The 55438-nt window shown below is 70.9% G+C and carries 55 protein-coding genes and 1 tRNA gene (1 of these 56 cut by a window edge); 38 read left to right on the top strand and 18 right to left on the bottom strand.

Translation table 11 applies throughout. From position 1 onward, the window contains the following. The 6 genes from DJ74_RS01250 to DJ74_RS01225 form a co-directional block, all read left to right on the top strand. Positions 1–966, top strand: the 3' portion of a protein-coding gene (locus DJ74_RS01250; protein WP_094526052.1) for an aerobic carbon-monoxide dehydrogenase large subunit. 1530 nt of this gene lie to the left of the window's left edge; the window shows 966 of its 2496 coding nt (coding positions 1531–2496); its start codon lies off the left edge, out of view; it ends in the stop codon at positions 964–966. Between the two features lie 114 nt (positions 967–1080). Beyond that, positions 1081–2301 carry an XdhC family protein gene (locus DJ74_RS01245; protein ID WP_094526051.1) on the top strand — a complete coding sequence of 407 codons (1221 nt, stop codon included), beginning with the start codon at positions 1081–1083 and terminating at the stop codon, positions 2299–2301. After that, the gene (locus tag DJ74_RS01240; RefSeq protein WP_094524197.1) at positions 2298–3314 is read left to right on the top strand and encodes a MoxR family ATPase; all 1017 of its coding nucleotides are present in this window, start codon (positions 2298–2300) and stop codon (positions 3312–3314) included. Before DJ74_RS01245 ends, DJ74_RS01240 begins: the two co-directional genes overlap by 4 nt. 2 nt (positions 3315–3316) lie before the next feature. Further along, on the top strand, positions 3317–4747 hold the full coding sequence (locus DJ74_RS01235; RefSeq protein ID WP_094526050.1) for a VWA domain-containing protein: 1431 nt from the start codon (positions 3317–3319) through the stop codon (positions 4745–4747). Further along, entirely contained in the window at positions 4744–5634 is an 891-nt protein-coding gene (locus tag DJ74_RS01230; protein ID WP_094526049.1) for a Rossmann-like domain-containing protein, read from the top strand. Before DJ74_RS01235 ends, DJ74_RS01230 begins: the two co-directional genes overlap by 4 nt. Positions 5635–5640: 6 nt before the next feature. After that, complete coding sequence (locus DJ74_RS01225) at positions 5641–6879, top strand: XdhC family protein (protein WP_094524200.1); 1239 nt, start codon at positions 5641–5643, stop codon at positions 6877–6879. A 47-nt stretch (positions 6880–6926) separates the two neighbouring features. On the opposite strand, the gene DJ74_RS01220 is transcribed toward DJ74_RS01225, so the two are convergent. Both DJ74_RS01220 and DJ74_RS01215 read right to left on the bottom strand, forming a co-directional pair. Continuing rightward, positions 6927–8036 (bottom strand): PAS domain S-box protein, encoded by a 1110-nt coding sequence (locus DJ74_RS01220; protein WP_094526048.1) that lies wholly within the window; start codon positions 8034–8036, stop codon positions 6927–6929. Between the two features lie 98 nt (positions 8037–8134). Further along, positions 8135–8548 carry a Rieske 2Fe-2S domain-containing protein gene (locus tag DJ74_RS01215; protein ID WP_094526047.1) on the bottom strand — a complete coding sequence of 138 codons (414 nt, stop codon included), beginning with the start codon at positions 8546–8548 and terminating at the stop codon, positions 8135–8137. Between the two features lie 95 nt (positions 8549–8643). Between DJ74_RS01215 and DJ74_RS01210 the strand changes: the two genes are divergently transcribed. Then, positions 8644–9588 (top strand): alpha/beta hydrolase, encoded by a 945-nt coding sequence (locus tag DJ74_RS01210; protein ID WP_094526046.1) that lies wholly within the window; start codon positions 8644–8646, stop codon positions 9586–9588. A 91-nt stretch (positions 9589–9679) separates the two neighbouring features. Here DJ74_RS01210 and DJ74_RS01205 read toward each other — a convergent pair whose 3' ends face one another. Next, a complete protein-coding gene (locus tag DJ74_RS01205) occupies positions 9680–10051 on the bottom strand; it encodes a winged helix-turn-helix domain-containing protein (RefSeq protein ID WP_094524204.1) in 372 nt (123 codons plus the stop codon). Positions 10052–10191: 140 nt separating this feature from the next. On the opposite strand from DJ74_RS01205, the gene DJ74_RS01200 reads away from it, so the two are divergent. Then, a complete protein-coding gene (locus DJ74_RS01200) occupies positions 10192–10695 on the top strand; it encodes a GbsR/MarR family transcriptional regulator (protein ID WP_094526045.1) in 504 nt (167 codons plus the stop codon). 140 nt (positions 10696–10835) lie between these two features. Here DJ74_RS01200 and DJ74_RS01195 read toward each other — a convergent pair whose 3' ends face one another. Continuing rightward, complete coding sequence (locus DJ74_RS01195) at positions 10836–11387, bottom strand: hypothetical protein (RefSeq protein WP_094524206.1); 552 nt, start codon at positions 11385–11387, stop codon at positions 10836–10838. 160 nt (positions 11388–11547) lie between these two features. On the opposite strand from DJ74_RS01195, the gene DJ74_RS01190 reads away from it, so the two are divergent. Further along, a complete protein-coding gene (locus tag DJ74_RS01190) occupies positions 11548–12000 on the top strand; it encodes a hypothetical protein (RefSeq protein ID WP_094524207.1) in 453 nt (150 codons plus the stop codon). Between the two features lie 18 nt (positions 12001–12018). Here DJ74_RS01190 and DJ74_RS01185 read toward each other — a convergent pair whose 3' ends face one another. Together DJ74_RS01185 and DJ74_RS01180 are read right to left on the bottom strand one after the other, a co-directional pair. Then, positions 12019–12249 (bottom strand): hypothetical protein, encoded by a 231-nt coding sequence (locus DJ74_RS01185; RefSeq protein ID WP_094524208.1) that lies wholly within the window; start codon positions 12247–12249, stop codon positions 12019–12021. A gap of 143 nt (positions 12250–12392) precedes the next feature. Beyond that, entirely contained in the window at positions 12393–12827 is a 435-nt protein-coding gene (locus DJ74_RS01180) for a universal stress protein (RefSeq protein WP_094524209.1), read from the bottom strand. 171 nt (positions 12828–12998) lie between these two features. Here DJ74_RS01180 and DJ74_RS01175 point away from each other — a divergent pair, with 171 nt between their 5' ends. The 5 genes from DJ74_RS01175 (at position 12999) to DJ74_RS01155 (ending at position 19461) form a co-directional block, all read left to right on the top strand. Beyond that, positions 12999–13436, top strand: a complete 438-nt coding sequence (locus tag DJ74_RS01175) for a hypothetical protein (RefSeq protein ID WP_094524210.1) — start codon at positions 12999–13001, stop codon at positions 13434–13436. Positions 13437–13528: 92 nt separating this feature from the next. Continuing rightward, positions 13529–14527 (top strand): hypothetical protein, encoded by a 999-nt coding sequence (locus DJ74_RS01170; protein WP_094524211.1) that lies wholly within the window; start codon positions 13529–13531, stop codon positions 14525–14527. A 128-nt stretch (positions 14528–14655) separates the two neighbouring features. Then, positions 14656–15894, top strand: coding sequence for a PLP-dependent aminotransferase family protein (locus tag DJ74_RS01165; protein WP_094526044.1), 1239 nt, complete (start codon positions 14656–14658; stop codon positions 15892–15894). Positions 15895–16169: 275 nt separating this feature from the next. Further along, positions 16170–17798: a Na+/H+ antiporter NhaC family protein gene (locus DJ74_RS01160; protein ID WP_094526043.1), complete on the top strand. Its 1629-nt coding sequence runs from the start codon at positions 16170–16172 to the stop codon at positions 17796–17798. Positions 17799–17910: 112 nt separating this feature from the next. Beyond that, complete coding sequence (locus DJ74_RS01155; protein ID WP_094524214.1) at positions 17911–19461, top strand: hypothetical protein; 1551 nt, start codon at positions 17911–17913, stop codon at positions 19459–19461. Between the two features lie 66 nt (positions 19462–19527). On the opposite strand, the gene DJ74_RS01150 is transcribed toward DJ74_RS01155, so the two are convergent. Further along, the gene (locus DJ74_RS01150; RefSeq protein WP_094526042.1) at positions 19528–20430 is read right to left on the bottom strand and encodes a zinc finger domain-containing protein; all 903 of its coding nucleotides are present in this window, start codon (positions 20428–20430) and stop codon (positions 19528–19530) included. Positions 20431–20589: 159 nt separating this feature from the next. Here DJ74_RS01150 and DJ74_RS01145 point away from each other — a divergent pair, with 159 nt between their 5' ends. The 3 genes from DJ74_RS01145 to DJ74_RS01135 all read left to right on the top strand — a co-directional run bounded on the left by DJ74_RS01145 (position 20590) and on the right by DJ74_RS01135 (position 23164). Beyond that, the gene (locus DJ74_RS01145; protein ID WP_094526041.1) at positions 20590–21183 is read left to right on the top strand and encodes a class I SAM-dependent methyltransferase; all 594 of its coding nucleotides are present in this window, start codon (positions 20590–20592) and stop codon (positions 21181–21183) included. Positions 21184–21291: 108 nt separating this feature from the next. Beyond that, positions 21292–21615 (top strand): BolA/IbaG family iron-sulfur metabolism protein, encoded by a 324-nt coding sequence (locus DJ74_RS01140; RefSeq protein WP_094526040.1) that lies wholly within the window; start codon positions 21292–21294, stop codon positions 21613–21615. 139 nt (positions 21616–21754) lie between these two features. Continuing rightward, on the top strand, positions 21755–23164 hold the full coding sequence (locus tag DJ74_RS01135) for an aspartate ammonia-lyase (RefSeq protein WP_094526039.1): 1410 nt from the start codon (positions 21755–21757) through the stop codon (positions 23162–23164). A gap of 21 nt (positions 23165–23185) precedes the next feature. Here the strand turns inward: DJ74_RS01135 and DJ74_RS01130 are convergent, their stop codons facing one another. Next, the gene (locus DJ74_RS01130; protein WP_094524219.1) at positions 23186–23569 is read right to left on the bottom strand and encodes an ACT domain-containing protein; all 384 of its coding nucleotides are present in this window, start codon (positions 23567–23569) and stop codon (positions 23186–23188) included. Between the two features lie 112 nt (positions 23570–23681). On the opposite strand from DJ74_RS01130, the gene sucC reads away from it, so the two are divergent. The 5 genes from sucC to deoC all read left to right on the top strand — a co-directional run bounded on the left by sucC (position 23682) and on the right by deoC (position 29634). Further along, entirely contained in the window at positions 23682–24827 is a 1146-nt protein-coding gene (gene sucC, locus DJ74_RS01125) for an ADP-forming succinate--CoA ligase subunit beta (protein ID WP_094524220.1), read from the top strand. Then, a complete protein-coding gene (gene sucD / locus DJ74_RS01120) occupies positions 24824–25693 on the top strand; it encodes a succinate--CoA ligase subunit alpha (protein ID WP_094524221.1) in 870 nt (289 codons plus the stop codon). The genes sucC and sucD overlap by 4 nt, the downstream gene beginning before the upstream one ends. Before the next feature lie 101 nt (positions 25694–25794). Beyond that, positions 25795–28377 (top strand): GAF domain-containing protein, encoded by a 2583-nt coding sequence (locus tag DJ74_RS01115; RefSeq protein WP_094526038.1) that lies wholly within the window; start codon positions 25795–25797, stop codon positions 28375–28377. Positions 28378–28531: 154 nt separating this feature from the next. After that, positions 28532–28849, top strand: a complete 318-nt coding sequence (locus DJ74_RS01110; protein WP_094524223.1) for an ArsR family transcriptional regulator — start codon at positions 28532–28534, stop codon at positions 28847–28849. 113 nt (positions 28850–28962) lie between these two features. Then, positions 28963–29634, top strand: a complete 672-nt coding sequence (deoC, locus tag DJ74_RS01105) for a deoxyribose-phosphate aldolase (protein WP_094526037.1) — start codon at positions 28963–28965, stop codon at positions 29632–29634. A gap of 124 nt (positions 29635–29758) precedes the next feature. On the opposite strand, the gene DJ74_RS01100 is transcribed toward deoC, so the two are convergent. Then, positions 29759–30982, bottom strand: a complete 1224-nt coding sequence (locus tag DJ74_RS01100) for a CBS domain-containing protein (protein WP_094524225.1) — start codon at positions 30980–30982, stop codon at positions 29759–29761. A gap of 220 nt (positions 30983–31202) precedes the next feature. Here DJ74_RS01100 and DJ74_RS01095 point away from each other — a divergent pair, with 220 nt between their 5' ends. The 3 genes from DJ74_RS01095 (at position 31203) to DJ74_RS01085 (ending at position 33259) form a co-directional block, all read left to right on the top strand. Beyond that, the gene (locus DJ74_RS01095) at positions 31203–31610 is read left to right on the top strand and encodes a DUF2267 domain-containing protein (protein ID WP_094524226.1); all 408 of its coding nucleotides are present in this window, start codon (positions 31203–31205) and stop codon (positions 31608–31610) included. Between the two features lie 77 nt (positions 31611–31687). Next, positions 31688–31771 (top strand) — tRNA-Ser (locus DJ74_RS01090). 162 nt (positions 31772–31933) lie between these two features. After that, complete coding sequence (locus DJ74_RS01085) at positions 31934–33259, top strand: tRNA (N(6)-L-threonylcarbamoyladenosine(37)-C(2))-methylthiotransferase (RefSeq protein WP_094526036.1); 1326 nt, start codon at positions 31934–31936, stop codon at positions 33257–33259. Positions 33260–33272: 13 nt separating this feature from the next. Here the strand turns inward: DJ74_RS01085 and DJ74_RS01080 are convergent, their stop codons facing one another. Then, the gene (locus DJ74_RS01080) at positions 33273–35339 is read right to left on the bottom strand and encodes a long-chain fatty acid--CoA ligase (protein ID WP_094526035.1); all 2067 of its coding nucleotides are present in this window, start codon (positions 35337–35339) and stop codon (positions 33273–33275) included. Positions 35340–35444: 105 nt separating this feature from the next. Here DJ74_RS01080 and DJ74_RS01075 point away from each other — a divergent pair, with 105 nt between their 5' ends. Continuing rightward, positions 35445–37358: a helicase C-terminal domain-containing protein gene (locus tag DJ74_RS01075; RefSeq protein ID WP_094526034.1), complete on the top strand. Its 1914-nt coding sequence runs from the start codon at positions 35445–35447 to the stop codon at positions 37356–37358. Between the two features lie 317 nt (positions 37359–37675). Then, positions 37676–37867, top strand: coding sequence for a UPF0175 family protein (locus DJ74_RS01070; protein WP_094524231.1), 192 nt, complete (start codon positions 37676–37678; stop codon positions 37865–37867). Between the two features lie 146 nt (positions 37868–38013). Here DJ74_RS01070 and DJ74_RS01065 read toward each other — a convergent pair whose 3' ends face one another. Beyond that, on the bottom strand, positions 38014–39120 hold the full coding sequence (locus tag DJ74_RS01065) for a 60S ribosomal export protein NMD3 (protein WP_094526033.1): 1107 nt from the start codon (positions 39118–39120) through the stop codon (positions 38014–38016). Positions 39121–39266: 146 nt separating this feature from the next. Between DJ74_RS01065 and DJ74_RS01060 the strand changes: the two genes are divergently transcribed. Beyond that, the gene (locus DJ74_RS01060) at positions 39267–39620 is read left to right on the top strand and encodes a DNA-binding protein (RefSeq protein WP_094526032.1); all 354 of its coding nucleotides are present in this window, start codon (positions 39267–39269) and stop codon (positions 39618–39620) included. Continuing rightward, a complete protein-coding gene (locus DJ74_RS01055) occupies positions 39621–40214 on the top strand; it encodes an asparagine synthase-related protein (protein WP_094526031.1) in 594 nt (197 codons plus the stop codon). It abuts the gene before it with no gap. A gap of 47 nt (positions 40215–40261) precedes the next feature. On the opposite strand, the gene DJ74_RS01050 is transcribed toward DJ74_RS01055, so the two are convergent. The 4 genes from DJ74_RS01050 to DJ74_RS01035 form a co-directional block, all read right to left on the bottom strand. Continuing rightward, positions 40262–41236 (bottom strand): carbohydrate kinase family protein, encoded by a 975-nt coding sequence (locus tag DJ74_RS01050; RefSeq protein ID WP_094526030.1) that lies wholly within the window; start codon positions 41234–41236, stop codon positions 40262–40264. A gap of 51 nt (positions 41237–41287) precedes the next feature. Further along, positions 41288–42589 carry a DHH family phosphoesterase gene (locus DJ74_RS01045; protein WP_094526029.1) on the bottom strand — a complete coding sequence of 434 codons (1302 nt, stop codon included), beginning with the start codon at positions 42587–42589 and terminating at the stop codon, positions 41288–41290. Between the two features lie 136 nt (positions 42590–42725). Further along, positions 42726–43190, bottom strand: a complete 465-nt coding sequence (locus DJ74_RS01040) for a universal stress protein (RefSeq protein WP_094524237.1) — start codon at positions 43188–43190, stop codon at positions 42726–42728. A gap of 658 nt (positions 43191–43848) precedes the next feature. Beyond that, entirely contained in the window at positions 43849–45459 is a 1611-nt protein-coding gene (locus tag DJ74_RS01035; protein WP_094526028.1) for a heme-binding protein, read from the bottom strand. A gap of 139 nt (positions 45460–45598) precedes the next feature. Here DJ74_RS01035 and DJ74_RS01030 point away from each other — a divergent pair, with 139 nt between their 5' ends. Both DJ74_RS01030 and DJ74_RS01025 read left to right on the top strand, forming a co-directional pair. Beyond that, complete coding sequence (locus DJ74_RS01030) at positions 45599–46795, top strand: UbiA family prenyltransferase (RefSeq protein ID WP_094526027.1); 1197 nt, start codon at positions 45599–45601, stop codon at positions 46793–46795. Between the two features lie 91 nt (positions 46796–46886). Next, positions 46887–47462 (top strand): PadR family transcriptional regulator, encoded by a 576-nt coding sequence (locus DJ74_RS01025; protein ID WP_094526026.1) that lies wholly within the window; start codon positions 46887–46889, stop codon positions 47460–47462. 42 nt (positions 47463–47504) lie between these two features. Here the strand turns inward: DJ74_RS01025 and DJ74_RS01020 are convergent, their stop codons facing one another. Further along, on the bottom strand, positions 47505–48320 hold the full coding sequence (locus DJ74_RS01020; protein WP_170938270.1) for an SDR family oxidoreductase: 816 nt from the start codon (positions 48318–48320) through the stop codon (positions 47505–47507). Between the two features lie 121 nt (positions 48321–48441). Between DJ74_RS01020 and DJ74_RS01015 the strand changes: the two genes are divergently transcribed. Further along, positions 48442–48648, top strand: coding sequence for a hypothetical protein (locus DJ74_RS01015; RefSeq protein WP_094526025.1), 207 nt, complete (start codon positions 48442–48444; stop codon positions 48646–48648). Between the two features lie 123 nt (positions 48649–48771). Here DJ74_RS01015 and DJ74_RS01010 read toward each other — a convergent pair whose 3' ends face one another. Both DJ74_RS01010 and DJ74_RS01005 read right to left on the bottom strand, forming a co-directional pair. After that, positions 48772–49008, bottom strand: a complete 237-nt coding sequence (locus tag DJ74_RS01010; protein WP_094526024.1) for a hypothetical protein — start codon at positions 49006–49008, stop codon at positions 48772–48774. A gap of 136 nt (positions 49009–49144) precedes the next feature. Continuing rightward, a complete protein-coding gene (locus DJ74_RS01005; protein ID WP_094526023.1) occupies positions 49145–49918 on the bottom strand; it encodes a GTP cyclohydrolase III in 774 nt (257 codons plus the stop codon). A gap of 197 nt (positions 49919–50115) precedes the next feature. Between DJ74_RS01005 and DJ74_RS01000 the strand changes: the two genes are divergently transcribed. From DJ74_RS01000 to DJ74_RS00975, 6 genes are all read left to right on the top strand, one after another. Further along, entirely contained in the window at positions 50116–50895 is a 780-nt protein-coding gene (locus DJ74_RS01000) for an HAD-IIA family hydrolase (protein ID WP_094526022.1), read from the top strand. A gap of 255 nt (positions 50896–51150) precedes the next feature. Next, positions 51151–52542, top strand: a complete 1392-nt coding sequence (locus DJ74_RS00995; RefSeq protein ID WP_094526021.1) for a DUF92 domain-containing protein — start codon at positions 51151–51153, stop codon at positions 52540–52542. Next, positions 52539–53018: an N-acetyltransferase gene (locus tag DJ74_RS00990; protein ID WP_094526020.1), complete on the top strand. Its 480-nt coding sequence runs from the start codon at positions 52539–52541 to the stop codon at positions 53016–53018. Before DJ74_RS00995 ends, DJ74_RS00990 begins: the two co-directional genes overlap by 4 nt. A gap of 127 nt (positions 53019–53145) precedes the next feature. Then, a complete protein-coding gene (gene hisI / locus DJ74_RS00985) occupies positions 53146–53568 on the top strand; it encodes a phosphoribosyl-AMP cyclohydrolase (protein WP_249269100.1) in 423 nt (140 codons plus the stop codon). Next, the gene (locus DJ74_RS00980) at positions 53569–54750 is read left to right on the top strand and encodes a hypothetical protein (protein ID WP_094526019.1); all 1182 of its coding nucleotides are present in this window, start codon (positions 53569–53571) and stop codon (positions 54748–54750) included. Between the two features lie 68 nt (positions 54751–54818). After that, entirely contained in the window at positions 54819–55217 is a 399-nt protein-coding gene (locus DJ74_RS00975) for a hypothetical protein (RefSeq protein ID WP_094523960.1), read from the top strand. The last annotated feature ends 221 nt before the right edge of the window (positions 55218–55438 follow it).

The following is a 55438-nucleotide window of genomic DNA, read 5'->3' as shown; positions in this document are numbered from 1 at the left end:
GACCTGCGCGTGAACCCGACCGGCAACGCCGTGTTGCGGGTCGGCGTCCAGACGCAGGGGCAGGGCCACGAGACCACCTTCGCGCAGATCGTCGCCGAGGAGCTCGGGATGGACGTGGACTCGATTACGGTCGAGCACGGCGACACCGACACCGAGCCGTACGGGCTCGGGACGTACGGCTCGCGGTCGACGCCCGTCGCGGGCGCGGCCGCCGCCGTCGCCGCGCGCAAGGTGCGCGACAAGGCGAAGTCGATCGCCGCCAACGAGCTGGAGGCCGCCGAGGAGGACATCGAGTGGGACCGCGAGTCCGGCGAGTTCCACGTCGCCGGCGCGCCCGACCGCTCGATCACCATCACGGAGATCGCGGCCGGCGCCTACATGAACCACCCCGGCGACGAGGAGCCCGGGCTGGAGGCCGTGAACTACTACGACCCGCCGGAGATGACGTACCCGTTCGGCTCGTACATCGTCGTCGTCGAGGTCGACCGCGAGACCGGCGAGGTCGACTTCGAGAAGTTCGTCGCGGTCGACGACTGCGGGAACCGCATCAACCCGATGATCATCGAGGGGCAGATCCACGGCGGACTCGCGCAGGGGATCGGCACCGCGATGTTAGAGAAGGTCACCTACGACGACAACGGCAACGTCACCGGCGGCGACTTCATGAACTACCTGCTGCCGACGGCCAACGAGATCCCGAACTTCGAGACGGGACACACCGTCACGCCGTCGCCGCACCACCCGATCGGCGCGAAGGGCGTCGGCGAGTCGCCCACGGTCGGGTCGCCGCCGGCGATCGTCAACGCCGTCGTCGACGCGATGAGCCACGCCGGCGTCTCCCACGTGGAGATGCCGATGACGCCGGACGTCGTCTGGGAGACGCTCGACGAGGCGGGACTGGCCCACCAGCCCGCCCACAACGTCGAGTTCGACCTCGGCGACGGCGCCGAACCGGCCGACGACTGAGCCGCACGCAGCCAGCCGCGCGTCGCCCTCGGTCGCGCCGGCCCACCGACCGGCCGCGACGGCCGCCCGTTCGGCCGACTCGCCCGGGGGCGGCGGGACCGCTTCCACCAACTGATGACACACGACGAGACCGAACACGACGAGACCGAGCACGGCGAGGCCGACGAGCCCGCGATCGACGGGGGCGAGCGGCCCGAACGCGACGAACCGAGCGGGACCGCGACGGGGACCGACGACGGCGACGTCTCCGACCTGGAGGCGGCGCTCGCCGAGCGCGGCGAGCCGTACGCGCGGGCGACGATCGTCCGGCGCGAGCCGCCGGTGTCGGCCAACGTCGGCGACCGCGCGGTCGTCACCGCCGACGGCGAGATCCACGGGTGGGTCGGCGGCGCGGCCTGCGCGCAGTCGATCGTGGCGACGCAGGGCGCGGCGGCGATCGAGGAGGGGAGCCCCCGGCTCGTCGGGATCGCGCCCGACCCCGACACCGTCGACCGACCCGGGCTCGACGCCTTCCCGATGACGTGTCACAGCGAGGGCGTGCTGGAGCTGTTCATCGAGCCCGTGACGCCGACGACCGAACTCGTCGCAGTCGGCGACTCGCCGGTGACCCGGTCGCTCGCGCGGCTGGCCGACGAGCTCGCCGTCGACGTGACGCTCGTCGTCGCCGACGCCGACGCCGACCGCGACGTGCCGGCGTCGACGCGGGTGCTCGACACGGTCGACCACGAGGCGATCGCCGACGCCGTCGGCCCCGGGCCGCTCGTCGTCGTCGCCTCGATGGGCGAGTACGACGCGCGCGGCGTCGCCGCCGGGATCCTCGCGGACGCGCCCTACGTCGGTCTCGTCGCCAGCGACGAGCGGGCGGCCGAGGTGACCGAGCGCGCCGCGGGGCTGCTCGACAGCGACGTGGGCGACGTCGTCGCGGCGGTGACGAACCCCGCCGGCGTCGACGTGGCGGCCTACACCCCGGCGGCGATCGCGGCGAGCCTGCTCGCCGAGGTCGTCGGCGAGCGGTCGAAGGCGAGCTCGGTGCGGGCAGGCGGGGCGCGCGGCACGGGCGGCGCTGTCGGCACGGGCGATACCGCTGCAGTCGATTCGGCTGACGACGACGGAAGTGACGACAGGACCGCCGAGATGGATGACGGAAGCGACGACAGGACCGCCGCGGCCGACGACGCGACCGCGATCGACCCGGTCTGCGGCATGACCGTCGACCCGGCGACGGCGGACGCCTCGGTCGAGCACGACGGCGAGACGTACCACTTCTGCTGTCACGGCTGCGCCGACTCGTTCGCGAACGACCCGGCGTCGTACCTCGAGGGGGCAGAGGCGTGAGCGGGGAGCTCGACGCGGGCCCCTTCGACTCGCTCACCGAGGAGGAACTGCGCGAGCGCTTCGAGGCGACCGACTACGTCGCCGACGACCGCACTGTGACGACGGTCGATCTGGCGCTCCGCTTGGGGCGCCCGCTCCTCGTCGAGGGGCCGCCCGGAAGCGGGAAGACGGAGCTCGGCAAGACGCTCGCGGAGGGGTTCGACACGGAGCTGATCCGCCTCCAGTGTTACGAGGGGCTCACCGCCGAGAACGCCCTCTACGAGTGGAACTACACCAAACAGCTGCTCGCCGTGCAGGCCGACGAGGGCACGGTCGCCGGCGGCGCCGCGACGAACGGCGACGCCGGAGCTGTCGGCGAGCGCGACGGGGGCGGCGTCGCCGACGCGGTCAGCGGCGGCGACGCCGCCGGCTCGGTGTTCGGCGAGGAGTACCTCCTCGAACGCCCCCTGTTGCGCGCGCTCCGCAGTTCGGAGGGGCGCCCGCCGGTGCTGCTGATCGACGAGATCGACCGCGCGGACGAGGAGTTCGAGGCGTTCCTCCTTGAGCTGCTCTCGGACTTCCAGGTGTCGATCCCGGAGTACGGAACCGTGAGCGCGTCGACGCCGCCGATCGTGATCCTCACGTCGAACCGGACGCGGGGGCTGAGCGACGCGCTGAAGCGGCGGTGCCTCTACCTCCACGTCGAGCCGCCGTCGTTCGAGACGGAGTACGAGATCGTCCGCCGGAAGGTGCCCGAGCTCGACGCCGCGGTCGCCGCCGAGGTGTGCTCGGTGGTCGAGCGCCTGCGCGAGGAGTCGTTCCTCAAGCGCCCGGGCGTCGCCGAGACGCTGGACTGGGCGCGCGCGGTCGCCGCGCTGCGCCACGACGACGCCGACGAGCCGCTCGCGCCGGACGAGATCGAGCGGACGATCGGCTGCCTGCTGAAGGAGGCGGAGGACGTCGGTCGCGTCGACGCGGAACTGCTCGAACGGCTCCACGACGCCGCGAGCGCGGCGGCCGAGCGGACCGAGTGACCATGGCGCGCTCCGACGGCACCGCGACGGAGACGCCCGACTTCCCGGCGGCGAGGGAGCACCTGCTCACGGAGCTGATCCGGTTCGTCGCCGTGCTTCGGCGCGACGGCGTCGCCGTGCCGGCCTCCGGCGCCCTCGACGCCGCCCGCGCGATCGCGGCGGTCGGCCTGACAGACGAGCGTCGGGTCGAGGCGGCGCTGCGAGCGAGCCTGCTCTCCGAGACCGCCGACGGCGACCCCTTCGCCGAGGCGTTCCCGACGTTCTGGCACCGCCTCCGGAGCGGCCTCGACCGGATCGCCACCGCCCACGACGGTCCGTCGCCGGAGTCCGAGGAGGGGGACGACGGCGAGGACCGAACGGGGGACGAGGCGGGGCCGACCGCCGGCTCCGACGCCGACGACGCGGAGGAGCCCGGCCTGCTCGACGGCGCGGAGCCGCCGGAGATGGACGCCGACGGCGACGGCGACCCCACCGTCCGGATCCCGACCGACCGCCGCCACGCCGCCGGCGATCGGCCGACCGGGGAGCCGCGCGAGGAGACGGACGGGCGCCGGTACAGCGCGGTCGGCGAGAGCGCGCTCGTCGAGGCGGACGTGCCGGCGCCGTCGAGCGCGGACCGCGCGGCCGCGGAGCGGTTCGTCGACGCGCTCTCGTCGCTGCCCGGGCGGCGCCGCCGGCGCTCCCCGACCGGACCGAACGTCGACGCGCGCGGCGCGCTGCGGGCGAGCCTGCAGACCGGCGGCGCGCCGATCGACCTCCCGCGCGACGCGCCGACGCCGAGCGAACTGCGGTGCTGTCTGCTGGTCGACGTCAGCGGGTCGGTGCTCGACACGATCGACCGGAGCGCGCTGCTCGGGCTCGGTGAGCGGGTCGCGGCGAGCGCCCGCGACGCCCGCGTCTTCCTCTTCGACACCGACCTCGCGGAGGCGACGGCGGCGTTCGCGGACCCGGGCGGCGAGCCGGCCGAGGCGCTCCGCGCCGCGCAGATCGAGTGGGGCGGCGGCACCAAGATCGGGGGCGCGTTCGACGCGCTGCGGCGGACCGCGCCGCACGCCGTCGACCGGCGGACGGTCGTCGTCGTCGTGAGCGACGGGCTCGACGTCGGCGACCCCGACCTGCTCACGGACGGGATCACGTGGCTCGCGGACCGCGCCGACGGCGTCGTCTGGCTCAACCCGCTCGCCGTCTCCCCGTCGTTCGAGCCGGCGTCCCGCGGGATGAGCGACGCGGCCCCGTACGTCGACGGACTGTTCGGCTTCGCCGAGGGCGCGGACCTCGCGGAGGCCGCCCGCCAGATCGAGCGGCGCGGGCTCGGCGGCCCGGTCGGCTACGAGCACGACCCGCGTCGGACCGGCGGCGCGCCCGGAGGCGGACGCGGTCGCACCGACGACGAGGCCCGGACCGGCGACGCCGGCGAGGAGGGCCTCGTATGACGCGCCGAAGCGAGGGAGCCGACGGGACCGCCGGCGTCGGCGCCGACGGCACCGACGCCGACGAGGAGTGGCCCGGTCCGGTCCTCCGGGCGACGCGCGACGCGCTCCGCGACCGCGGCGCGCTCTCGGGGGGTCGCCTCGACCGCGTCACGGTCGGCGATTCGGCCGTGCTGGTGGAGCTCACGGAGCGAGACGGGGGATACCGGCGGCCCCCGGCCGGACTCGCGCACCTCCCAGAGGGATCCGCGCCGACGGTCCCGGACGACGTCGAGGGACTGCTGGCGCCGGTCCGAGCGGGGGAGACTGCGACCGGCGCCGCGACCGTGGCCCTCGGCGACCGCGCGCTCGCGGTGGCGACGCTGAACGCCTGCGCGGCGCCGCTGCTCGACTGGCGGGACGGCGACCCGATGGCGCTGCTCGACCCCTCGGTCGAGACGGTCGTCACGGTCGGTCTGTTCCGGCCGGCGTTCCGGAAGTTCGACGGCGTGGAGGTCCGCGCGATCGAGCGCGAGCCCGTCGACTCGGATGCGGTGTCGACCCCCGCGGGCGTGTCGCTGCGGTCGTTCGCCCCGGCGGAGACGGCGGGCGCGATGGAGGGGGCGGACGTGGTGTTCGTCACCGGCTCGACGCTCGTGTACGGCGGGACCGAGCGGTACCTGGAGGCGGCCCCGGGCTCGGCGACCGTCGTCGTGGTCGGCGCGACCGCCTCGTCGCTTCCGAGTCCGCTGTTCGAGCGCGGCGTCGACGTCGTCGCCGGCGCGGCGGTGGACGACCCCGCTCGGACGCGGGGCGCGGTGGCGGGCGGCGCCTGCGGCACGGACCTGCACGACCGCGGCGTTCGGAAGGTGTACGCGGCGCGCGACGCGCCGGCGACCATCGACCTGTGACCTGACATGACAGCAAGCAACTGGAGCGTACCGGAGACCGAAGTGGTACAGCGCGTTCGCGACCGACTCGACGCCGACGGCACCGACGTGCTCGCGACGATCGTCGACGTCGAGGGGAACGCCTACCGTCGCCCGGGGGCGAAGATGCTCCTCGACGACGACGGCTCGGGCGTCGGCTCGATCACGGCGGGCTGTATCGAGGACGACCTGCTCGCCGCCGCCGAGGCGGTCCGAGAGACCGGTCGCCCCGACCGGGTCACGTACGACCTGATGGAGGACGAGGACGACGTCTGGGGGCTCGGCGTCGGCTGTAACGGCGTGATCGACGTCCTCTTGGAACCGTTGACGGAGACGTACCGGCCGGCCGTCGAGGCGTTCGGCGCCGGCCGCGACGTCGCGGTGCTCACGGTGCTCTCCGCCGGCGGCGAGGGGGGCGAGGGGGGCGACGGCGGCGCGGGAGCCGGCGGCGACGGTGCGCACGCCGACCGAGACCGCCTCGGCGAGCGCGCCTACTACCGGCCCGACGAGGACCGGCTGACGCTCCCCGACGGGTCGCCCGCCGACGGGTGGCCGGTCGAGGCGCTCGCGGGGCCGGCGGCGGACCTCGCCGCGCGCGGCGCCGCCGACGTCGTCGCGGTCGAGGACGAGACGGGCGCGACGGTGGAGGTGTTCGTCGACGGGCTCGCGGCCCCGGACGACCTCGTGGTCTTCGGGACCGGCCACGACGTGGGGCCGGTGGTCGAACTCGGCGAGCGGAACGACTTCCGCGTCACCGTCGTCGGCTTCCGCGGCGGGGTCGACCTCGACGCGCGGTTCCCCGACGCCCACCGGACCGTGACGACGTCGCCGGCGGGGCTCGGCGACGCGCTCGACCTCGACGACCGGACGCACGCGGTCGTGATGACGCACAACTTCGTCGACGACCGGATCGCGGTGGAGGAGCTGCTCCGGTCGCCGGCGCCGTACGTCGGCCTGATGGGCCCGCGGGAGCGGTTCGAGGAGATGCTGGAGGCGTACGACGACGAGGGGACGACGTTCGGCGAGTCGGAGCTCGCGTCGCTGTACACGCCCGTCGGGCTCGACCTCGGCGGCGGAACGCCGTACCAGATCGCCCACAGCATCGTCGGAGAGGTCCTCGCGGTCAGCAACGACCGGACCCCGCGGCACCTGCGCGAGCGCGAGGGGCACATCCACGACCGCGTCGACGTCGAGACGCGCTCGGAGCCGGAGCCGCCGAGTCGGTGACGGCGGGCCCGAAGGCCGAAGGGCGGGCCGGCGGAGCGGCGACGCGGTCAGCGCTCGTCGGCCGACTCCCGAGCGATGACGAAGAACTGCTCCGGCCCGCGGAGGTCGACCCGCGCCACGTGCACCTCGACGGGGAGCGTCGATCCGTCGCGGCGGCGGTAGCGTCCGTCGAGCTCCCACATCTCGCCCGGATCCATCTCGGCCCAGACGCGCTTCGCCTCCTCCGGGTCGACCGCCTCGTCGATGTCCCAGACGCGCTTGCCGACGAGCTCCTCCTCCGAGTAGCCCAACTCGTCGCACAGCCGGCGGTTCACGTCCACGATCCGTCCGTCCGCGTCGTGGAGGTCGATGAGGTCCGGCGACTGCTCGAAGAGGATGTCCAGCTTGGCGGCCTTCTCCGCTAACTCCGCCTCGCGCTCCTTCCGGTCCGAGATGTCCCGGATGACGCAGACGTGTCCGCCGTCGTTGAGGGCGGCGAGCGAGAGCAGCTTCGGGTAGACGCTGTCGTCGACGCGCCGGCCGATCGACTCGTCTGACCACGGCTCCTCGGTGAGCGTGGGGATCACCTCCTGCTTGAGGCGTTCGACCTCCTCCTCCGGGACGGTCGTGACCCACGGTTCGCCGATCAGCGCCGCGGGCTCGACACCGTACAGGGCGGCGTACGCCTCGTTCATCTCCGTGTAGCGACCGTCTCTGTCGATGATTGCGATCCCCTCGTTGGAGGCCTCGATGGCCTTCGCCCAGAGGTCGGCCTCGCTCTCGGCGCGCCGCCGCTCGACCGCGTTGACGACGCGGTTCGCGAGGAGCTCGAAGCGGTCGGTGCCGCCGCCTTTCTGGAGGTAGTCGGTGACGCCCGCGGAGATGGCGCTGCTTGCGACGCCCTCCGACCCCTTCCCGGTAAAGAGGATAAAGGGTAGATTCGGTCGATCCGCACGGACAGTTTCGAGGAACTCGATCCCGTTCCGTCCCGGCATGTCGTAGTCCGACACGACGCAGTCGAACTCGGCGGTCGCGAGGGCGTCGAGCCCCTCGTCTGCGTCCGCGGCCGTCTCCGCGACGATCCGGTCCTCGATGCGCGCGAGGTACGTGGCGGTGAGTTCCGAGAACTCCTCGTCGTCCTCCACGTGAAGCACCCGGATCGGAGCCTCCGTCTCCATGGATCCGGCGACTGGCTCGAACGACTTAGTTCACTTCCCATTCGCCTGCGGGGATCCGGCCCCGCCGACCCGTGCGGTCGGGACGCGGCCCGCGTCGATCAGAGCGAGAGGTGCGAGGTCGACCCGGGATCGTCGTCGTCGGTCCCGCCCTCGTGTCGGAACGAGTAGTCGTCGTCGGTCAGGTAGACGGCGCCCTCCTCGACGGCGACCTCGATCTCGCGGAGCGTCGTCCCGGCCGCCGGGCCGTTGTCGCACTCGCCGGAGCAGGCGTCGAACAGCGAGCCGTGGCGCGGGCAGATCACCTCGCCGTCCCGCATCGGGACGCCGTCGCCCGTGTCGAACCGCTGGTTCTCGTGCGGGCAGGTGTTGACCCACGCCCGCACCCCGGGCGGCTCGTCGCAGGGCACGAGGACGACCTCTCTGTCGTTCGTGAACGGGTCCGCCGCCGTGAAGCGGTGGGACCCGCGCTCGATGAGGGTCTCGACGTCGGCGAGCTTCGTCCCGTCCGGCATCGGCCGAGTCCACGATTTCCCGGGTGAAAAGCGTCGCGGCGAACTCGCGGTCGCGCTCCACCAAGACTTAGCCCCCGGTCGTCACACGTTCGGCCATGCACGCCGACGAGATCGACCCGCAAGCGAAGGCGGCCGTCGAGCGTCAGGAGCGGTTGCCGCTGCCGCACAGCAGGTGGGGGCTGAAGCTCGCCCGGCTCCTCACCCGGCCGGTGATGCGGATCCGGAACCGGAACCCCCCGCCGGTCGGGCGGACGGTCGACGGGACGGTCCCCGGCCCCGACGGCGCGCTCGACGCGCGGCTCTACCTCCCGGACGCCGAGGGGCCGTTCCCGACGGTCGTCTTCTTCCACGGCGGCGGGTTCGTGCTCGGGAGCGTCGCCACCCACGACTGGCTCTGTCGGGGGCTCACGCGGGAGAGCCGCTGCGCCGTCCTCTCGGTCGGCTACCGGCTCGCTCCCGAACACCCGTTCCCCGCGGCGGTCGCGGACGCGTACGCCGCCGTCGAGTGGGCCGCGGACAACCCGGACTCGCTCGCCGGGACCGGGGAGGTGGCGGTCGCCGGCGACTCGGCCGGCGGGGCGCTCGCCGCGGTCGCCGCGCTCATGGCGGCCGAGCGCGACGGCCCCGAGATCACGTACCAAGCGCTGTTGTACCCGAGCGTCGGCGTCCGGCCCGGACAGCCGTCGCTCCGGGAGCACGCCGGGACCGTCCTCGACGAGGCCGACATCGAGTGGTTCTCCGACTGCTACTACGACGACGAGATTCACCGGCGGAACCCGTACGCCGACCCGACGAACGCCGGTGACCTCGGCGACGTCGCGCCCGCGACGGTGGTCACGGCGGGGTTCGACCCCCTCCGCGACGGCGGCCGGGCGTACGCCGAGCAACTGGTCCGGGACGGCGTCCCGACGCGGTACGAGAACTACGAGGCGATGGTCCACGGCTTCATGACGCTCCGCGAGGTCGACCGCGCCGAGGAGGCGATCGCGACCGTCGCCGACGACCTCGCCGGCGCGTTCGAGCGCGGCGCCAATCGATAGCGACCCGCGGGCGTCCGGCCGGTCGTCCGAGCGACGCTCGCCCGTCGAGAAGACGAAACGCGGCTGACCGATCGGGACGGCTCCGGACCGTTCAGGGTCGGTCGCGCTTTGTCGGCGAACGGTCGGCGGGCGCGTCGAAGCGCACGACGATCCGCTCGACGGTGGGCGCGTAGACGGTCATCTCTTTTCCCTTCTCGGAGTACCACGTGTTGACCGGCGCGATCAGGTCGGCGTCGCAGAGCCGATTGAGGTGGTAGGTGACGTTCTGGAGCGACGCGTCGACGTCGGCGGCGACGTCGGAGGCCGTGCCGGGACCGTCCGCGAGCGCGGCGAGGATCCGCTGAGCGGTGTCACACGAGAGGACGCGCAGCGCGTCGGTCGGCTCGTCGCGCCCGAGCACGACGTCCGTCTGTTCTCGGGGGGCGTGGTCGACTGTCGGTCGGTGTGGTAACGCGCTTGCCATGAGGTCTGGAGGGCGAACAACGGTTCTGTTTGTTCGGTTCGAGTCGAACAAGCGAATCAAACAGTTTAATACTTACGGAATGCCTACCTCTGGTATGGCTGTTCGACACGTTCATGCGTCGGAGCGACGAGGTCGCCCGTATGAGTGAGAACGCCGAGGCCGCCCGCGAGCGCGTCATCGAATCGCTCGAGCAGTCGGCCGAGGTGTACGGGCTGAGCCGCAGCGCCGGCCGGATATACGGCGTTCTCTACTTCGCGGACGCCCCGCTGTCGATCCCCGAGCTCGTCGACCGGACCGGGTACGCGAAGTCGACCGTCAGCAACGTCACTCGGACGCTCACGCGCGTGGGCCTGATCCACCGTCGGTCGTCCGACGGCGGCGGGCGGCGGGTTCGGTTCGCCGCCGAGCGGGAGATCTGGTACATCCTGCAGGACGTGTTCCAACAGTACGTGCAACGAGAGCTCCAGACCACCCACCGGACGATCAGACGCGCGGAACGCGGGCTGGACGACGGAGACGGCGTCGAGGCCGAGCGGATCCGCGAGCTCCGAGAGACGTACGAGGACCTCCAAGAGATCGTCGAACTCGCGTCGGAGCTCTCTGCCGCGGAGCTGCGCGACGCCCTGGACTCGTACGAGGGATAGCGCTCACCGAGCCGTCGGGGGCGCGAGCGAGCCCGTCCGCCGATCGAAGCCTCTTCTCCTCCTGCTTACCGATCGAAGCCTCTTCCCCTCCTGCTTACCGATCGAAGCCTCTTCCCCTCCTGCTTACCGACCGAAGCCTCCTACCAGTACACCGTGTACGTACACGCGTCGCCGCCCTCGCGTCGGCAGTCCGGCCCGGTCTCCTCGATGAACACGAACGCGTCGACCGGCGCGTGTTCCTTCGCCACGCCGCGGATCAGCCCGCGGTCGAACGGGCACGGATACGGCGTGTGACACGTCACTTCGCCGGCCCGGTCGTCCGTCCGCTCGAAGCGGTACTCGCCTATCTCTCCGCCGCGATGGTTCCGCCGGTACGCCTCGTCGATACCGCGAAGCCCGCCCGCGACGGTCGCGGACTCGCTCGGCCAGTCCGCGACGTCGGGAAGCTGCTCGCCGAGGCGGTCGAGGACGTGCGGCTGGAGGTCCGTCGCGATGGTCTCGAAGGCGTCTAGCCACGCCTGCTGCGGGTACCACTCGTCGGGAGAGGGGTCCCGGATCCCCTCCTCCGCGAGCGCCGCGAGCGCCCGTTCGCGGTACGCGTCGGAGAACCGTCCCATCCCCTCCTCGACGATAGAAAGGACAGTTCGACCGTTCACTTCCACGTCGCGGTCGAACGGCTCGTACGGTGTCATGATAACTGTCTAACGAATTCGGAGTGATAAACCCAGCACATCGGACGACCGGGCGGCCGACGCCGGGCCGCGGCGCGGCGTTCGAGGTGACCCTCGCCCGCGGACATGTTTCAGATTATTTGACAAAAACATAATACGGGTGGGGGCGCCTCGTGGACGCATGGTGAAGAGCACGGTCCGGTTTCCCGAGTCGGTGGTCGGCGAGATCGAGTCGCTGGTCGAGAGCGGCCAGTTCGAGAGCAAGTCCGAGTTCTACCGTTTTTCGACCGACAACGTGCTGAATCAGGTGCTCGACGACTACGAACCGGAGACCATCGACTACGAGCAGATCAGGGAGGAGGTGATGCCGCAGGCGGAGCGCGAGCTGGGCGCCGACGCCGACGCGGATCACCCGCCGTTCTTCGAGTCGGTCGCGTTCGTCAGGAAGTTGGCCCTCCGCGGGAACGTCAGCGACGCCGAGGACTTCATCGACCACCAGTACGTCCCGGGCGACCGGCACGCGGTCCTCCTCGAGGAACTGCTCCGGCTGTACCGAGACGAGACGGCCCCCGCTCCGCGACAGGCCCCCCCGGACCGCGAGCCGCGCGCCGCGCCGGAGGAGCGACAGCACTGACCGGGAATCGCCGCCGCCTCACCGGTTCAACCGCCATCGGATCGCCGCGGCCGCGACCAGCACCGTCGCGAACGTGACGCCCCCGGATATCAGCGCCCCGCGGGCCCCCGTCGTTCCCGTGGTGATGACGCTCACCGACGCCCCGCCGCCCGCGACGGCGGCGCCGCCGGCCACCCCGCCGAATCCGATACAACAGAGGCTCAACAGCCCAACGAGCGACAGCGACCCCAAGAGGCCGTCGTCGCTCACGGCTCGCTCACCCGCCGTCCGACCGCGTCGAACGCGGCCGAGGGCGACGCGTCGGTCGCAGTCGATGCGAACGCGATCACGGTCGCTCTCGTCGGCCCGCGTGTGAATAGCTGACGGGATCGGGCGCGGGGCGCGCCGGACCGCTACCTCGACGCGGGGACGGAGACGACCGTCGTCGACGCGTCGCGGAGGACGCGCTCGGTAGTGCTGCCGAGCAGGTCCCCCGCGGCGTCGCGGGCGCCGCGGGTCCCCATGACGATCGCGTCGGCGCCGATCTCGTCCGCGTACGCGACGATCTCCCGCGACGGGACGCCCTCCCCGATCGCGGTCTCGCAGTCCATCCCCGCCGCCGTCGCCTCGGACTCGATCCGCTCGACGGCCGCCTCGAGACGGACCCGCTGCTCCGGGTCGTCGTCGTCGAACGCGCCCGGCTTCCCGGACCGCTCGTAGGTCGGGAGGTCCTCCAGCACGCCGAGGACGTGGACCGTCCCGTCGGGCGCCGTGATCTCGACCGCGTCCTCTACGGCCGCGAACGCGGCGTCGCTACCGCCGGTCGGGATCAGGGTCGTGCCGTACATGCGGTCGGTGGTACGGGCGCGTTTCTGAAGAGGATTACCGTCGAGCGGGATCCGCTCTCGACCGTCGCCGCGATCGCGGCCCGGATCTCTCCCGGCGAACTCGCCGCGAACGGGCCGTTGAACGCTCAGTAAGATACTTTAGCGTTCGGAGCTTAACCGTTACCAAGTGTCATGGAGGCCGTGGACGACGTGTCGGATCGGATCCGATCCGACGGCGACTCGGAGGGGCGTCACGCGTATCGGACGGACCGGGCCGCCCGCGAGGGCGGTCGGTTCCTCGGCGAGGTCGACGACGAGCGCTTCCGCGAGGTGCTCGCGCGCCACCCCGAGGCGTGCGAGGCGTTCAGGATGATATCCGGGGCCGGATACCGGGACCCGGCGGAGGCGATGGGCACCTACTCCGCGGCGGAACACGCCGGGCGGGTCAGGACCGACGTCGAGTCGATCGCGGCGGTCCTGAGCGACGCGGACCACACCTGCGTCGTCAGGCTCGACACCGCCGACCCGCAGCTCGCGACGGTTCGGAACGGGGTCGAGCGGGCGCAGATCGAGTTCGACACCGCGCGGGTCCGCTGGGTCCCGCCGGACGCGGGAGAGCCCGGCGGCTGACTCGACGGTCGGATCGCGCGTCCGACCACCGTGACTACAGTCGCTGTTTGGGTAACGGACAGCCCTTTGCGAGCGGTGGCCCGTCTCTCCGTATGGACGACACTCCGATCTCTCGGCGTCGGTTCGCCGCGAGCGGGATCGCCGCCGCGGCGGTCGCCGCCGCGGGCTGTCTCGGCGGGACGTCCGGTGACGGCGAACCGGGATCGAACGGCGCGGACGGCGACCGCGTGCTCAGGCTGTCGCTCTCGGGACTCGGCGACGCCCTCCGTGACAGGTACGTCACCGATCCCGAGGAGGCCGATCCGAACTGGGCGGACGGGGCCTTCGAGGCCGTCAGGAACGGAACGACGCTGACGACGCAGTACCGGAAACCGTTCTTCTCGGACGCGGACGATCCGACGTACGCCCGACACGACGGGACGTACTACTGGCTCGACTCGGTCGTCGTCGACGAGGTCGCCGTCTCGCGTCCCGTGCTCAGACTGTTCGAGCCCGCGGAGACGAGCGACGGAGCCGCCGAGCCGAAGAGCGCTGATGCGCTTCCGGCGATCGACCGGCGGGCCGTCGAGATCGCGCACCACGCGGCGCGGGCGCGGGGGAACGAGGGCGGGATGCCGGTGGGGCTGGTCCGGCGCGGCGGTTACGTGTACCGCCGGGACGACGCCGCGGCGGAGAGCGACCTGCTCGCGGCGGACGGCCCCGACCGCGTCACCGTTCGCGACACGGAGTATGTCGTCGAGATCACCGAGGAGGAGTTCCACGAGCCGGTGTACCGAGCGACCGGTGAACGGGTGGCCGACACGCCGGAGCGGATGGAGGCGATACTCCGCGCCGAGTTCGTCGGCGCCCGGATCTCCCGCGACGGCCTCTCCGCCGACGCGAGAGACCTCCTGCTGGAGGCCGAGGCCGACGAGTACCGCGAGTCGCACCCGTACTCGGAGGCGTACCGGGAGGTGCTCCGAGCGCTCCACGAGCGACCGTACATCGACGGGAACGTCCGGAAGGACGCCGGGGTGGACTCGAACCGGGCCGACCTGTGCCGGTACGACGACGTGTACTACGACTACCAACTCCGGTTCGTCTCCCTCTGACCGTCGATCGGCCGGTTCGATTCGTCGTTCTGATCGTATCGGCCGTTATTTCGGAGTTATCCGATCTTTCTTTTGCCGTTCTGCGCCAGACTTATGATATCGTGGGCGATGTCGTATCATAACTGACGATGACACAACAGGATCCGTCGGACGGGATCGAACACCTCTTCGCCGATACCGTTCGCGACACGATGGGAAGCGCCGTGTACGGCGACTGGCGATCGATCCATAACGCGGACGCGGCGCCGCTCGCCTTCGGGTTCCCGTACCCGGAGTCGTTCCCGAACGAGGAGCTGGCCGCCGCCACCGATTCGCTGCTGTCGAGCGAGCCGGAGCGCGCGCTCCAGTACGGCGGCGGCGACCACGCCGACGGACTCCGCGACCTCGTCGTCGACCGGGCGCGGGACCGCGGCATCGACTGCGCCGCGGAGACGGTCCACGTCACGAACGGTGCGACGCGGGCGATCGACACGGTCTGTCGGACGTTCCTCGAACCGGGCGACGAGGTCGTCGTCGAGGCGCCGACGTTCATGGGCGCGCTGGGCATCTTCCGGAACCACGGCGCGGCGGTGACCGGCGTGACCGTGGACGAGGAGGGGCTCGACGTCGACGCGCTCGCGGACGACCTCGTCTCGCGCGCGCAGTGCGGCGCGGCCCAGCCGAAGCTCGTCTACACGATCCCCGACTTCCAGAACCCCACCGGGGTCACGATGGCGACGGACCGACGCGAGCGGCTCCTCGACCTCGCCGAGCGGTACGACTTCGTCGTGCTCGAGGACGACCCGTACGGCCGGCTGCGGTACGAGGGCTCCGAGCGACCGCCCCTCAAGGCCCTCGACGTCGACGACCGCGTGGTCCGTGTAAACACCGTCTCGAAGACGATCGCGCCCGGGGTCCGAACGGGATGGATCGTGGCCGACGAGACGACGACGGCGCAGTTCGATCGGATCGACGCTGGCGGCGAGCCGAGCTTCACCCGCGGGCTGATCGATCGCTACTGCACGGACGGGCGGCTCGACCGAGCCGTCGCTCGGCTGTGCGAGGGGTACGAGCGGCGACGGGACCGGATGCTCGCGAGCCTCGAAACGCACATGCCGCCGAGCGCGACGTGGAGCGAGCCGAGCGGCGGGTTCTTCGTCTGGGTCGAGTTCCCGGAGGGGACCGACGCCGAGGCGATGCTGCCCGACGCCATCGACGCCGGTGTCACATATCTCCCCGGGACGTTCTTCTACCCCGACGACGGCGGCCGGCGATTCGCTCGCCTCTCCTTCAGTTACGCGTCGCCGTCAGCAATCGACGACGGTATCGAGTCGCTGGCCCGGACCGTCCGCGACCGCGTCTCGGTGACCGGCGGGAAGAACGGGTAGACCGGCGGCGCCCAGCGAGTCGGACGCGGACCAGCGAACTGGTCGCTGTCTAGTGGGGATCGCCACCGAGCGACGAGCCGCATCACCGACCGCGAGACGCCGCTTAATATTGTATTAATAACTGGTAGTGTTGGTCACGCCCCCATGCAACAGCCTTATTATACACAAACAGCCAGTGCGGTCCGAGACGGTATCAGATTACTCTAACGATTCCGGAGTAAACTCGACGAGTATCGGGTTTCAATCCAGTATTGGTTCCGTTTGTGAGGTGAGTTATGACGGTTGAGACCTACGGGGCGATATCGCTGTTCCCGCCGCTGTTCGCGATCGTGCTCGCGATGGTCACCCGGAAGCCGGTCCTCTCGCTGTTCCTCGGCATCTGGTCGGGCGCGGTGATTTTCACCGCGAACGTCGGCGTGGTGCAGTCGCTCGACTGGGTGGTCTCCTCGATCGGGGAGAGCACGTTCAACGCGAAGATCATGCTGATCGTGCTGTTCCTCGGCGCCGGCGTCGCGCTCATCTGGCGGCTCGGCGGGGCCTCCGCGATCGCGAACGCCGCGACCTCGCGGCTCGACTCACAGCGGAAGGTCGGGCTCGCGACGTGGGTCTTCGGCATGCTGTGGTTCTTCGGCGACTACTCGAACACGGCGATCGTCGGCACGACGATGCGGGAGATGGCCGACGAGCTGCGCATGTCCCGCGAGAAGCTCGCGTACATCATCGACTCGACGGCCGCGCCGGTCGCCACGTTCGGGATCTCCAGTTGGGTCGTCTACCAGCTGAGCATGATCCGGGAGGGGTACTCGGCGGCGGGCATCTCGCCCGAATCGGAAGCGGTGCCCGGCGCGTTCGCGCTGTTCATCCAGAGCGTCCCGTTCAACGTCTACTGCATCCTCGCGGTGGCGATGGTCGGGATCATCGTGCTCAGCCAGCGCGACTTCGGCGAGATGCTCACGGCCGAGACCCGCTCGTGGACGGAGGGGAAGCTGCTCCGCGACAACGCGGTTCCCATGCAGAGCGCGGAGGACAGCCTCGGCGACCTCCTGACCGACTCGCCGCAGCTTCGGTTCTTCCTGGTCCCGGTCGGGGCGCTCATCACGGTCGTCATCGGCGGGGCCTTCTTCACCGGACTCTCGGCGTCCGACCCCGGCGCCTCGACGCTCGACGTCGTCGGGAACGCGCAGTTCGTCGACGCGCTGCTCTGGGGGACGTTCTCGATGGTCTCGGTCGCGATCGTGCTCGGCGTGGGCAGCGGCGTCGCCTCGCTCGACGAGGCGATGGAAACGGTCATCGACGGGTTCGGTATGATGCTGACCGCGCTGTCCATCCTCGTGATGGCGTGGACGATCGGGACGGTCACGACCGCGCTCGGAACCGGCGTGTACGTCACCAACGTCGCCGAGGCGTTCGTCACTCCGACCCTGCTCCCCCTCGTCGTGCTGTTCGCGGCCGCGGTCGTCGCGTTCTCCACCGGCACGTCGTGGGGCACGATGGCGATCGTGACGCCGATCGCGATCCCGCTGGCGTACAGCGTCGGCGGCGGCACCGCGGCGCTGTTGCCGGTGGCCGTCGGAACGATCTTCAGCGGGGCGATCTTCGGCGACCACTGCTCGCCCATCTCCGACACCACAATCCTGGCGTCGACGTTCACGGGATCGGACCACATCGACCACGTCCGGACGCAGATGTACTACGCGGTGACCGTCCTCGGCGTCTCAGCGCTGCTCCTGCTGACGTGGGGCGTCACCGGGATCACGCCGGTGATCCTGCTGCCGGTCGGCGCGGCCCTGCTGTACGGGATCGTCTACGTCCTCTCCGAGCTGGACGCCGGCCGGAAGGACGTCCTCGCGAAGCCGGTCGAGTCCGCACAGCAGACGCCGGCGTCGGCCCCGTCCGACGACTGACTCGTCCGGACGGCGTTCGCGGCGTCGCGACGCGTGACGGCTCGTCGACGCCGCGGCCCGTTCCTGTCGTCTCAGGGGTACTTTCATATTCGGCTCCGAACTATGCGTGTGTATGACTGGCAAAGGTAGCGATCCGGTCGAACGACTGAAACGCGTCGCCGATATCGACGTCGATGCGTTCGACGCCCGGGTCCGCGAGGAGGCCGACGCGATCCGGGCCCACGTCGAGGCGGGGACGTTCGACAACGAGCAGGTGACGACGGGGCTCGAGTACGAGTTCTACGCCGTCGACCGCGAGACGGACAACCTCCGTCGGATCCCGCGGTCGCTTCTGGGCTGCGTGGGGTTCGACCGGGAGCTCGGGCTCCACAACGCGGAGCTGAACTCGGCTGTCCACCCGTTCACCGGCCGCGGCATCGACGCCGTCCGGGCGGACGTGACCGGGAAGCTCGACGCGCTCCAGCGGCGCGCCGCCGCGGACGGGATCCGCGTGGTGAGCGACGGGATGTGGACGATCGGCCCGGCGGAGAGCGCGACGGACGACTACCTGACCGAGGCCACGCACGAGGAGGGGTTGACGCTGGGGATCAACGTCAGCAACGGGGTCCGATATCACGGGTTCGCCAGCGTCGGCGCGGACCGGTTGATCGGGAGCGAGATCGACGTCCCCGGCGCGAGGATCGACGCGGACAGCGCGGGACCGGTCAGTCTCACCACGTCGATCCAGCCCCACTACCAGCCCCGCCGCGCCGCGGACCTCCCGAGGTATCACCGGATCGCGACGCGGCTCGCCGGGCCGCTGCTCGCGCTCGCCGTCAACTCGCCGTTCCTGCCGCCCGCGCTCTACGACGACCCCGGCCCCGACCGCGAACTGCTCGTGGCGGACGGGTACGCCGAACACCGGATCCCGGTGTACGAGCAGATGATGAATCCGCCGGGACGCGATCGAAAGGTGAAGTTCCCCCGCGACATCGACAGCGTGGGGGCGGCCATCGACCGCATCGCGGCCGACCCGGTGCTCGTCCCGGCGGAGATCGAGGCGGAGGGCCGGTTCGACGACGAGTTCGTCCACTTCCGACACAAACACGGGAGCTACTGGCGGTGGGTCCGGCCGGTGTTCGACGGCGCGACCGAGGGGAGCGCGAGCGCCCGGATCGAGTTCCGCCCGCTCCCCGGCCAGCCGACGATCCCCGACGCGGTGGCGATCCTCGCCGCGTTCGGCGGGGCGATGCGGGGGATCGCGGAGCGCGGCCACCCGGTCGTCGACCTCCCCTGGGAGCGGGCCGAATCGAACTTCTACGCGGCCGCCCGCAACGGGCTCGACGCCGAAATGGAGTGGATCACGGCCGACGGTGCGACGACGACGGAGACCGCGGGACTGTACCGCGACCTGTTCGCCGCCGCGAAGGACGGACTTGAGGAGCACGGCTGTACGACCGACCAGATCGCCGCGGCGCTCTCCCCGCTCCGGAGCCGAGTCGAGACCGGCCGGACGCCCGCGGACTGGAAGCGGTCGGCCGTCGCCGTCGCCCTCGACGACGGGGCGACCCCCGCCGAGGCGATCCGGTCGACGCAGCGCGCCTATATCCGGCTCCAAGCGCGAACGCTCTACGACGAGTCGCTCGCCGACTGGCCGGGGCCCGAGTCCGTTCTCCTCGGGTGACTCGGGGGCGGCGCGTCGGCCGAGAGCGAGTCCGTCACGGCGGGGCGGTCCGGCCCGCGAGACGGGTCACTCGCGCCGCATCGCTATCCCGGAGTAGCCGCAGGCGTCGCAGGAGAGCGTCTCGCGGGCGCCGAACCGGTACGCCACCAGCGGATCGCCACAGCGGGGGCAGGGGTCGCCGGCGGCCGGCGGCGGGGCGTGGCGGACCCCGGCGACGACGAGTCGGACGGCGAGCTCGTGGGCGGCGTCCTCGTCGACCGCGCCGCCCCAGATCACGTTGGCGTCGGCGCCGATCCGCTCTCTGACCGCCGCGATGACGTCGGTCGCGGCGGCGATGCTGGTCTCGGGGTCGACGACGACGTCCACGAGCACCGCGCTCGCGTCGGTCGCGTCGACCCCCTCGGGGAGCCCGTCGAACGCCGCCGCGACCGCGGCACCCGGGGCGTCGCGGTCGGCGGTCCCGGTTCCCAGCGCGGCGACGCCGGCCGAGAGCACCGTCTCGGCGTCGGTGAGGTCGAGGTTGACGAAGCCGGGCTCCTGGACCGTCGCGAGGAACGCGCGGATCGCCGCCTCGACGGCGTCGCCCTCCGCGAGCAGCACCGCGTCGACGGCGTCGCGGACCGCGGACAGCGCGTCGTCGTCGGCCGCGTTCGCGGGGACGACCGCGACCGCGAACGCGTCGAGCCCGCCGAGCGCCCGAAGCGACTCGACCGCCTCGTGGCCCTCGCCGACCTCGTCGGGATCGAGCGCGACGACGACCGCCGCGGGGGGCGACGCGTCTGCCGGCGCCGGCGCGGCGCCACGCTCGGTCGCGGAGGCCGCCTCCGCGAGGAGGGCCGCGACCGACGCGTACCGGGCGTTGCGGAACGCCGAGCCCGCGAGCCGGTCGCCGTGGGCGCCGAGGCCGCAGACGACGACGGAACCGCCGAGGGCGTCGGCCGCCTCGCGCAGGTCGTCCCGGTGAGACATCTGGAAGGGCCGTTTCGGCTCCGTCGACAAACCCCTTCCCACTCGCGGGCCGGACGGGCGACCGATCGCGGCCGGCGATCGATCGCTTCGGACGACCCCTCCCGAGGCGCCGCGGGTCGGATCCAAACCGCTAACCGAGCCCGATCACAACCGCTTCGCATGGACCGCTTCCGGAACACGGGACAGCCGGACTGGGACTGGTGGGGACGGATCTGGCCGACGCCGGGCGAGACGCTCCGGCGGCTCGGCGTGGCGCCGGGCGACCGCGTCGCCGAGATCGGCTGCGGCAACGGCTACTTCGCCCTCCCGGCCGCGCGGGTCGCCGACCCGGCGTCGGTGTACGCCGTCGACCTCGACGGGTCGCTGCTCGCGGAGCTCGAAGGGCTCGCGGCGGAGCAGGGGATCGAGAACGTCGTGCCGGTCCGCGGCGACGCGCGCGACCTCGCCGCGCTCCTCCCCGAGCCGGTCGACGTCGCGCTGCTGGCGAACGCCTTCCACGGGATCGACGACCGGGCCGGCTTCGTCTCGGGCGTCGCCGGCGCGCTCGCCGTCGACGGGCGGTTCGTCGTCGTCAACTGGCGCGACCGGCCGCGGGAGGAGACGACGCTCGCCGGCGAGCCGCGCGGCCCGCCGACCGAGCTGCGAGTGGGTCCGGCGGAGACGCGGCGCGCGGTCGAGGACGCCAGCGACCTGTGGCTCGCCCGCGAGGTCGACCTCCCGCCGTTCCACTACGGGCTCGTCTTCGAGCGGTGAGGCGGGTCGCGGCGCGGCTCCCCGCGCGAGCCCTCCCGTCGCCTGCCCCCGGCGGCTTCCCCGGCGCGTATGCGGTCGATTTTTGACGAGGCGGCCCCGAACCGGGGTATGACCATCGAACCGGCCGAGATAGAGGAGATCATCGAGGCGGGGATCCCGGACGCCGTCGCCCGCGTGACGAACCCCCGGATCCACGACGACGAGGACGAGGACGCGCACTTCGCGGCCGTCGTCGTCTCCCCCGCCTTCGAGGGCGAGTCGCTCGTCGACCAGCACCAGCGCGTGTACGACGCCGTCGGCGACCACATGACCCGGTCGGTCCACGCGCTGGAGATCAAGACGTACACGCCCGCCGACTACGCCGAGCACGGGAGCGGCAGCCTCGCGCCGGAGCTCCGCGACGCGGGGCTGTTCCCGGTCGACGAGGCGTAGACCCCGGCCGCGACGCGTAGACACCGACCCCGGTCCCGACCCCGGCCGCGACGCGCACCGCGCCGGTTCGGCTCCCCGCGTCCGCGTTCGACTGAGCGCTTTCAGTAGCTTTTACCCGGTCTCGCGGGAAGCGTCGCGCATGGGTGACGACTACCGCACGGAGGAGGACAGCCTCGGCGAGATGCAGGTGCCGGCCGACGCCTACTGGGGCGCGCAGACCCAGCGCGCGGTCGAGAACTTCCCGATATCCGGGATCCCGATGAGCCGGCGGTTCATCCGCGCGCTCGGCGTCGTGAAGAAGGCGGCCGCGCAGGCGAACCGCGACCTCGACCTGATCGACGAGGACACCGCGGAGGCGATCGTCGCCGCCGCCGACGAGGTGATCGCCGGCGAGCACGACGACCAGTTCCCGGTCGACGTGTTCCAGACCGGCTCGGGGACCTCCTCGAACATGAACGCCAACGAGGTGATCGCCAACCGCGCCGCCGAGATCGCCGGCGCGGAGATCGGCGACCGCGTCGTCCACCCGAACGACCACGTCAACTACGGGCAGTCGTCCAACGACGTGATCCCCACGGCGATGCACGTCGCGTCCCTGGAGGCCGTCGAGAAGGACCTCGTGCCCGCCCTGGAGACGCTCCACGCCGAGCTGGAGGCGAAGGAGACCGCGTTCGACGGCGTCGTCAAGACCGGCCGCACGCACCTCCAGGACGCGACGCCGATCCGCCTCGGCCAGGAGTTCGGCGGCTACCGGACCCAAGTCGCGAAGGGGATCGAGCGGGCCGAGGCCGTCCAGTCGAACCTGCGCGAGCTCGCCCTCGGCGGCACCGCGGTCGGCACCGGGCTCAACACCCATCCCGACTTCCCGGAGCTCGCCGCGGAGTACATCTCCGACGAGACGAACACGACGTTCCGCGAGGCCGACAACCACTTCGAGGCGCAGGCGGCCCACGACGCGATGGCGGAGGCGCACGGCTCGCTCCGGACCATCGCCGGGAGCATGAACAAGATGGCGAACGACCTGCGGCTGCTCGCCTCCGGCCCGCGCAACGGGCTCGGCGAGGTCGAGCAGCCGGAGAACCAGCCCGGCTCCTCGATCATGCCCGGGAAGATCAATCCCGTCGTCGCCGAGTCGGTCAATCAGGTCCACAAGCAGGTCGTCGGCAACGACGCCGCGATCTCGGCCGGCGCCGCCCGCGGCGAGATCGACCTGAACCTTTATAAGCCGGTCATCGCGCACAACTTCCTCGAATCGGCCGAGCTGCTCTCGAACGCCGCCGAGACGTTCGGCGAGCGTTTCGTCGCGAAGCTGGAGGCCAACGAGGAGCACTGCGAGACCCGCGTCGAGCAGTCGATGGCTCTGGCGACCGCACTGAACCCCGCGATCGGCTACGACAAGGCGTCGAAGGTCGCGAAGACGGCTTTAAAAGAGGGGAAAAGCGTCCGCGAGGCCGCGGTCGAGGCCGGCTACCTCACCGAGGCGGAGGCGGACGAGGTGCTCGACCCCGAGGCGATGACCCACCGCGTCATCCTCGGCGACGAGGACTGAGACCCGGGATCGTCGGGGGCGTCAGTCGACGACCTCACAGCCCAGTTCTTCGAGCCGCCGGACCGCGGCGGGGCGGTCGGTCTCTTTGATCAACACGTGGTCCGTCGCGTACGACGAGAGGACGAACACCGAGACTTCGACCTCGGCGAGCGCCGTGGCCACCGCCGCCAGGAACCCGACGAGCTCGAACGGGAGTTCCATCTCGAAGGTGAGGCGCTTCCATCCGGGCTCGACCGCGTCGGCGTCGACCGCGTCGACCTCGTCCTCCTCGACGACCACCGTCGTCTCGCCCGCCTCTCTGATCGTCGCGAACGCGGCGGAATGGTCGCGGTCGGTCCGGCAAACCGCGTACGTCTCGTCCGACACGCTGACCGTTCCGCCGTCGAGGAACTCGGTCGGGTCCATGCCGACCGCAGTCGTTCGGCGGATAAAAATGCCCGTCGCCGTCTCCCACCGTCCCCGCCGCTCGCGCGGAATCGGCACCATTTAAGCCGCTCTCGGTCCCCCTTCGAGACGGATGAAACTACACGAATATCAGGCGAAGACTATCTTCGCGGACGCCGGGATCCCGGTCCCGGATTCCCGGCTCGCGACGACCGTCGACGAGGCGCTCGACGCCGTCGACGAGATCGGCTACCCGGCCGCGATCAAGGCGCAGGTCCACGTGGGCGGCCGCGGCAAGGCCGGCGGCATCAAGATCGCGACCGACCGCGACGAGGCCGAGGCGTACGCCGAGGAGATCCTCGGGATGGACCTGAAGGGGTACACCGTCGACTCGGTGCTCGTCGAGGCCGGCGTCGACTTCGTGGACGAGCTGTACGTCGGCGTCACGATGGACCGCGGCGAGGGGAAGCCCGTCCTGATGGTGTCGACCGAGGGCGGCGTGAACATCGAGGAAGTCGCCGAGGAGAACCCCGACGCGATCGCGCGCGAGCACGTCGACCCCGCGTTCGGGCTCCACCCGTACCAGGCCCGCAAGGTCGTGTACGAGGCGGGCGTCGACGCCGACGTCGCGCTCGACGTGGCGTCGATCCTCTCGACGCTGTACGACCTCTACGAGGGGAACGACGCCTCCGAGATCGAGGTCAACCCCGTCATGATCACGGGCGACCGCGAGGTCGTCGCGGCCGACGCCGTGATGAACATCGACGAGGACGCGCTGTTCCGCCAGCCGGAGCTGGCCGAGATGGCCGAGGCGTCCTACGAGGACGACCTCGAACGGAAGGCCGGCGAGTACGGCTTCGACTACGTCCGCCTCTCGGGCAACGTCGGCATCATCGGCAACGGCGCCGGGCTCGTGATGACGACGCTCGACCTGGTCGACTACTACGGCGGCAAGCCCGCCAACTTCCTCGACATCGGCGGCGGCGCGAAGGCCGAGCGCGTCACGAAGGCGCTCGACATGGTGTTCTCCGACCCCAACGTCGACAGCGTCGTGTTCAACATCTTCGGCGGGATCACCCGGGGCGACGAGGTCGCGAAGGGGATCAACGAGGCGCTCGCGGAGTTCGACGAGATCCCGAAGCCGGTCGTCGTCCGGCTCGCCGGGACCAACGCCGAGGAGGGGATGGAGATCCTGAACACAGACCTGATCGAGGTCGAGGAGACGCTGGAGGAAGCGGTCCAGCGCGCGGTGAAGAACGCGGAGGAGGTGACCCAATGAGCATTTTCGTCGACGACGACACCAGAGTGGTAGTCCAGGGGATCACCGGCGGGGAGGGGAAGTTCCACGCCGGCCAGATGATCGAGTACGGCACGAACGTCGTCGCCGGCGCGGTGCCCGGCAAGGGCGGCCAGGAGGTCGCCGGCGTCCCCGTCTACGACACCGTGGACGAGGCCGTCGAGGCGGAGGACGCCGACGCGTCCGTCGTCTTCGTCCCGCCGGCGTTCGCGGGCGACGCCATCTTCGAGGCGCTCGACACGGACCTCGACCTCGCGGTCGCGATCACCGAGGGGATCCCGACCCAGGACATGGCGAAGGTGAACAAGCGGCTGGGCGAGACCGACACGCGCCTGCTCGGCCCGAACTGCCCCGGGATCATCACGCCGGGCGAGGCGAAACTCGGCATCCTGCCCGGAAACATCTTCGCCGAGGGCAACGTCGGGCTCGTCTCCCGCTCCGGCACCCTGACGTACCAGGTGGTCGATAACCTCACCGAGCGCGGGATCGGTCAGACGACCGCGATCGGCATCGGCGGGGACCCGATCATCGGCACCTCCTTCATCGACGCCCTGGAGGCGTTCGAGGCCGACACCGAGACCGACGCGGTCGTGATGTGCGGCGAGATCGGCGGGGAGGACGAGGAGCAGGCCGCGCGGTTCATCGGCGAACACATGGACACGCCGGTCGCCGGCTTCATCGCCGGACGGACGGCGCCGCCGGGCAAGCGGATGGGCCACGCGGGCGCCATCGTCTCCGGCTCCGGGACCGGCACCGCGCAGTCGAAGATCGACGCGCTCAACAACGCGGGCGTCCCCGTCGGCGACACCCCCGAAGAGGTCGCCGACCACGTCGAGGACTTCCTGTAAGCGACGACGGGGTGGGCCCCCGACTCGATTTCAGCCGTTCCGGTTCTCAGTCCTGACCATCGGAGCGAAAGCTAAACTTACCGGTAGTGTGACGGCCACCTATGGATACCGCTCCCGGGAACGACGGCGACGATCCCACCGCCGACGCCTTCCGCGGAGGGGAGCCCGCCGGCGGCGGGCCGCGACGGGTGCTCATCGTCGACGACGAGCCCGGCGCCGCGGACCTCGCGGCGACCCACGTCGAGCGACTGGTCGACGGGATCGAGACGGTGACGTACACCGCCCCGGACGACGCGCTCGCGGCGGTCGAGTCGGAGCGTATCGACTGCGTCGTCAGCGACTTCGACATGCCCGGCAGCGACGGGCTCGAACTGCTCACCGCGGTCCGCGAGGTCGATCCCGGGATCCCGTTCGTGCTGTTCACGGGGAAGGGGTCCGAAGAGATCGCCAGCGAGGCGATCTCCGCCGGGGTGACGGACTACCTCCAGAAGGGCGGCGGGAGAGACCGGTACGAGATGCTCGCGAACAGCGTCGCGAACGCGCTGGAACGGCGACAGGTCGAGCGGAACCTCCGGGAGGTGAACGCGAAGGTGACCGCGCTCCACCGGTTCGCGACGGAGGTCGCCGCCTGCGAGCGCGTCGACGAGGTGTTCGAACGGACCGTCGACGCCGCGGAGGGCATACTGGAATTCGACCGGTGCGTCACGGCCCGCCGCCGCGGCGACACCCTCGTCCCCGCGGCGCTCTCGGAGAGCGTCACCGACGAGGAGGTCCGCTCGTTCGAGGTCGGCGAGGGGGTCGTCGGGACCACCGCCGCCGAGGAGCGGACGATGGTCGTCGACAACGTCAGCGTCGACCCCGCCGACCCGGACCAGTTGGAGGACCCGGAGAACTGCGACCCGCCGAGCGCCGGGGAAGCCGCCGACTGCGGGCGAGCCGACGATCACGGCCGGGCCGACGGCGCCGCGGTCGCCGACCCGGTCGCCGACGACATCCGCTCGGCGATCAGCGTCCCGATCGGTCCGTACGGCGTGTTGCAGGCCGTCTCTGACGGATACGCCGCGTTCGACGAGGGCGACGTCGAGTTCGCGGAGCTGCTGGCCGCCCACACCGCCGACGCGATCGAGCAGATCGAGACGGAGAACGCGCTGCGGGCCGAACGCGACCGACTGACGGCGCTGTTCGACGATCTCCCGCTGCCGGGAGTCAGAACGGTCGCGCTCGGCGGCGGCGAACGCCGTCTCGACGCCACGAACGAGGCGTTCGAGCGGACGTTCGGCTACTCGGCGGCCGACCACGGCTACCGCGAGATACGCGACGCCATCATCCCGGAGGGCGCCGCCCGGTTCGACCCCGAGACGGTCCTCGATCGGGACGGGACGCCGCGGCTCGAAGTGCGCCGCCGGACGACCGACGGGCTCAGGGACTTCATCCTGCACGTGATTCCCGTGCGTCAGCACGACGAGACGGTCATCTACAGCGTCTACGCCGACATCGGCGAGCAGAAACGGGTCGAGCGGACCCTGCGGAACCTCCACGAGACGACCCGCGAGATGTTCCGCGGCGAGGACCGCGAGGAGATCGCGGCGCTCGCGGCGCGCGCGGCCATCGACATCCTGGAGTTCCCGAGCAGCGGGGTCCGCCTGTACGACCCCGAGAGCGGGACGCTGCTCCCCACGGCGATCAGCGAGGAGGCGACGGCGGCGCTCGGGGACCGCCCGGCGTTCGGCCCAGGCGACGGTCGCGTCTGGGAGGCGTTCGAGACGGGAGAACCGATCGTCGTCGGCGATCTCGACGCGGTCGACACCGCCGTCACCTACGGCGAGCACCGGAGCCTGCTCGTCGTCCCGCTCGGCGACCACGGCGTGATGCCGCTCGGCTCCCGCGAGCCGGACTTCTTCGACGACACGGCGATCCAGCTGGCGCGGGTGCTCGCGGCCAACGTCACCGTCGCGCTCGACGGGGCCGAGCGCACGGCGCAGCTGCGGAACCGCGACGCCGCGCTCCAGCGCGAGATCGACCGACTGGAGAAGTTCGCCGGGCTCGTCTCGCACGACCTCCGGAACCCGCTCAACGTCGCGGCCGGGCGGCTCGATCTCGCGCGGGGGCTCGTCGACGACGACGGCGCCCTCCACGAGCTCGACCGGATCGACGACGCTCACGAGCGGATGGAGGAGCTCATCGACGACCTCCTCACGCTGGCGCGACAGGGCCGGACGGTCGACGAGTCGGAGCCGGTCTCGCTCGCCGAGGCGGCGGCGGAGGCGTGGCGCACCGTGGACACCCCCGCTGCGACGCTGGACGCGCCCGACGATGGGGTCGCGGTGGAGGCCGACCCGGAGCGCCTCCGGACGCTCTTAGAGAACCTGTTTACGAACAGCGTGGTGCACGGCACCGGTGGCAGTCGGGCGGAGCCCGACGACGTCGTCGAGCACGGCTCGACCGAGGCGGACCCCGGCGTCACCGTCACATTCGGCGGGCTCTCGGACGGGTTCTACGTCGCCGACGACGGCGCGGGATTCGACGTCGACCCCGACGAGGCGATCGAGTACGGCGTCTCGAGCGACCCGCGCGGGACCGGCTTCGGACTCGCGATCGTCCGCGAGATCGCGGCCGCGCACGGGTGGACGGTCTCTATCGACGACGACGACGGGGCGCGGTTCGAGTTCCGTACGCGCGAGTAGAGGCGGACGAATCGAAGAGCGCCCCGCCGGCGACCGGACACGCTCTCGTTCCGTCGCGCCCGCGCGCTCATAATATATAAATCAATGGGGAGCTGTGCGGCGGTGATACACACCCGAGCCACGGTTATGCACGGCTCGCCCGTATACGCTTTATATGGACGACAGTGCCCGCGAGCTGCTCGCGCCGCTCCCCCCGAGCGCCAAACTGGTCTACTACGTTCTCGACGAGGAGGGCCGGTTCGACCAGACCGGGCTCGCCGAGGAGACCCGCCTTTCGACCCGAACCGTCCGGTTCGCGGTCGAGAAGCTCACCGAGGTCGGACTCGTCGAGGAAGGCCTGTGTCCCCGCGACGCTCGTCGGTCGGTGTACGCGCCCGTCCCCGAGTCGGAGCGCTCGGGAGAGGCCGAGCCGGAGGCCGTCTCCGAGCCGGACGCCGAGACGCCCACGGCGACCGCGGTCGCCGAGGACTGAGACCGAGCGGCCGCACTCCCGCGTGCGTTCGTCGCTCCGCCGGAGAAACGGTGGCGGGTCGGGACGCGTCGAGCGGCCGACACACTTAGGCCCTCGGACGCGAGGGAGCAGACATGTCACTGGAGAACACACTGCGAGACGATCCAGGGCGGGTCGCGTCGATAATCGACCACACGAACGTCGACCCGACCGCGAGCGAGGCGGCGGTCCGGACCCTCTGTAACGAGGTCCTCGAATACGGATTCCGCTCGGCGGTCGTCGTTCCGTACCACGCGCCGCTCGCGAGCGAACTGCTCGGCGGGGAAGCCGACGTCGTCGCGGTGATCGGGTTCCCCTACGGGATACAGAACTCGGCGGCCAAACGGAGCGAGGTCGAAGCGCTCCGCGACCACGTCGACGAGTTCGACATGGTGATGAACAGGACCGCGTTCGCGAACGGCGATCACGACCTCGTCGTCGACGACGTCGAAGCGGTGAAGGACGCGGTCGGGGAGAAGACGCTGAAATGTATCATCGAGTCGCCGGCCTTGACGCCGCCCGAGATACGGCGGGCCGCCGAGCTCGTCGAGGCCGGCGGCGCCGACTTCGTCAAGACCGCCGTCGGATACGACGGGCCGACGGATCCAGCGGAGATCGCGGCGATCCGAGAGGCGGTCGCCCCGGAGACCGAAATAAAAGCGTCGGGCGGAATATCGACCTTCGACGAAGCCCTCGAAATGGTGGCCGCAGGTGCGACCCGGATCGGCGCCTCCTCGGGCGTGGCGATCTACGAGACGACGCAGTAGCGTCCGTCCGAATCGGCAGCGCGTCGGGGTCGGTTCGACCGTTCGCCGACGGCCCCGGTCGCGATCGCGAAGCCGTCGCACAGCGCGGAGCCGTCTCGGTTCGCGCAGCGCGGGGCCGTCCCGATCACTCCGCGTCTTCGAGTATCCACCCGAAGCGCTTCTCCCAGAACGCCTCGTTCCGCGGCTTCTTGTTCCGCCCGTACGTCTTCTTATCACGTATCTGGCGTTCGAGAACGTCTCGGACCTCGTTAAGCGCGTGGCTCGCACCGTACCCCTCGGCCGAAGCGATGTACAGACCTTGGTCCGTGTGGAGCCGGATCCGGGCGAGCAACAGCGGCGTCCCCCGAAGCTTCTCGTCGTGTTCGTGGAGGTGGACTTTCGCGTCGAGGATGTCCATGCCGTGGTCCCTGTCGTCGAACTTCTCGATCATCTCCACGATCTCGTCGTACTCCACGTCGTCGAGGAGGGCCGAGTTGTACACTTGGACGGCGCGGGTCTCGTCGGCCTCCCACGTCAGCGAGTCGAGGATATCCGTTTTCGTGACGATCCCCGCCAGCTCACCGTCCTGCTCGACGACCAGTGACGATCCGCCGATCTCGAACAGCTCTTCCACGGCGGTTTCAAGCGTCCGGGCGGGCGCGATCGTCCGCACCGGTGAAACCATCACGTCTCGAACCGGCAGATCGATGACTCGCGCCAGTTCGCCCTCCCGGGCGCCGAAACCGCCCCGCCGCGTGCGCCCGTCGCTGACCCCCGTGCCGTCGGCGTCCGCTTGCGTGTCGCCCGCGTCTCCGCCCTGGCTCCGAACCGCACTCCGAACCGTCAGGTCCATGAGATCGTAGAGACTGAGGATCCCGACCGCCGCGTCGTCCTCCACGACCGGGATATGCGTGATCCGGTTTTCGCGAAAGAGGTTGAGCGCTTCGCCGACGCTCGTTCGCGGTCCGACAGTGATGACGTCCGGCGAATACGCGTCGGCGACCGTGGCGGCGTCGAGGAACTGCTTGACGTTCTCCAGCAGGTCGTCCGCGGTAACGACGCCGATCAGATCGTCCCCGTCGAACACGGGGAGCAGCCGTGAGCCCCCGTCGATCATGAGCTGTGCGACCCGCCGGACGTCCTCGTCAGGCGTGACCCGGGGAACGTTCCAAGCCACCGACTCGATCTTCTGGTCCGGCTGATGGTGTGAGCTCGCGAGCTGCCGCCTCGTGACGACTCCCTCGAACGCCCCTCCGTCCACGACGACTCCCGCAACTGACGGGTCGTCGAACGTCCCAACGAGCTTCGAGACCGGTGTGTCGGGAGGAAGGTTCACGTACTCCGTCGAAACGATGTCTGTTATGTCCATGAGTGTGGGTGCGTTTCCGCGTTGGTCGGCCCGGCCTGTTCCGCTGCCGCCGCCTCGTTAACAGTTGTATATTTGCCAATCGTTCACAAGTACCTACTGACTGTTCTCGGCACCCGGAAACACGTACTTCGCTGGCTCGTCGCTGAACGCCCGCGGTTCGGTTTCCAGACGGTGAGAATTATCATCATAGTTGACATGCTTCCGCGGGCTCCATTTACACATGAACTTCGACGAATTCACCGGCGACGTACAGCACCGACTCGAACTGCCCGGGACGGGCGAGACGGTACGGGCCATCCGGGCGACGCTCATGACCCTCGGCGAGCGCCTCCCCGAGGGGAACGCGGCGGACCTCGCCGCGTCGCTTCCGATCGAGATCAAGTGGTACCTGACCGGCGCGGTCCACGAACACGGCCAGCGCTTCGACTGGCAGGAGTTCGTCGAGCGGGTGAGCGAGATCGAGCGAACGGACCCGGCCGACGCGGCTTATCACGCCCGGGTCATCGTGGACGTCGTTCGGTCGCAGGTCCCCGAATCGGACTTCCAACAGCTCCGGGACATGCTTCCCGAAAGCGGCGACTCCGAGGACTGGGGGAGCCTCTTCGAGCTCGTCGACGCCGAGAACTGAGGCGAGCCGGCCGGCGGGTCGACCGGTGACGCCCCCGTCCGCGCTCGCGGCCCGTTCTCCGATCGGAGCGGCCAACTGGTGGGATGACGGAGCGGACGAACGTGCCTGCTTGGAACGCAGGTGGCCGGAAGGCCTCGTGGGTTCGAATCCCACTCCCACCGTACGCACGGTGCGCACGCCGCGCCGCGCACCCCCCGTTCGGGCTTCGAATTCCACTCCCGCCGCCTCCCGTTCGGGCTTCGAATTTCACTCCCACAGCCTCCGGCGCGCTCGGCTCCGATCCGTCGCGTTTTTGGCCGCGGGACCGGTAGTGTGCACACTCGATGGCGACGTATCACATCGAAACCTACGGCTGCAGTTCCAACCGGGGTGAGAGCCGGGAGATCGAGCGCGCGCTCCGCGACGGCGGTCACCGCCCGGCCGACGGGCCCGAGGACGCCGACGTCGCCATCCTCAACACCTGTACGGTCGTCGAGAAGACGGAACGGAACATGCTCCGCCGCGCCGAGGAGCTCCAAGAGACGACCGCCGACCTCGTCGTCACCGGCTGCATGGCGCTCGCGCAGGGCGAGACGTTCGAGGAGGCCGGCATCGACGCCGAGATCCTCCACTGGGACGAGGTGCCGACGTACGCGCTCAACGGCGAGTGCCCGACGACCACGCCGGACGCCGATCCGGTCCTGGACGGCGTCGTCGGCCTCCTCCCCATCGCGCGCGGTTGTATGAGCAACTGCTCGTACTGCATCACGAAGTTCGCGACCGGCCGGGTCGACTCCCCGTCGGTCGAGGAGAACGTCGAGAAGGCCCGAGCGCTGGTCCACGCCGGCGCGAAGGAGATTCGCGTCACGGGACAGGACACCGGCGTCTACGGTTGGGATAACGGCGAGCGCAAGCTCCCGGAGCTGCTCGACCGCATCTGCGACATCGACGGCGAGTTCCGCGTCCGGCTCGGGATGGCGAACCCCGGCGGCATCCACGGGATCCACGAGGAGCTCGCGGAGGTGTTCGCCGAGAACGAGGAGCTGTACGACTTCATCCACGCGCCGGTCCAGTCCGGCTCCGACGAGGTGCTCGAAGAGATGCGCCGGCAGCACCGGGTCGACAAGTTCCGCGAGGTCGTCGAGACGTTCGACGACCGGCTCGACCACTGGACGCTCTCGACCGACTTCATCGTCGGCTTCCCCACGGAGACGGAGGCCGACCACGAGCTGTCGATGGACCTCCTCGCCGAGGTCCGCCCCGAGAAGATCAACGTCACCCGCTTCTCGAAGCGCCCCGGCACGGACGCCGCCGAGATGAAGGGGCTCGGCGGGACCCTCAAGAAGGAGCGCTCGAAGGCGATGTCGGCGCTGAAGATGGACGTCGTCGGCGAGGCGTACGAGTCGATGGTGGGCGAAGCGTTCGAGGTGCTCGTCGTCGAGGAGGGGACCGGCGACTCGGTGAAGTGCCGCGACTCCGCGTACCGCCAGATCATCGTGCAGAGCGCGACCGAGCGCGGCGTCGAAGTCGGGGACTTCCTGACGGTCGAGGTGACCGGCCACAACACCGTCTACGCGTTCGCGGACCCCGTCGAGACGCCGCGGTCGGACGCCGCCGGCGCCGACGACTCCGGCGCAGACGACGCCGGGGCGATCCCGGGCGACGACTGACCGGCCGGGGCGTTCACCCCTCGTAGATCAGCTCGACCTCGTCGGCGAAGCGGTCCAAGATGTTGCGCCGCTTCTTCTTCATCGTCGGCGTGAGCAGGTCGTTCTCCTCGGAGAACTCCTCCTCGACGAGCCGGAACTGCTTGATCCGCTCGTACGGCTCGAACTCCTCGTTCACGCGGTCGACCTCCGCTTGGATCCGCTCGCGGACCCGGTCGTCCCGGCAGACCGCACTGCGCGCGTGGGGGAGATCGATCCCGCGCGTGTCCGCCCACGACTCCACTTTCTCGAAGTTCGGGACGATGAGCGCCGAGACGAACTTCCGCCCGTCGCCGAGCACGACGCACTGCTCGACGAACTCGTTCGCGGCGAACCGGTCCTCGATCGGACCCGGCGCGACGTTCTTTCCGGTCGAGAGCACGAGCAGCTGCTTCGCGCGTTCGCGGAAGGCGACGTACCCGTCCGGCCGGAACTGGACGATGTCTCCGGTGCGGAACCACGGCTCGTCCGGGTCGCCGTCGCGCTCCTCGGGAGGCGTCCCGGCCACGACGACGTCCTCGGGGAGCCGGTCCGGTTCGGTGAACGCCTCAGCGGTCGCGTCCGGGCGGTTCCAGTAGCCGTCGGTCACCTGCGGGCCGCGAACGAGCAGTTCGCCCACGTCGCCCGCCAGACCGGCGACCTCCTCGCCGACGACCGTGCCGTCGATCGCGATCTCGGTGTCGACGACCGGCGGACCGATGGTGCCGACCTTCGGCTCCTCCGGCGGGTTCACGCTGATCACCGGCGACGTCTCCGTGAGCCCGTACCCCTCCAGGATCGGGAGGTCCATCGCGTGGTACAGCGCGCACAGCTCGGCCGACAGCGACCCGCCGCCGGAGATGAAGAAGTCGATGTTACCGCCGATCGCCTCTCGGACCGACGAGAAGACGAGCCGGTCGGCGACCGCGCGCTTCGCGTCGAGCAGGGCGCCGGGATTGTCGGCCTCGTGATGGGACCGACCCACGTCGACCGCCCACTCGAAGATCCGCTCTTTCACCGGCGACTCACCGGCCTGATCGCGGATCGCGTCGTACAGCTTCTCGTAGACGCGCGGGACGCTCGTGGTCGTCGTCGGCCGCACGAGCCCGAAGTCGTCGCGGAGCGTGTCCGGGCTCTCGGCGTACGCGACCGTCGCGCCCGCCGCGAACATCATGTAGTGGCCCGCCATGCGCTCGAAGACGTGCGCGAGCGGGAGGAAGGACAGCGTCGTCGACTCGGCCGATATCCCCGGCGCGTCGGGGTCGCGGTCCGGTCGGTCCGCGAAGCGGCGGTAACACTGCGAGACGTTGTCCCGGAAGTTCGCGTGGGTGAGCCGGACCCCCTTCGGCTTTCCCGTCGTCCCGGAGGTGTAGATGAGGCTGGCGAGGTCGCCGACGCCGGTCGCGTCGAGCCACCCCTCGTAGGCGTCGGGGTCGAACGCGTCGGCGCCCAGCGCGTGGAGCTCGCCGAGGGTGTACACGTCGTCGGCGGAGAGGGCGGGACCGTCGCCGTCGCCCCTGGTGCCGCCGCCGAAGTCGAGCTCGGCCGCGTCCACGTCGTCGAACGAGACGATCGCGTCGAGGTCCCGCGAGAGGTCGTCGGCGACGGCGAGCACCTCGTCCAAGAGGTCGCGGTTCTCGACGACGGCGACCGTCGCGCCGGGGTCCTCCAGCAGGTACCGCACTTGGTCCGGCGAGGAGGAGGCGTAGACGGTCGTCACCACTCCGCCCGCGGCCAGCGCGGCGAAGTCCGTCTGCGCCCACTCCATCCGCGTCTCCGCGTAGAGGGCGACGCGGGTGTCGTCGTCGACCCCGAGTTCGCGGAACCCCGCGGCGAGGCGCCGAACGACGTCGCGCATCTCGGCGTAGGTGACGCCGGCGTACTCGCCGTCGGGCGCGGGCGGGAGGACGCCCTCCGTCACCAGCGACCGGTCGTATATCCCGCCCTTGTACCGCTGGGCGGTCCGGTCGGCGTTGCGCTCGGCGGACCGCTCGAAGGTTCGCGGGAGCGTCTCCCGAGCCACGACGTCGTCCGCGAACTCCCGTTCCGCCTCCTGCCAGTGCATACCCCCTTCGACCCGCCCGAACGATATAAACGATCGGGTAGTTTTGAGTTCACTCGACCGGTCGGAACGCGAGGGTTTAATCCTGGGAGGGAGCGAGGGACCCCTGTGGACCCCGACCGGATCCCCGCCGAGTTCCCCGCCCCGAGCTTCCGCGGCGCGCAGGAGCGGGCCCTCTCCGACATCCGCGACGCGTTCGCCGCCGGCAACGAGGTCGTCCTCGTGCGCGCGCCGACGGGCAGCGGGAAGTCGCTGCTCGCGCGGGCGGTGATGGGCGCGGCGGCGACGGTGGACGAGACGGCGCCGAGCGAGGCGACGGGCGCCTACTACACCACCCCGCAGGTGTCGCAGATCGACGACGTCGAGGCGGACGACTTACTCGACGACCTAGCGGTGATCCGCGGGAAATCGAACTACGACTGCATCCTCCCCGGCGAGCACGACACGCCTGTCAACCGCGCTCCCTGCGTCCGGCAGCAGGGGTTCGACTGCTCCGTGAAACACCGGTGCCCGTACTTCTCGGACCGCGCGATCGCTTCGGGTAACCGGTACGCCGCGATGACGTTAGCGTACTTCATGCGCACCGCGGGCTCCGAGGTGTTCCGCAAGCGCGACGTCGTCGTGATCGACGAGGCGCACGGACTCGCCGAGTGGGCGGAGATGTACGCGACGATCGAGCTCTCGCCCGAGCGCGTCCCCGTCTGGGACGACGTGCGCGTCCCGGACGTGGAGGCCGACGCCGGCCCCGAGGAGGACGCGCTCGACCGCACCGCCCGCTTCGTCGCCTCCCTTCGCGACGTCGCGAAGCGCGCGAAAGACGAGCTGACGGGCCGGGCCGAACTCGACCGCGAGGAGGTCGCGCGCCGCGACCGCCTCCAGGAGCTGAGTAGCGAGCTGGGTTGGTTCCTCGAGGACTACCGCGACCTCGACTCGCCGACGACGTGGGTCGTCGACCAGTCCGGCGGGGAGGGCTCGCCGCTCGCGATCAAGCCGCTGGACCCCGCCCGCTACCTCCGGCACACCGTGTGGGACCGCGGGAACCGGTTCGCGCTCCTCTCCGCCACCATCCTCTCGAAGGAGGCGTTCTGCCGCGGTATCGGCCTCGACCCGTCGAACGTCGCGCTCGTCGACGTCGAACACACGTTCCCGCTGGAGCACCGCCCGCTGTACGACGTGACGCGCGGGTCGATGACCTACGAGCACCGCGACGAGACGGTCCCGGAGATCGCCCGCCTGATCGTCCGGCTCATGGCCGAACACCCGAACGAGAAGGGGCTGATCCACGCGCACTCGTACGACATCGCCGGGCGGATCACCGAGCTGCTGGGCGAGTTCGGCGTCGCCGCGCGGGTCCGACGCCACGGCCGCGAGAATCGGGACGCGGAGCTCTCGGCGTGGAAGGCGAGCGACGACCCCGAGGTGTTCGTCTCGGTGAAGATGGAGGAGGCGCTGGACCTGAAAGGCGACCTCTGCCGCTGGCAGGTGGTGTGTAAGGCGCCGTACCGCAACACGAACGACTCCCGCGTCGCCCGCCGGCTCGCGGACGACCAGTGGGCGTGGTACCACCGGACCGCGCTGCGGACCGTGATCCAGGCGTGCGGTCGCGTCGTCCGCGCGCCCGACGACTACGGCGCGACGTACCTCGCGGACGACTCCCTGCTGGACCTCTTCGAGCGCGCGCAGGCCGACACCCCGCCGTGGTTCGGAGACCAGATCGACGCGATGACGACGCCCGACCTCCCCGACTTCGATCCCGCGGCCGCGCTCGCCGGGATCGACGCCGACCCCTCCGGACCGTCCCGTGCGAGGCGGAACCGGACGGTCGGTTCCGGCGGCGCGTCGGACCGCGGCGGCTCCGGCGCGGGCGGCTCAGGGAACGCCGCGGGCGACGCGGCCGACGCCGACGGGTCGGGCGGCGACACCGGGAGCGCCGGCGACGCGGGCGCGACGCGAACCCGCTCTGAGACCGACGCCGAGCGGCGAAGCGACCACCCGCTCTCCGACGTCTGGGGCGACGGCTGAGGCGGGAGCCGACGCTGCGACGAACCGTGGTCCGGGGCCGTACCGCGGTGTCGTCGGACCGCGCGACCGCCGCTTACAGCAGCGAGACGCCCCAGGCGGCCATGGAGCTCACCATGAGGAACGCGAAAAACAGCGCGAAGATCTGTTGTCTGTTCATACCTCCCCTGTGCCGCAGAGCGGCATAATTCCTGCGGGCCGCCCTCGGTAGTGATTATACGCCGCCGGACTGATCGAACGTCAATATATATCGTATAAGGTGTATCATGGCCCTCAATCAATTAGTAACCTTCATAAACCTACACGGGTCTACAGTAGGTATGGCAACGAAGGGCCTCTCGAGTGCGCTGACGCTGTACGGTGCGCGAACGTTGACACTCTCTCAGGCGGCCGCACAGGCGGGCCTCAGCGAGGCCGAGTTCGTCGAACAACTCGAGCGCCGCGGCATCGACGTGACCGAGTCCGAGCGCGCAGCCGCTCTCGGAAACGAGTCGACCGCCCGCGCCGACTGAAGAATTCGACCGTTCGCGCCGACTGAACGCGCCAGCGCCCCTCCTTCCCGGCGGCGGAGTCTGTCTGCCGCCGTCTCCCCGCTCACCTCTCACACGCAGCGTCGCGCTCTTCGACGCCCGGTGTCAGTACTCGCCGCGGCGACGCCCTACTCCTCCGGGACGAGGTGCACGTCGCCCTCGTGTTCGAACGCCAGCACGCTGTCGGCGTCGTCGTCGACGAACTCGGGGTTCGGGACCGTCTTCGCCTCGTAGGTGACCGGGTCGAGCACCTGGATCGCGTTCTCGTCTTCCACCGTCACCACCGTCGTCTCCGCGGCGTCGCCGCGCGTTCCGAGGCGGGCCGCGTCCGGCGCCTCCGCGTCCTCGAACTCCGAGACGTACTGCTCGCCGGTCGCGAGCCGGACGCCCTGTAGCCGGCCGGAGACGCCCGTGACGAGCACGGGGCCGTCGCCGTCCTCCGGATCGATGACCTCGCCCTCGGCGTACCGGGGGAGCCGGACCGCGAACGTCACTCGGTACACCTCGTTGCCGTCGCCGTCCTCCGTGACGAGCGTCGGGTACGACTCGAAGCTCCCGCCGAGCGCGTCGGTGATCCGAGTCGCGACGTTCTGCGCGAGGCGGTTCGAGGAGAGCTTGACGTCCGGTCCGTCGTCGGTCTCTTTCACCTCCGTGATGAACGCCTCGCGGTCGCCGTCGGCCTCCTGGGCCGCGACGTACGACTCGGCGATGTCGAGCGCCTCGGCGCGCTCCTCCGGCGTCAGGTCGCGCTCGTCCGCGCGCACCTGCACGGTGCCGGCGTAGTAGCCGCCGGCGATCCGGCCGCAGCGGTCGCAGGTGCCCCGCGAGATCTTGACCGGAACGGTGACCTCCGCGGAGCGGAGCGTTCCGCGGACGACGCCCGAGAAGCGGCAGTGCATCCGGACGTTGTTCTCGTCGACCTGCTCAGGCTCGACGCCCCACTCGACGTCGGTCGCGTCGACGTGGACCCCGAGCGCCTCCGCGACCTCGTCGACGGCGACGTCGGTGTAGTCGCGCGCGCCGACGTCGCGCCACGACTCGCCGCGTCGGACCGCGCCGCAGCCGGAACAGACCAACACCTCGATCCGGTCGGGCGCGTCGACGAGATCGAAGTCCTCGAAGTAGCAGTCGTCACACAGCAGCGCGTCCCGCCCGCGCGGCTCGCCGGGGAGCGGCTCGCGCCGCTCCGGGACCGGATCGCCGCACCGCGGACAGAACTCCCGCGACTCGCTCATTGCAAGCTGCTACGCCGAGGAGGCGTTTAAGCGACGCGGACCGCCGGTGTCCCCCGACCGCCGCGGCCGTACGGGTCGTCCGGCGCCCGGCGAGCGCCACCGCGGCCTCCGAAATCGTTTTTCGCGCGGACCGTGAAGGCCCTCGTATGAGCGAGAACCCCGACGACGAACGACTGGAGGAACTGCGAGAGAAGAAGATGGAGGAGCTCCGCGAGCGCCAGCAGGCCGGCGGCGGCGACGCCGAGGCCCAGCGCGAGGCCCAGGAGCGCGCCGACGCCCAGCAGGAGGCCGTCCTCAAGCAGTACCTGACCGACGGCGCGCGCCAGCGGCTCAACGCGGTCGAGATGTCGAAACCGGAGTTCGGCGAGAAGGTGAAACAGCAGGTCGCGACGCTCGCCCAGAGCGGCCGGATTCAGGGACGTATCGACGAGGACCAGATGCGCGACCTCCTGAAGGAACTCCAGCCCGACCAGCAGAGCTTCGACATCCGGCGGCGATAGATGGAGCTCGCGCTCCTGTACAGCGGGGGGAAAGACTCCTCGCTCGCCGCCCACCTGCTCGACCGGTTCTACGATGTCCGCTGCGTCACCGGGAGCTTCGGGCTCACCGACGACTGGGAGCACGCCGAGCGGGCGGCCGCGGAGCTCGGGTTCCCCTTCGAACGCGTCGAGCTGGACCGCGCGGTCGCCGAGGAGGCGGCCGCGACGATGCTCGACGACGGCTACCCCCGCAACGGGATCCAGCGCGTCCACGAGCACGCCTTGGAGGCGATCGCGAGCCGCGACGTCGACGCGATCGCCGACGGTACCCGGCGGGACGACCGGGTGCCGACGGTCTCTCGCGCGCAGGCGCAGAGCCTGGAGGACCGCCACGGCGTCGACTACATCTCCCCGCTGTCCGGGTTCGGTCGCCACGCGGTCGACCGGCTCGTCGAGGAGACGTTCGACGTCCAGCAGGGACCGAGCGAGGAGGTGCCGAAGGCCGACTACGAGGACGAGCTCCGGACCCTCATCGCCGAGGACCACGGCGAGGCGACCGTCGACGAGGTGTTTCCGGACCACGACCAGACGTACGTCCACGGTCGGACCGATTAGCTCGGCGGCGAGTCGTCGCCGCCCGTCTGCCGACGCCGATCGAGCCCCTACCGCCGCTCGTCGAGGAACGACTCCACGCCCTCCCTCGAGGGGAGCGCCGTCATCCCGCCCCGTTCCCGGACCGAGAGCGCGGCCGTCGCGTTGGCGAACGCGACCGCGTCGTCGAGGTCGGGCGCGGCGGCCGCGTCGTCCGCGGCGAGCCGAGCGATCAGCCCGGCGGTGAACGCGTCGCCGGCGCCGGTGGCGTCGACGGCCTCGACCGCGAAGCCGCCGTGGCGGGCGGTCCGCTCTCCCCACGGCGCCGCCGCCGAGCTCGCGACGACCGCGCCCGACTCCCCGAGCGTGACGACGGCGGTGTGGGGGCCGAGATCCAGCAGATCGCGCCCGAGCGCCTCGCCCTCCTTCGACGAGAGCCCCGTCGCCGCCACGTCCTCGTCGCTGGCGAAGACGACGTCGCTGTCGGCGACGATCTCGCGGACTGCGTCGACGACGCTCTCCCGCTCCCCGTCCGGGACGAGGTCCTCGCGGTAGTTGATGTCGAACGATACCGCGCAGTTGCGCTCGGCGGCGGCCGCGGCCAGTTCGCGCATCGCCGCCCTCCCGTCCGGGTGGGTCAGGGCGACGCCGCCGAGGTGGACCCACGAGACGGCGGCCAGCTCGTCCGCCGGCACCGAACCGGGCTCGAAGCCGAACGCGACGTCCCGGGAGCCGTAGAAGCGGAACCGCCTCCCGTCGACGCCGGGCGGCGAGACGACCGCGAGCGTGGTGTTGCCGTCGGCCCGCTCGAACGCCGCCGTCGGCACCCCCTCGTCGACGAGCGTCTCGCGTAGGAGGTCACCGAACGGGTCGCCGCCGAGCCGCGTCCAGAACGCCGGCGCCGCGCCGAGCCGGGAGAGCCCGACCGCGACGTTGGCCGGCGCGCCGCCCGGTCGGTGAGAGAAGCCGTCGACGTCGCGGAGCGTCTCCCCCGGTCCGGGGAGGAAGTCGATCAGCGTTTCGCCGGCCACGAGGATCTCCGCCATGCGAGAGACGGGGCCGCCCGACGACATGAAAGTGGGCGGTTCTCCGACGCCCTACTCCCCGTTCTCCTCGCCCGTCTCCGCCGCCGCGACTTCCTCGGCGACCGCCTCGAACGCGGCGAGGATCACTCGCTTGCAGGCCTGCCCCTCGGTCGTCCAGTGCTGGGCGTAATCGAGCATGTCGTCGTAGATGTCCGGCTTGCAGCCGGCGGCCTGCGGGTGGCCGCCGCCGTTCACCCGCCCGGCGACCTCGTGAGCGTGTCGGAACCCGTCGGAGCCGCGGATCGACGCCGAGCCGGCGGGCTTGACGATCACCGCGGCGTCCGCGCCCGCCTCGCGGAGCGCCTCCGCGACCTCGTTCTGCGAGCAGCGGCCGTACGTCACCGCGACGGTCCACTCGCCGACCTCGTGGGTGACCGCGCGGTCGACGGCGGCGTCGATCCGGGCCTCCTTCTCGACCCGGCGGTCGGCGACGAACGCCTCGACGGTCTCGGGGAGGTCGGCGCCGTACGCGCCCACGACCGTGGCGTACTCCTCGCTGCCGGCCCAGTAGGAGTAGTCGGCGAGGTCGTCCGAGCGCGGGTCCTCCTTGATCCAGAGGTCGTGGTCGCGCGTCACCGTCGCCAGCTCGGCCCACCGGTCGCCGAACGCGTGGTCGAGCGAGCGCAGCGCCACGTCGGCGGTGCACTCCTCGTCGGACTCGCCGATCACGAGGTCGACGCCGAGGTCCCGGACCGCCGCGGCCGTCTCCTCGTCCCACTGGTGGTGGTCGAACCACCGGACCGAGGCGGCCTCCTCCGCGAGCGCCTCCAGCGGCTCCGCGATCCACTCGTAGTCGTCGGGACAGAGGTCACAGACGAACAGGTCGACGTCGTCGTCGGCGTACGCGAGCACGCGTTCGAGCGAGGTGTCGAGCGAGTACGGTCCCGCCGCGACCAGCCCGACCGGCGACCGCGTGTGAGCGTCGTCGGTGGGGTCGTCGCTCTCGTCCTCCTCGTGCGTATCCCCCGCGAGCGCGTCGTCATCGCCGCGGTCCGCCGCTTCCTCGTCCTCGTCGTGGTCCGTCGCTTCCTCGTCCTCGTCGTCGTCGCCCTCCGCGAGCCGAGCCGCGATGGCCGCCTCGAAGTCGGCGACGTCGAGCGCGGCGTCGTACGCCTCGCGGACCATCGCCGCGCAGGCGAGCCCGTCGGCGTCGCCGTCGGCGATCACGACCGCCTCGCTCCCCTCGATCGCCTCCTTCGCTCGGCGCTCGGAGCGCTCCTCGTCCAGCGAGTCCGGGTAGAAGAAGCCCTTGCCGGGCAGCCGCGTGTACCGCGAGCGGGGTATCCCCGCCTCGTCGATGAGCTCGTCGTCCATACCGTCGAGCCGGGCGGGAGCGGGAAAACTCCGCCGTTCTCGGGGTGACCGCGCCCCGCCGTCTCGACCGCGTCCCGCCGTCTCGACCGCGCCACCTCGTCGCCTCACCGCCTCGCCGCCCCGCCGCGATCGGCCCTCAGACCGTCGTCCGGCGCGGGTCCTCGTCGGTGAGCTGGCGGACGGTGAGCACGGGGATCGGACAGGTCCGCACGACGCGCTCCGCGACGGAGCCGATCAGGAACCGGTTCTCCCCGTGGCGGCCGCGGGTGCCCATCGCGACGACGTCGGCGTCGACGTCGCGCGCGTATCCCGATATCTCCGCGGCCGGCCGCCCCTCGCGCACCTCGACCGTCACGTCCAGTTCGGGGTCGCGCTCCGCCGCGGCGGCGGTGACCTGTTCGAGCGCCGACTCGCCGTGGTCGTCGAGCGCGTCGCGGAGGTCGTCGCGGACCTCGTCGGGCGTGGACTCGACCTCGCCGCTGTCGACGACGTAGACGGCGTGGACTTCGGCGTCGAAGCGGGCGGCGACGTCGACGGCGACGTCGACGGCCCGACGCACGCTGTCGGAGCCGTCGGTCGCGACCACGATCGTGTCGAACATACGCCCTCGTTCGCCGAGCCGGTAGTTAAAAACAGGCGGTCGACTCCGGCACCACATCGATCGACACCGTGAGTGCAGCGACGGTACATTTTATAAGCCACTGAACCGATGCGGCGGCGTGCCTCCGAGCGGTCGCCATCGGCGACCGCGAGGAGCCCGCGAGGGAGTCAGTCGTCCGGAGCGAAGCGGAGGACGACTGACGAGGCTGGGGAGGTGTGAGGCGCGGTTGCGGTGCCGTGCGGGTGGGACTCAAAGGGGCAGCCGGGAGGCGGGCGCAGGCGACGCAAGCACTGCAAGGAGCGAGTGCAACGAGCGACTGAAGCGCGCAGCGAGCGTGCGCCCGCCTCCCGGCTGGGGCTTCGGAGGTGGTGACCGCAACGTAGTCGGACACGTACCGCCTCCCGGCTGGGGCTTTGGAGGTGGTGACCGCAACGTAGTCGGACACGTACCGCCTCCCGGCTGGGGCTTTGGAGGTGGTGACCGTCGATCCGTCAGCAACGACTTATAAATAAACGACGGGGACTTCGGAGGTAATCGTTCCGTCTTCAGGAGTCATTTATAAGTAATCAAATAGAAATTAACCGACCGACAGCAACGAATTATAACCGGCCACCACTTGGGCGATCAATTATAAATCGCGATCCGCGCACCGCCTCGCTTACGCCAAGAAGACGTGCCGCGGCCGGTCGGCCAGCACCTCGCGGCCCCACTGGACCGTCTCGCGGAACTCGTCGGAGCCGAAGAACGTCATCGCGTCCTCCTTCGCCTCCCACTGGCTGGCGATGAACATGTCGTTCTCGTCCTCGACGTTGGTCATGAGGTCGGTCTCGACGTGGCCGTCCATCTCCGCGAGGATGTCGCCGACCTCGTCGAACGTGTCGCCGAACTCCTCGCGGTAGTCGGGCTTGACCGTGTAGAACATCCCCATCGTCCCGAATCCGGACTCCTCGCCGGCCCGGGCGACGACGTCCGGCAGCTCCGAGAGGAACCCGGCCGCGGTCTCGGCGGCGGAGGCCGTGTCCCAGATGGAGACGACCGCGGACCGGTCGGTGTGTCGGCCCTCGTACACCGCCGTCTTCACGTGCGTGCCGTAGTGGTCGAAGTTGCCGCGGAGCCCCTCGACCTCGTCGAACAGCGCCTCGACGTCGGCCTCGCTGTACAGCACGGTGGCGTACACGTCCTCGCCGTGCGGCTTCCCGGCGTAGATGTCGAGGTCGGCGAGCTCGCCGCGGATCTCCTCGTCGGAGACCTCGTCGCCCTCGCCGCTCGCCCCCTCCTCGCCGTGCGGATGGTCGCCCTCACCGCTCGCCTCCTCATCGCCGTGCGGGTGGTCCCCGTGCGCTGAGCCGCCGCCCGCGCTCGCGTGGTCGTGGCCCCCGCCGCGGCCCCCGTGGCCCTCGTCGCCGTGGTGGTCGCCCTCGCCGTGAGCGCCGCCGCTTCCCCCTTCGCCGTGGGCGTGCCCCCGCTCGCCGTCCCCGCCGGCGTCGCCGGTCGGCACCGTTTCGCCCGCGAGGTACGCGCCGAGGTCGCCCGGCGGGAACCGCCGCCCGATGTAGAAGTCGCCGAACTCGCCGTAGCGCGAGGAGGCCGGATCGAAGCGCATCTCGTACACGATGTCCTTGATGTCAGTCGGGTCCGCCCCGAACAGCGTGACGCCCCACTCGTGGTCGTCGAGGCCGACCGAGGAGGCGATCACCTGCTTGATCTTCCCGGCGTACTCCTTGCCGACCTCGCCGTGGCCGGCCATGAGATCGGCGCGGTCCGAAAAGGAGAGGTCGTACCAGTTGTACTCCTCGCCGCGGCGCTTGCTCATCGGGTAGAAGCAGACGTACTCGTCGTCCGGGATCTCCGGCGTCAGCTTCCCCTCGATGTACCCGCGGAGGCCGGCGTCGACCTCCTCCGGCCCCTCCTCGAAGTACGCGTCGGAGACGTAGCCGGAGACCTCGGTGACCGAGACGTACGAGGTGGTCCGTTCGGTAAACCGGGCGAGCGCGGTGTCCTCGAACCGGCGCTCGATCGACGAGAGGTCGTCGAGCGAGGGTCGGAAGTGGACGAACAGGAGGTCCGCCTTGTGCCCGAGCACGGAGAACAGGCCGGAGTCGCCCTCGTCGGCGTCGGCGACCAGCTCCCGGTGTTTCAGGAAGGCCTCGCCCTCCTCGATCGCCCGTCGTCGCTCCCGCTCGGGGGCGTCGCGCCACGCGTCCCAGTCGATGGACCGGAAGTCGTGCAGCGCGAACCACCCCTCCTCGGTCTGTGGTGCCTCGACCATACCCGTCGTTCGAGCGCCGGGACTTAGGAGTTTGCGAGTCGTCGTCGCCCCTCCCACGTCGAAGCCGTCTCAGCGAGTCGCTCGAGCGTAACTGTGAATCCCCCGACAAGATTAATCGTGATCAGCGCGTTGAGGGCGCATGGCCATCGCTCGGCACGATCGCGGGGTACGGGCGGACCTGCGGGCGTTGCTCTCGCAGGTCCATCCGGTGTTCATGTTGCCGCCGCTCGCGGCCTCGTGGTTCGGTGCGGCCGTCGCCGGCGAGTTCGGCCTCACGGTGGGCGCGGTCCACATGAGCGCGATCTTCTTCGCGGTGTACACGGCGCACGTGAAGGACGGCTACGTCGACTTCCACCGGCGCGGCGAGGACGACGACCACCCCATGACCGTCCGCGGCTGTCGGCTCTCACTCCTCGCGGCCGGCGTCGGCTTCGCCGCCTGTACGTTCGCGCTCGGCGCGCTCGTCGGGCCGGGCGCCGCGCTCGTCACCCTCCCGACCTGGTTCATCGGGTATCTCCACGCGCCGCAGCTCGACACGAATCCGCTCACCACCACGCTGGGGTACCCGACCGGCATCGCGCTCGCGCTGCTCGGTGGGTTCTACGTCCAGACGACCGTGGTGACCGCGACGATACTCGGATTCGCGCTCGTCTTCCTCGTGACGCTCGCCGGGGTGAAGATCATCGACGACGAGCAGGACTACGCGTACGACCGGTCGATCGACAAGCGGACGGTCTCGGTGCTGCTCGGCCGACCGCGGGCCCGGACGCTGGCGTTCTCCCTGTTGATGACCGGGCTCATCGGCGTCCTCTGGGGCACGGTCGACGGGCTGTTCCCCCCGTCGGCGCCGGCCGCGGCGCTCGCCTTCGGCTCGGTGGCGGTGGTGGCCAGACCGGCCCGCCCGACGATCGCGACGATGCTCCTGATCCGCGGCGCCTATGTCTTCCTGGCGCTCCTGATCGTGGCCGTCTGGTTCCGGCCGCTGTCCGGCACCCCGCTTCCCGACATCACCGTGTTCGGACCGTACACGTACCTCGCCACCGAGGTCGTCTTCGGCGGGGCCGCGTTCGCCCTGCTCCGCTACGCCGGCGCGCTCCGTCGGTCGGCCCGGACGATCGCCGCCCTGTACCCGATCGCGTACCTCTGGGACTGGTACACGCTGGAGGTCGGCGTCTTCGAGGTCACGATGCGCACCGGGTACGACCTGTTCGGGATCCCGATCGAAGAGCACCTCTTCATGATCGTCGTGCCGGCGCTCGTCCTCGGCATTCACGAGACCATCCGGACGCTCTCGGTCGACTCAGACGAGTCGCCCCGGAGCGACTCGCAGGCGTGAGCGCACTCGCGGTTCGACGGCCGGCCCGGGTCCGACGGCCGATTCCGGCCCGACCGAAACGCTTTCCGAGCCTCCCGGAAAGGGACTGACGATGCGGAAGAGCGGACCGCCGAAGGGACTGATCTCGTATCTCGTGTTGGAGCTGCTCGACGAGCGGCCCCGGTACGGATACGAGCTGCTCGGCGAGATAACCGAGATCAGCGGCGGCCACTGGGAGCCGTCGTACGGCTCCGTCTATCCGATCCTCTACAAGTTCGAGGAGGAGGGCCTCGCCGAGCGCGTCGAGCGCGCCGACGAGCCGGACCGGAAGTACTTCGGGCTCACGGACGCGGGCCGCGACGAACTGGCCGAGAAGCGGAGCGAGATCGGCGGGGAGGCGAAGGAGTTCGGGGACGTCGTCCTCGGCTTCTACCACCTCTACTCGGCGCTCGCCACCGACGACCGGTTCGAGGTCGACGACGCCGACGGCGACTGGGAGTACTCCGAGCGCTACAGCGCGTGGATAGTCGAGCAGACGATCCGTCACCACGAGCGCGACTTCGGCGAGTTCGAGCGGATCGACGCCGCGCCGGAGGAGTTCCACGCGGCGAGCGCCACCGAGGGCGGCGACGAGGAAGAGAACGGCGAGAGCGACGCGGCACCCGACGGCGTCGACCGGGACGACTGACCGGATCGCGGGGCGCCTGCTACGTCGCCGCCGCGGTCGCGGCTACCGGTCGATGAGCCGTCCGAGGACGCCGCCGGGGAGCCCGGCGCGGACCAGGCGGTCGTACAGCCGGTCGGGGAGCAGCGCGGCCGCCCGCGGGAGCCAGCGCGCGCGGCGGCTCACCCGGTAGACGGTCCGCGGTCGGTCGGTCGTGGCCGCGACGACGACGCGCTCGACGGCGGTCTCGACGTCGGTCGCGACGGGCGAGTACCCTTCGAACGCCCGGTAGGCGTCGGCGTACGGGCCCTCGGGGTCAGCCTCCGCGCTCCGCTCTGCGAGCCCCGCGGCGGCGCGCTCGTTGAACCCGGTCGGGACCGGGCCGGGCTCGACGAACGCGACCGTCGCGCCGTGGGGCTCGATCTCCCGGCGGAGGGCGTCGGCGTACCCGCGGAGGCCGGCCTTCGCGGCGCTGTAGGCGCCGTGGTACGGCAGGGCCGTCGACCCGACCATCGACCCGACGACGACGATCCGACCGTCGCGGTCGCGGATCGACGGGAGCGCGGCCCGGACGACGGTGTGGACCGCGGTCAGGTTCGTGTCGAGCTGCCGGCGGAACGAGTCGACGGTGGTGTCCTCGACCGCCGCGATCTCGTACCCGCCGACGCAGGAGACGACCCGGTCGAGCTCGCGGCCGGCGAGGAGTTCCTCGACCGCGTCGCCGTCGCGTAGGTCGAGGGCGTGCGTCTCCGCGTCTTCGGGGAGGGAGGCCAGCCCGTCGGCGTCGCGGTCGATCCCGATCACGTCGTGGTCGGCGGCCGCGAGCGTTCCGACGACGCCGCCGCCGATCCCGCCGGCCGCCCCGGTCACGAGGACGCGCATGGAACCCGGTAGCGCCCGGGGGCTGGTGACGCTGGCGGTTCGGACCGCGGCCGGAGGCCGGAGCGAAGCGGCCGGGACCGCTCCCGAAGGCATATATCGTCGACCCGTGATTACCGGACGTATGTCCACCGACGAACCCTCCGTCCCGATCGTCTGCACCGAGTGCGAGACGGAGACGAGCGTCCCCCTCTCCGACGTGGCGGACGCGCTCGCCAAACACAACGACGGGAAACACGACGGCGACGAGGTGGCGGAGGTCGACCCGGCGCTGAAAGACCGGCTCGCGGACCTCGTCGCCGAGGACCTCGGACTCCTCGACGAGGCGTGACGGTGAGAAGGCGGCCGCGGACAGCCGACGGGCGGCCGTCGTCGACCGCGGTCGACCGACCGTTTCGATCCCGGTAATCGGAGTCGGTCGCCGGTGTCGGCGGTGCGCCGGACCCCGACCCGCTCAGTCGTTCCTCGCGAGCGCGCCCTTCGGGTGCCCCTTGTGCTGGAGGTTCCGGTTGTCGCGCTTCCGCGTCGCCGTCGCCGGGATGACCGTGTCGGCGTCGACCTCGCTCCGCGGTCGCCCGGTGTAGCCGTGGTCGGGGTGTTCGGCGCAGTGGGCCATCGCGTCGTGGGATCCCTCCCACGGCCCCTCGTCGCAGCCGTCCGCCGTGCAGACGAACACTATCTCATCAGACATGTTGACGAAGGCTTCCCCGCCGTCATATATAAAACTGGAGCTAGAGTTATCAGCGTAGATAACGGGCGCCGAAACAGATGCCTATCCGGGCCCCGCGACGGACGTCGGTCTGGGCATCGGGGCCCGAGACCGGGACTCAGTCGCCGGCGGCGGGGGCACCGAACAGCTCGACGCTCGTCCCGTCGTGGCGGCAGTCCTCTAGCGCGTGTTTGGCGGCGAACCCCGCCTCGTGAGCGGTGGCGCCCCGACCGACGCCGACCTGCAGCTCCACTTCCACGTCGTCTTTGACGTGCGCGACCGCTTCGGCGAACGCGCGCTCGGGGAGATCAGGGCAGACGGAGATGATGTTGTCGCCCCCGACGAAGAAGGAGAGCGCCCCGTGTTGCTCCCGGAGATACCGCATGAGAGACGCGTACGCCCGTTCGATGTTGATGAACGTGTCGAACTCGTTGAGTCGATCGGTGTACTTCCCGGTCGCGTTAACGACGTCGAAATGCGCGACCTGAAGGTCCGATACCGTCGTCTCCGTGAGGTACTCGCCGGCGAGCACCTCGGTCCGGGCCTTGTCTTGGGCGCTCCCTTCGTGCTGGAGCTGCTGGTTCGCGGCCTCCAAGGCGTCGACCGGTCGTTCGTCGACCGCGGTGCCGAGGCTGATGCTAACCGGGTACCGGTTCCCGATCGACTCTTGGAGGGCCGCGTGGGCCGCGTCGTCCACGCCGTTCGTCACGGCGATCATGTTGTCGAAGCGCGTGAAGAAGACGTACGCGTCGCGGTGGCCGACGAACTGGGCGATGTCGGCGAACAACCGCGACTGGAGCGTCTGGAGGTCCATCTCCCGCCGCGGCTCCGGTGTCGTCGTCCACGGGCCGTAGTTGTCGATCTGGACGAGGGTCACCTGGGTCGTCGTCACAGTAAACACCGATTGGGAGTCCTGCCGCTTTACGCTTCCGTTATCCGGAAGCTGAAACCCGTATCGCATCTGGGAAGACGCGCGTTCTCGGTCGACCGCGGAACCGGTCACGGAACCGCCACGTCCTCACAGCCACCGCGCCCCCACAGCCACCGCGCCCCCGCAACCACTACGGCCGTGGCGCCCCGATGATGGACATGGCATTCAGCGGCGCCGTCCTCGACGTGGACGGCACGGTCGTGCGAGGCAACGATCCGATCCCGGGCGCCCCGGCCGGCTACCGTCGGCTCCGGGAGGCCGGGATCGAGACGCTGTTCGTCTCGAACAACCCGACGAAGACGCCGACGGCGTACGTCGATCGGCTCGGCGCCGCGGGGTACGACGTCGATGTCGACAGCGTGTTCACGGCCGGAACCGTGACGACGCGGTTCCTGCGGCAGCACCACGCCGACGACGAACTGCTGTGTATCGGCGACCCCGGGCTGTTCGATCAGTTCGAGGACGCGGGGCTCTCGACGACGGACGACGTCGACGCCGCCGACGCGCTCGTCGCCTCGATCGACCGCGGGTTCGACTACGAGGACCTCTGTACCGCGCTGTGGACGCTGGAGCGCGGCGTCCCCTTCATCGGCACCGACCCCGACGTGGTCATCCCGGCCCCCGAGCGCGACGTGCCCGGCTCCGGCGCGGTGATCAACGCGATCGCCTCCGTCGCCGAGCGCGAGCCCGACGTCGTCCTCGGCAAGCCGTCGGACCCCGCGATCGAGATGGTCCGTGAGCGCCTCCCGTACCCGCCCGAGGAGTGTCTCGTCGTCGGCGACCGCCTGAACACGGACATCGCGCTCGGCGAGCGCGCGGGGATGACGACCGTGCTCGTCAGGTCCGGCGTAACCGACGACGACCGGATCGCCGCCGCCGACGTCACCCCCGACTACGTGCTCGACGACCTCGGCGAGATCGACCGAGTCCTCGACTGAACGCACCCGTCTCGCCCCCGCGTCAGTACTTCCGCTCCGTGGGTAACGTTTATACGAATCAGTCGCTTCTCCATGCGTATGAGTGGCGTTGACACGCACGAGGGAGCGACCGGAGACGACGAGGAGGACCCGGAGCGACCCGTACGCGTGATCGAAGGGCACGCGGTCCAGTTCAACGAGTACCGGTACTGACCGGGGGCGCGGCCGTCGACCGGTGTCGGGACCGTTAAGTGCTCGTCCCGGGTAGCCGAGGGTGTGATACGGAGGCTCCGACGCGCGAGTACCTTCGCCGCCGTAGCCGCGCTCGCGGCCCTCGCGCCGACGCTCGGCGACGCCGCGGTCGTTCCCTTCCTCGCGGTCGCCGGCCTCGCCTTCTTCGGAATCCGCGACGGGGAGTGGTTCGAGACGCTCGCGCTGCCGGGCGATCGCGAGGAGGAGCGGCTCTACGGGCTCGTCGCCTTCTCGGTCGCCGCCGCCGGCCTCGCGCTGTTCGCCTCGCTCCCCCGCGCCCCCCTCCCGTACGAGGCGTTCGCCGCGGCGGCGCTCGCCGTCGGCGGGGGACGGTTCGGCCGGGAGCTCGTCGGCCGGTCGACGACCGACGAGTTCCCGCTCGTCGCCGGCTACGTCGGGGTGGGCGCCCTCGCGGCCTTCGTCGGACAGGTCGCGGTGCGGCTCCAGACGGCGGCCCTCGGCGTCGACGGCGGGTTCTCCATCGACGGGCCGGTCCCCGCTCCGGGCGTCGACCCCGCGGGGGCGGCGTCGCTGGCGACCGCGCTCCCCGACCTCGTCTTCATCGCGTCGGTCGCCGCGCTGACCGCCGCGCTCGTGCGGTCGCTGGTGTTCGCCCGCGACGCGCACATCACGGTGATCCTCGTCGCGTTCGCGGTCTGGGGGTTCCTCGCGCTCGACCCGGCGGTCACCGTCCCCCTCGTCGCGTTCGGTCTCGGCGTGACCGTCGCGCTCGGTTACATCTCCTTCGCGCTCGGCACCGCCTCCGTCCCCGGGATGCTCACCGGTGTGCTCTCCGCCCTGCTCGCCGTCGTGCTCGGCGGGGTCGGCTGGTTCCTCACGCTGATGTCCTTCTACGCCGTCGGCGGGCTCGCCTCGAAGTACCGCTTCGACGAGAAGGCGGCCCGCGGCGTCGCCCAGGAGAACGAGGGGGCCCGCGGCACGGGTAACGTGCTGGCGAACTCCGCGGTCGCGCTCGTCGCGCTCGTCGGCTACGCCGCGACCGCCCACGTCGCGCTCCCTCCGGCCCCGTTCGCGCTCGCCTTCGCGGGGGCGACCGCCACGGCGATGGCCGACACGCTCTCCTCGGAGATCGGCGGGCTGTTCGACGGGCCGCGGCTCGTCACGACCCTCAAGCGGGTCGACCCCGGCACCGACGGCGCGATCACCTGGCAGGGTGAGTTCGCCGGTCTCGCGGGCGCGCTCCTCGTCGGCGGCCTCGCCGCGGTCGGAATGCCTCTCGGCGACCTCGTCGGCGGCGGCGGGGTCGTCGTCTTAGCGGGGGTCGCGGGCATGACCGTCGACAGCCTCCTCGGCGCGCTGGTCGAGGGCGACCGGATCGGCAACCAGACCGTGAACTTCCTCGCGACGCTGTCCGGGGCGGCGGTCGCGGTCGGGCTCGGGGTGACGGTGCTGTGAACCCGGCGTCGAACGACGGCGAGGGGCCGGACTCCGACCCGTCGGACGAAGACGCCGATACCCCGGACCCGCGCGTCCGCGCCGCCCGCCCGCCAGACGCCGACCGGATCCGCGAGCTCCAGGCGTTCCTCCGGCAGCCGAACCCGGACCTCTTGGAGTACGGCCTCGCGGTCGGCTCGGCGCTCGTGAGCGTCGCGGACGGCCGCCCGGTCGGGTACCTGCTTCCGGTCGACGCCCCCAACCGCCCCGGAGTCCACATCGCCGAACTCGTCGTCGACCGGGACCACCGGCGCGAGGGGCGCGCACGCGGCCTCCTCTCGGCCGCGATCGAAGGGGCCGACGGTCCCGTGACGCTCCAAGCGCACCCCGACAACGACGGAGCGCTCGCGCTGTACGACGGGCTCGGCTTCGAGGTCGTCGACCGGCGCCCCGACGCGTACGCCGACGGCGACGCGCTCGTACTACGCCGGGAGTAGAGTCGTCGGCCTCGGAGCGGCCGGCGCCTCGCAGGCGCTCGGCGCCCCCGGAGCGGCGGGCGATCTCTCTCGGGAGCGAGCGAGAACAGACAAAAGGACTATTCGAGCCCCGCGCTACGGGCGAGACATGAGCGACGCCGACGCGGAGCCGGAAGCGGGCGAGGGTCCAGACGCGAGCGACGCCGCCGCCGACCCGATCGACGTCGACTTCGGCGAGGACGGGCTCGTCCCCGCGATCGCCCAAGACGCCGACTCGGGCGAGGTGCTGATGCTCGCGTACGTCTCGCCGGAAGCGCTCGACCGCACCCGCGAGACGGGCGAGGCGCACTACTACTCCCGGTCGCGAGACGAGCTGTGGCACAAGGGGGGCTCCTCCGGCCACGCGCAGGAGGTCCGCGAGGTGCGCGTCGACTGCGACGCCGACACGCTCCTGTACCTCGTCGACCAGAACGTCGGGGCGTGTCACACGGGGCACCGGTCCTGTTTCCACCGGACGATCGACGGCGAGCACGTCGGGGAGCGCGTCTTCGACCCGGACGAGGTGTACTGAATGGGCGACGCGGCCGGCGGCGCGGCGGACCGCGGCGCGGCGGGACGCGACGCGGAGCCCGACCCGGTCGCCGAGGCGGGCGAGGCGGCCGCGAGGCTCCGCGAGCGCTACGACGAGCTCCGGGGGATCGAGGGCCGGATCGCCGACCTCGGCCGGGAGCGCGTCGAGGCCGCGGCGGACACGTACCGCCGGGCCCACCGCGTGCTCGACGAGTACGAGGAGGACGCGGTCGGCAGCGGCGACTTCGAGGCCTACGTCCGGTTCGAGGGCGAGTTCGCGAACGCGGTCGACGTCGACGACGACGCGCTCGCGGCCGACGCGTTCGCGGCCGCCGACGAGGCGGTCGACAAGAAGCGGCTCTCGGAGCGCGACTTCGAGGCGGCCCGCGAGGCGCTCGAACCCGCCGGGGAGTACGTCGACCTGCTCGCCGACCGCGACGAGGCGCTCGACGACTATCGGATCGCCCGCAGGGACGCCCGTGAGGCGAAGAAGCGCCTCGCCGCCCGGCTCGACGAGCTTCGCGAGGTCGCGGCGATGGCGGACGCCGACCTCGACGCCGACGTCGACCGCCTCCGCGAGCCGGTGGAGACGTACAACGAGGCGGTCCGGGAGTCGTTCGACGAGTTCTATAAGTCCGCGTCGGCCCGCGAGGCATTCTCGTTCCTCGATCGCGCGGACGCGACGCCGTTCGTCGACGTCGACGTGCCGCCGACGGACCTGGCCGACTACGTCGCCGAGTACGAGGCGGGCGAGGAGCCGCTGCCGACCCTATTGAAGTACGCGGACTACTCGAACTCGAAGCTGGAGCACTACGTCGACGACCCCGGCGCGCTCCGGACGGCGGTCGCGGTCCACCGCACCTATATCGAGCGGCTCGACGGCGAGCCCCTGACGCTCGACTGGCCGCCCGCCGCCGGCGACGAGCTCGCCTACGAGATCGACGAGCTGATCCCGCTGGTCTCGCGCGTCGCCGACGACGACACGGTCGCGACGCTGCGCGCCGTCCGCGATCTCGCGCGCGACGACGAGTACGAGCGGCTCCGCCGCGCCGCCGAGGTTCGCGACGCGCTGGACGACCCCGAGCTGGAGCTGGTGCGGACCGGCGCCGTCGACGACCGGGTGCGCGAGGCCGAGCGCACCCTGGAGATCGCCGAGGACGTGCTCGCGGAGACGGAGCGGTAGCGCGCTTTTAAACGGCGTCTCCCGGGGAACCGCGCCCTTTCAATAGCCGCCGGCGTCGACGTGACGACATGACACGATTCGACGCCGCGACGGAGACGGAGCGGCTGAAGCTGATCGCGGACGCGGCGGCCGCGCACCGCGCCCGGTCGAGCGACGTGATGACCGTCGACGTCGACCCCGACAGCGACGTCACCGAGGGCGGCGAGGTGCCGCCGTGGATCCAGCTCGTCGGCACGGAGCTGATCTTGGACTGCACCGACGACGAGTTAGAGCGGCTGAAGGACCTGCTCGGCGAGTTCCCCGAGTTCCGGATCGACGAACTCGTCAGCCCGGAGGAAGCCGAGGGGACGAACGCGGTCGTCACCGCGCGCTCGGACGCCAACCGCGTGGCGGGGTTCGTCGAGCGCGCGTTCCGCGAGGTGTACGGGCTCGACGAGGAGTATCGGGCCTGGGTGACGGCGATATGAATCGGATGAGGGTGTTGCTGTCGGGTGTTTATAATTGAGTGACGGCTCGGCGGTGACGGCTTTCGGATTCCCAGCCGCCTGCTTATAAATCGTTGATCGTGGCTTGACGATGAAAACCTCCAAAGCCCCAGCCGTGAGGCGGGCGCACGTTCGCTGCGCTCCTCGTCACTCGCTTCGCTCGTTCCTGCGGTGCTTACGTCACCTGCGCCCGCCTCACGGCT

Source organism: Halorubrum sp. Ea8, assembly GCF_002252925.1.
Classification (GTDB): Archaea; Halobacteriota; Halobacteria; order Halobacteriales; family Haloferacaceae; genus Halorubrum.
This window is presented reverse-complemented; position numbering and strand designations above follow the sequence as displayed.

What these genes read in the sequence shown, in the direction of transcription:
- DJ74_RS01245 (WP_094526051.1), top strand. Translation starts at nt 1,081, where the DNA reads ATGACACACGACGAGACCGAACACGACGAGACCGAGCACGGCGAGGCC.
- DJ74_RS01235 (WP_094526050.1), top strand. Translation starts at nt 3,317, where the DNA reads ATGGCGCGCTCCGACGGCACCGCGACGGAGACGCCCGACTTCCCGGCG.
- DJ74_RS01230 (WP_094526049.1), top strand. Translation starts at nt 4,744, where the DNA reads ATGACGCGCCGAAGCGAGGGAGCCGACGGGACCGCCGGCGTCGGCGCC.
- DJ74_RS01225 (WP_094524200.1), top strand. Translation starts at nt 5,641, where the DNA reads ATGACAGCAAGCAACTGGAGCGTACCGGAGACCGAAGTGGTACAGCGC.
- DJ74_RS01220 (WP_094526048.1), bottom strand. Translation starts at nt 8,036, where the DNA reads ATGGAGACGGAGGCTCCGATCCGGGTGCTTCACGTGGAGGACGACGAG.
- DJ74_RS01215 (WP_094526047.1), bottom strand. Translation starts at nt 8,548, where the DNA reads ATGCCGGACGGGACGAAGCTCGCCGACGTCGAGACCCTCATCGAGCGC.
- DJ74_RS01210 (WP_094526046.1), top strand. Translation starts at nt 8,644, where the DNA reads ATGCACGCCGACGAGATCGACCCGCAAGCGAAGGCGGCCGTCGAGCGT.
- DJ74_RS01205 (WP_094524204.1), bottom strand. Translation starts at nt 10,051, where the DNA reads ATGGCAAGCGCGTTACCACACCGACCGACAGTCGACCACGCCCCCCGA.
- DJ74_RS01200 (WP_094526045.1), top strand. Translation starts at nt 10,192, where the DNA reads ATGAGTGAGAACGCCGAGGCCGCCCGCGAGCGCGTCATCGAATCGCTC.
- DJ74_RS01195 (WP_094524206.1), bottom strand. Translation starts at nt 11,387, where the DNA reads ATGACACCGTACGAGCCGTTCGACCGCGACGTGGAAGTGAACGGTCGA.
- DJ74_RS01190 (WP_094524207.1), top strand. Translation starts at nt 11,548, where the DNA reads ATGGTGAAGAGCACGGTCCGGTTTCCCGAGTCGGTGGTCGGCGAGATC.
- DJ74_RS01180 (WP_094524209.1), bottom strand. Translation starts at nt 12,827, where the DNA reads ATGTACGGCACGACCCTGATCCCGACCGGCGGTAGCGACGCCGCGTTC.
- DJ74_RS01175 (WP_094524210.1), top strand. Translation starts at nt 12,999, where the DNA reads ATGGAGGCCGTGGACGACGTGTCGGATCGGATCCGATCCGACGGCGAC.
- DJ74_RS01170 (WP_094524211.1), top strand. Translation starts at nt 13,529, where the DNA reads ATGGACGACACTCCGATCTCTCGGCGTCGGTTCGCCGCGAGCGGGATC.
- DJ74_RS01165 (WP_094526044.1), top strand. Translation starts at nt 14,656, where the DNA reads ATGACACAACAGGATCCGTCGGACGGGATCGAACACCTCTTCGCCGAT.
- DJ74_RS01160 (WP_094526043.1), top strand. Translation starts at nt 16,170, where the DNA reads ATGACGGTTGAGACCTACGGGGCGATATCGCTGTTCCCGCCGCTGTTC.
- DJ74_RS01155 (WP_094524214.1), top strand. Translation starts at nt 17,911, where the DNA reads ATGACTGGCAAAGGTAGCGATCCGGTCGAACGACTGAAACGCGTCGCC.
- DJ74_RS01150 (WP_094526042.1), bottom strand. Translation starts at nt 20,430, where the DNA reads ATGTCTCACCGGGACGACCTGCGCGAGGCGGCCGACGCCCTCGGCGGT.
- DJ74_RS01145 (WP_094526041.1), top strand. Translation starts at nt 20,590, where the DNA reads ATGGACCGCTTCCGGAACACGGGACAGCCGGACTGGGACTGGTGGGGA.
- DJ74_RS01140 (WP_094526040.1), top strand. Translation starts at nt 21,292, where the DNA reads ATGACCATCGAACCGGCCGAGATAGAGGAGATCATCGAGGCGGGGATC.
- DJ74_RS01135 (WP_094526039.1), top strand. Translation starts at nt 21,755, where the DNA reads ATGGGTGACGACTACCGCACGGAGGAGGACAGCCTCGGCGAGATGCAG.
- DJ74_RS01130 (WP_094524219.1), bottom strand. Translation starts at nt 23,569, where the DNA reads ATGGACCCGACCGAGTTCCTCGACGGCGGAACGGTCAGCGTGTCGGAC.
- sucC (WP_094524220.1), top strand. Translation starts at nt 23,682, where the DNA reads ATGAAACTACACGAATATCAGGCGAAGACTATCTTCGCGGACGCCGGG.
- sucD (WP_094524221.1), top strand. Translation starts at nt 24,824, where the DNA reads ATGAGCATTTTCGTCGACGACGACACCAGAGTGGTAGTCCAGGGGATC.
- DJ74_RS01115 (WP_094526038.1), top strand. Translation starts at nt 25,795, where the DNA reads ATGGATACCGCTCCCGGGAACGACGGCGACGATCCCACCGCCGACGCC.
- DJ74_RS01110 (WP_094524223.1), top strand. Translation starts at nt 28,532, where the DNA reads ATGGACGACAGTGCCCGCGAGCTGCTCGCGCCGCTCCCCCCGAGCGCC.
- deoC (WP_094526037.1), top strand. Translation starts at nt 28,963, where the DNA reads ATGTCACTGGAGAACACACTGCGAGACGATCCAGGGCGGGTCGCGTCG.
- DJ74_RS01100 (WP_094524225.1), bottom strand. Translation starts at nt 30,982, where the DNA reads ATGGACATAACAGACATCGTTTCGACGGAGTACGTGAACCTTCCTCCC.
- DJ74_RS01095 (WP_094524226.1), top strand. Translation starts at nt 31,203, where the DNA reads ATGAACTTCGACGAATTCACCGGCGACGTACAGCACCGACTCGAACTG.
- DJ74_RS01085 (WP_094526036.1), top strand. Translation starts at nt 31,934, where the DNA reads ATGGCGACGTATCACATCGAAACCTACGGCTGCAGTTCCAACCGGGGT.
- DJ74_RS01080 (WP_094526035.1), bottom strand. Translation starts at nt 35,339, where the DNA reads ATGCACTGGCAGGAGGCGGAACGGGAGTTCGCGGACGACGTCGTGGCT.
- DJ74_RS01070 (WP_094524231.1), top strand. Translation starts at nt 37,676, where the DNA reads ATGGCAACGAAGGGCCTCTCGAGTGCGCTGACGCTGTACGGTGCGCGA.
- DJ74_RS01065 (WP_094526033.1), bottom strand. Translation starts at nt 39,120, where the DNA reads ATGAGCGAGTCGCGGGAGTTCTGTCCGCGGTGCGGCGATCCGGTCCCG.
- DJ74_RS01060 (WP_094526032.1), top strand. Translation starts at nt 39,267, where the DNA reads ATGAGCGAGAACCCCGACGACGAACGACTGGAGGAACTGCGAGAGAAG.
- DJ74_RS01055 (WP_094526031.1), top strand. Translation starts at nt 39,621, where the DNA reads ATGGAGCTCGCGCTCCTGTACAGCGGGGGGAAAGACTCCTCGCTCGCC.
- DJ74_RS01050 (WP_094526030.1), bottom strand. Translation starts at nt 41,236, where the DNA reads ATGGCGGAGATCCTCGTGGCCGGCGAAACGCTGATCGACTTCCTCCCC.
- DJ74_RS01045 (WP_094526029.1), bottom strand. Translation starts at nt 42,589, where the DNA reads ATGGACGACGAGCTCATCGACGAGGCGGGGATACCCCGCTCGCGGTAC.
- DJ74_RS01040 (WP_094524237.1), bottom strand. Translation starts at nt 43,190, where the DNA reads ATGTTCGACACGATCGTGGTCGCGACCGACGGCTCCGACAGCGTGCGT.
- DJ74_RS01035 (WP_094526028.1), bottom strand. Translation starts at nt 45,459, where the DNA reads ATGGTCGAGGCACCACAGACCGAGGAGGGGTGGTTCGCGCTGCACGAC.
- DJ74_RS01030 (WP_094526027.1), top strand. Translation starts at nt 45,599, where the DNA reads ATGGCCATCGCTCGGCACGATCGCGGGGTACGGGCGGACCTGCGGGCG.
- DJ74_RS01025 (WP_094526026.1), top strand. Translation starts at nt 46,887, where the DNA reads ATGCGGAAGAGCGGACCGCCGAAGGGACTGATCTCGTATCTCGTGTTG.
- DJ74_RS01020 (WP_170938270.1), bottom strand. Translation starts at nt 48,320, where the DNA reads ATGCGCGTCCTCGTGACCGGGGCGGCCGGCGGGATCGGCGGCGGCGTC.
- DJ74_RS01015 (WP_094526025.1), top strand. Translation starts at nt 48,442, where the DNA reads ATGTCCACCGACGAACCCTCCGTCCCGATCGTCTGCACCGAGTGCGAG.
- DJ74_RS01010 (WP_094526024.1), bottom strand. Translation starts at nt 49,008, where the DNA reads ATGTCTGATGAGATAGTGTTCGTCTGCACGGCGGACGGCTGCGACGAG.
- DJ74_RS01000 (WP_094526022.1), top strand. Translation starts at nt 50,116, where the DNA reads ATGGCATTCAGCGGCGCCGTCCTCGACGTGGACGGCACGGTCGTGCGA.
- hisI (WP_249269100.1), top strand. Translation starts at nt 53,146, where the DNA reads ATGAGCGACGCCGACGCGGAGCCGGAAGCGGGCGAGGGTCCAGACGCG.
- DJ74_RS00980 (WP_094526019.1), top strand. Translation starts at nt 53,569, where the DNA reads ATGGGCGACGCGGCCGGCGGCGCGGCGGACCGCGGCGCGGCGGGACGC.
- DJ74_RS00975 (WP_094523960.1), top strand. Translation starts at nt 54,819, where the DNA reads ATGACACGATTCGACGCCGCGACGGAGACGGAGCGGCTGAAGCTGATC.